Source organism: Robiginitalea sediminis (genome assembly GCF_002198115.1).
In the GTDB taxonomy this organism is placed as follows: domain Bacteria; phylum Bacteroidota; class Bacteroidia; order Flavobacteriales; family Flavobacteriaceae; genus Robiginitalea; species Robiginitalea sediminis.
In genome coordinates this window covers 193945-243466 of record NZ_NGNR01000003.1, presented here as the reverse complement: position 1 = coordinate 243466, position 49522 = coordinate 193945, and the positions used below count along the sequence as shown (strand labels likewise).

The 49522-nt window shown below is 55.6% G+C and carries 42 protein-coding genes, 1 other RNA gene and 1 pseudogene; 17 read left to right on the top strand and 27 right to left on the bottom strand.

What is annotated here, in order from left to right; all coding sequences use genetic code 11:
- The first annotated feature begins 137 nt into the window (after positions 1 to 137).
- Both lgt and CA832_RS10910 read left to right on the top strand, forming a co-directional pair.
- Complete coding sequence (gene lgt, locus CA832_RS10915) at positions 138 to 1097, top strand: prolipoprotein diacylglyceryl transferase (RefSeq protein WP_088341648.1); 960 nt, start codon at positions 138 to 140, stop codon at positions 1095 to 1097.
- Position 1098: 1 nt separating this feature from the next.
- The gene (locus tag CA832_RS10910; RefSeq protein WP_394335750.1) at positions 1099 to 1593 is read left to right on the top strand and encodes a DUF192 domain-containing protein; all 495 of its coding nucleotides are present in this window, start codon (positions 1099 to 1101) and stop codon (positions 1591 to 1593) included.
- A 56-nt stretch (positions 1594 to 1649) separates the two neighbouring features.
- Here CA832_RS10910 and CA832_RS10905 read toward each other — a convergent pair whose 3' ends face one another.
- The 4 genes from CA832_RS10905 to CA832_RS10890 all read right to left on the bottom strand — a co-directional run bounded on the left by CA832_RS10905 (position 1650) and on the right by CA832_RS10890 (position 3715).
- Positions 1650 to 2342, bottom strand: a complete 693-nt coding sequence (locus tag CA832_RS10905) for a DUF4382 domain-containing protein (protein ID WP_088341646.1) — start codon at positions 2340 to 2342, stop codon at positions 1650 to 1652.
- A 158-nt stretch (positions 2343 to 2500) separates the two neighbouring features.
- Positions 2501 to 2710: a YgaP family membrane protein gene (locus CA832_RS10900; RefSeq protein WP_088341645.1), complete on the bottom strand. Its 210-nt coding sequence runs from the start codon at positions 2708 to 2710 to the stop codon at positions 2501 to 2503.
- A 105-nt stretch (positions 2711 to 2815) separates the two neighbouring features.
- A complete protein-coding gene (locus tag CA832_RS10895) occupies positions 2816 to 3430 on the bottom strand; it encodes a Crp/Fnr family transcriptional regulator (RefSeq protein WP_088341644.1) in 615 nt (204 codons plus the stop codon).
- Between the two features lie 78 nt (positions 3431 to 3508).
- Positions 3509 to 3715 (bottom strand): YgaP family membrane protein, encoded by a 207-nt coding sequence (locus CA832_RS10890; RefSeq protein WP_088341958.1) that lies wholly within the window; start codon positions 3713 to 3715, stop codon positions 3509 to 3511.
- Positions 3716 to 3954: 239 nt separating this feature from the next.
- Here CA832_RS10890 and CA832_RS10885 point away from each other — a divergent pair, with 239 nt between their 5' ends.
- From CA832_RS10885 to CA832_RS10875, 3 genes are all read left to right on the top strand, one after another.
- Positions 3955 to 5193 (top strand): ATP-binding cassette domain-containing protein, encoded by a 1239-nt coding sequence (locus CA832_RS10885; RefSeq protein WP_088341643.1) that lies wholly within the window; start codon positions 3955 to 3957, stop codon positions 5191 to 5193.
- 183 nt (positions 5194 to 5376) lie between these two features.
- Positions 5377 to 5742 carry a hypothetical protein gene (locus CA832_RS10880; RefSeq protein WP_088341642.1) on the top strand — a complete coding sequence of 122 codons (366 nt, stop codon included), beginning with the start codon at positions 5377 to 5379 and terminating at the stop codon, positions 5740 to 5742.
- Between the two features lie 125 nt (positions 5743 to 5867).
- Complete coding sequence (locus CA832_RS10875) at positions 5868 to 6245, top strand: hypothetical protein (RefSeq protein WP_088341641.1); 378 nt, start codon at positions 5868 to 5870, stop codon at positions 6243 to 6245.
- A gap of 51 nt (positions 6246 to 6296) precedes the next feature.
- On the opposite strand, the gene secDF is transcribed toward CA832_RS10875, so the two are convergent.
- Both secDF and mdh read right to left on the bottom strand, forming a co-directional pair.
- Entirely contained in the window at positions 6297 to 9251 is a 2955-nt protein-coding gene (gene secDF, locus CA832_RS10870; RefSeq protein WP_088341640.1) for a protein translocase subunit SecDF, read from the bottom strand.
- 198 nt (positions 9252 to 9449) lie between these two features.
- The gene (gene mdh, locus CA832_RS10865) at positions 9450 to 10376 is read right to left on the bottom strand and encodes a malate dehydrogenase (RefSeq protein ID WP_088341639.1); all 927 of its coding nucleotides are present in this window, start codon (positions 10374 to 10376) and stop codon (positions 9450 to 9452) included.
- 230 nt (positions 10377 to 10606) lie between these two features.
- Between mdh and CA832_RS10860 the strand changes: the two genes are divergently transcribed.
- Positions 10607 to 10981: a hypothetical protein gene (locus CA832_RS10860; protein ID WP_088341638.1), complete on the top strand. Its 375-nt coding sequence runs from the start codon at positions 10607 to 10609 to the stop codon at positions 10979 to 10981.
- A gap of 71 nt (positions 10982 to 11052) precedes the next feature.
- On the opposite strand, the gene CA832_RS10855 is transcribed toward CA832_RS10860, so the two are convergent.
- The 3 genes from CA832_RS10855 to asnB form a co-directional block, all read right to left on the bottom strand.
- Entirely contained in the window at positions 11053 to 12060 is a 1008-nt protein-coding gene (locus tag CA832_RS10855; RefSeq protein WP_088341637.1) for a DUF6588 family protein, read from the bottom strand.
- Positions 12061 to 12132: 72 nt separating this feature from the next.
- Entirely contained in the window at positions 12133 to 14076 is a 1944-nt protein-coding gene (gyrB, locus tag CA832_RS10850; RefSeq protein WP_088341636.1) for a DNA topoisomerase (ATP-hydrolyzing) subunit B, read from the bottom strand.
- 227 nt (positions 14077 to 14303) lie between these two features.
- A complete protein-coding gene (gene asnB, locus CA832_RS10845) occupies positions 14304 to 15974 on the bottom strand; it encodes an asparagine synthase B (RefSeq protein ID WP_088341635.1) in 1671 nt (556 codons plus the stop codon).
- 228 nt (positions 15975 to 16202) lie between these two features.
- Between asnB and CA832_RS10840 the strand changes: the two genes are divergently transcribed.
- On the top strand, positions 16203 to 16736 hold the full coding sequence (locus CA832_RS10840; RefSeq protein ID WP_198944478.1) for a DUF2911 domain-containing protein: 534 nt from the start codon (positions 16203 to 16205) through the stop codon (positions 16734 to 16736).
- 50 nt (positions 16737 to 16786) lie between these two features.
- Here the strand turns inward: CA832_RS10840 and CA832_RS10835 are convergent, their stop codons facing one another.
- The 5 genes from CA832_RS10835 to CA832_RS10815 form a co-directional block, all read right to left on the bottom strand.
- On the bottom strand, positions 16787 to 18415 hold the full coding sequence (locus CA832_RS10835) for an amidohydrolase (protein WP_088341634.1): 1629 nt from the start codon (positions 18413 to 18415) through the stop codon (positions 16787 to 16789).
- 60 nt (positions 18416 to 18475) lie between these two features.
- Positions 18476 to 19576 carry an OmpA family protein gene (locus CA832_RS10830; RefSeq protein ID WP_088341633.1) on the bottom strand — a complete coding sequence of 367 codons (1101 nt, stop codon included), beginning with the start codon at positions 19574 to 19576 and terminating at the stop codon, positions 18476 to 18478.
- A 25-nt stretch (positions 19577 to 19601) separates the two neighbouring features.
- Positions 19602 to 21248, bottom strand: coding sequence for a hypothetical protein (locus CA832_RS10825; RefSeq protein ID WP_143542377.1), 1647 nt, complete (start codon positions 21246 to 21248; stop codon positions 19602 to 19604).
- 102 nt (positions 21249 to 21350) lie between these two features.
- Positions 21351 to 23120 carry a TonB-dependent receptor domain-containing protein gene (locus CA832_RS10820; RefSeq protein ID WP_233131789.1) on the bottom strand — a complete coding sequence of 590 codons (1770 nt, stop codon included), beginning with the start codon at positions 23118 to 23120 and terminating at the stop codon, positions 21351 to 21353.
- A complete protein-coding gene (locus CA832_RS10815; RefSeq protein ID WP_088341630.1) occupies positions 23113 to 26133 on the bottom strand; it encodes a tetratricopeptide repeat protein in 3021 nt (1006 codons plus the stop codon). The genes CA832_RS10820 and CA832_RS10815 overlap by 8 nt, the downstream gene beginning before the upstream one ends.
- 156 nt (positions 26134 to 26289) lie before the next feature.
- Between CA832_RS10815 and CA832_RS10810 the strand changes: the two genes are divergently transcribed.
- Both CA832_RS10810 and ppgK read left to right on the top strand, forming a co-directional pair.
- Entirely contained in the window at positions 26290 to 26973 is a 684-nt protein-coding gene (locus tag CA832_RS10810; protein WP_088341629.1) for a cell division ATP-binding protein FtsE, read from the top strand.
- Between the two features lie 110 nt (positions 26974 to 27083).
- The gene (ppgK, locus tag CA832_RS10805) at positions 27084 to 27836 is read left to right on the top strand and encodes a polyphosphate--glucose phosphotransferase (RefSeq protein WP_088341628.1); all 753 of its coding nucleotides are present in this window, start codon (positions 27084 to 27086) and stop codon (positions 27834 to 27836) included.
- Between the two features lie 2 nt (positions 27837 to 27838).
- On the opposite strand, the gene typA is transcribed toward ppgK, so the two are convergent.
- Both typA and CA832_RS10795 read right to left on the bottom strand, forming a co-directional pair.
- Complete coding sequence (typA, locus tag CA832_RS10800; protein WP_088341627.1) at positions 27839 to 29638, bottom strand: translational GTPase TypA; 1800 nt, start codon at positions 29636 to 29638, stop codon at positions 27839 to 27841.
- A gap of 219 nt (positions 29639 to 29857) precedes the next feature.
- Positions 29858 to 30433, bottom strand: coding sequence for a hypothetical protein (locus CA832_RS10795; RefSeq protein WP_088341626.1), 576 nt, complete (start codon positions 30431 to 30433; stop codon positions 29858 to 29860).
- A 66-nt stretch (positions 30434 to 30499) separates the two neighbouring features.
- Here CA832_RS10795 and kdsA point away from each other — a divergent pair, with 66 nt between their 5' ends.
- Both kdsA and CA832_RS10785 read left to right on the top strand, forming a co-directional pair.
- On the top strand, positions 30500 to 31318 hold the full coding sequence (gene kdsA, locus CA832_RS10790; protein WP_088341625.1) for a 3-deoxy-8-phosphooctulonate synthase: 819 nt from the start codon (positions 30500 to 30502) through the stop codon (positions 31316 to 31318).
- Between the two features lie 29 nt (positions 31319 to 31347).
- Positions 31348 to 33300 carry a DUF3857 domain-containing protein gene (locus CA832_RS10785; RefSeq protein WP_088341624.1) on the top strand — a complete coding sequence of 651 codons (1953 nt, stop codon included), beginning with the start codon at positions 31348 to 31350 and terminating at the stop codon, positions 33298 to 33300.
- 33 nt (positions 33301 to 33333) lie between these two features.
- Here CA832_RS10785 and CA832_RS10780 read toward each other — a convergent pair whose 3' ends face one another.
- Positions 33334 to 33696 (bottom strand): DUF1801 domain-containing protein, encoded by a 363-nt coding sequence (locus tag CA832_RS10780; RefSeq protein WP_088341623.1) that lies wholly within the window; start codon positions 33694 to 33696, stop codon positions 33334 to 33336.
- 12 nt (positions 33697 to 33708) lie between these two features.
- A complete protein-coding gene (locus CA832_RS10775; RefSeq protein ID WP_088341622.1) occupies positions 33709 to 33972 on the bottom strand; it encodes a hypothetical protein in 264 nt (87 codons plus the stop codon).
- A 187-nt stretch (positions 33973 to 34159) separates the two neighbouring features.
- Between CA832_RS10775 and CA832_RS10770 the strand changes: the two genes are divergently transcribed.
- From CA832_RS10770 to CA832_RS10760, 3 genes are all read left to right on the top strand, one after another.
- A complete protein-coding gene (locus tag CA832_RS10770; protein ID WP_088341621.1) occupies positions 34160 to 35272 on the top strand; it encodes an Sb-PDE family phosphodiesterase in 1113 nt (370 codons plus the stop codon).
- Positions 35273 to 35338: 66 nt separating this feature from the next.
- On the top strand, positions 35339 to 35971 hold the full coding sequence (locus tag CA832_RS10765) for a hypothetical protein (protein WP_088341620.1): 633 nt from the start codon (positions 35339 to 35341) through the stop codon (positions 35969 to 35971).
- Between the two features lie 9 nt (positions 35972 to 35980).
- Positions 35981 to 36271 carry a winged helix-turn-helix domain-containing protein gene (locus CA832_RS10760; protein WP_143542376.1) on the top strand — a complete coding sequence of 97 codons (291 nt, stop codon included), beginning with the start codon at positions 35981 to 35983 and terminating at the stop codon, positions 36269 to 36271.
- Positions 36272 to 36343: 72 nt separating this feature from the next.
- On the opposite strand, the gene CA832_RS10755 is transcribed toward CA832_RS10760, so the two are convergent.
- Entirely contained in the window at positions 36344 to 37549 is a 1206-nt protein-coding gene (locus tag CA832_RS10755; protein ID WP_088341619.1) for an NAD(P)-dependent oxidoreductase, read from the bottom strand.
- A gap of 142 nt (positions 37550 to 37691) precedes the next feature.
- On the opposite strand from CA832_RS10755, the gene ssrA reads away from it, so the two are divergent.
- Positions 37692 to 38091: a transfer-messenger RNA gene (gene ssrA / locus CA832_RS10750) on the top strand.
- 222 nt (positions 38092 to 38313) lie between these two features.
- Here ssrA and CA832_RS10745 read toward each other — a convergent pair.
- The gene (locus tag CA832_RS10745) at positions 38314 to 39009 is read right to left on the bottom strand and encodes an SMUG2 DNA glycosylase family protein (protein ID WP_394335749.1); all 696 of its coding nucleotides are present in this window, start codon (positions 39007 to 39009) and stop codon (positions 38314 to 38316) included.
- A gap of 144 nt (positions 39010 to 39153) precedes the next feature.
- Between CA832_RS10745 and CA832_RS10740 the strand changes: the two genes are divergently transcribed.
- Positions 39154 to 40545, top strand: a complete 1392-nt coding sequence (locus CA832_RS10740) for a glycoside hydrolase family 140 protein (protein ID WP_088341617.1) — start codon at positions 39154 to 39156, stop codon at positions 40543 to 40545.
- Positions 40546 to 40553: 8 nt separating this feature from the next.
- Here the strand turns inward: CA832_RS10740 and CA832_RS10735 are convergent, their stop codons facing one another.
- Together CA832_RS10735 and CA832_RS10730 are read right to left on the bottom strand one after the other, a co-directional pair.
- Entirely contained in the window at positions 40554 to 42257 is a 1704-nt protein-coding gene (locus CA832_RS10735) for an amidohydrolase family protein (protein ID WP_088341616.1), read from the bottom strand.
- Positions 42258 to 42271: 14 nt separating this feature from the next.
- Positions 42272 to 42958: a DUF998 domain-containing protein gene (locus tag CA832_RS10730; protein ID WP_088341615.1), complete on the bottom strand. Its 687-nt coding sequence runs from the start codon at positions 42956 to 42958 to the stop codon at positions 42272 to 42274.
- A gap of 137 nt (positions 42959 to 43095) precedes the next feature.
- Here CA832_RS10730 and CA832_RS10725 point away from each other — a divergent pair, with 137 nt between their 5' ends.
- Positions 43096 to 44244, top strand: coding sequence for a hypothetical protein (locus CA832_RS10725; RefSeq protein ID WP_088341614.1), 1149 nt, complete (start codon positions 43096 to 43098; stop codon positions 44242 to 44244).
- Positions 44245 to 44256: 12 nt separating this feature from the next.
- On the opposite strand, the gene CA832_RS10720 is transcribed toward CA832_RS10725, so the two are convergent.
- The 5 genes and pseudogenes from CA832_RS10720 to CA832_RS10700 form a co-directional block, all read right to left on the bottom strand.
- Positions 44257 to 46830 (bottom strand): TonB-dependent receptor, encoded by a 2574-nt coding sequence (locus CA832_RS10720; protein WP_088341613.1) that lies wholly within the window; start codon positions 46828 to 46830, stop codon positions 44257 to 44259.
- 76 nt (positions 46831 to 46906) lie between these two features.
- Positions 46907 to 47662: a GLPGLI family protein gene (locus CA832_RS10715; RefSeq protein WP_088341612.1), complete on the bottom strand. Its 756-nt coding sequence runs from the start codon at positions 47660 to 47662 to the stop codon at positions 46907 to 46909.
- Entirely contained in the window at positions 47662 to 48045 is a 384-nt protein-coding gene (locus CA832_RS10710) for a hypothetical protein (RefSeq protein ID WP_143542375.1), read from the bottom strand. Before CA832_RS10710 ends, CA832_RS10715 begins: the two co-directional genes overlap by 1 nt.
- 22 nt (positions 48046 to 48067) lie before the next feature.
- Entirely contained in the window at positions 48068 to 48295 is a 228-nt protein-coding gene (locus CA832_RS10705; RefSeq protein ID WP_088341610.1) for a hypothetical protein, read from the bottom strand.
- 183 nt (positions 48296 to 48478) lie between these two features.
- Positions 48479 to 49522: pseudogene (locus CA832_RS10700) on the bottom strand (T9SS type A sorting domain-containing protein); the annotation flags it as partial.

Below are 49522 nucleotides of genomic sequence, written 5' to 3'. Positions count from 1 at the left end.
GGGGGGGATCCGGCTACGACCCGGTACCTTAATCCACAGGGATGACAACTCGGCCAGCGTAGCATCCACTCCCTACCCTTTATTCATCCTCCTGCAGCGCGCTGCGGATTTAGTATATTAGCCCAAAAATGCCGCTTATGCTATTCTGGGGATTTACATGGAATCCGGACGACACTATTTTAAGCCTGGGGGTCCTTCAGGTGAAATACTACAACCTCCTGTGGATTCTGGCCTTTGCTGCCGGCTGGTACCTGATGAAACGCATGTTCGAGCGGGAGGGACGCAGCCGGGAACACCTGGACGCCCTGTTCATCTACGTGGTCCTGGCCACCATGATAGGCGCCCGCCTGGGCCATGTATTTTTTTATGACTGGGACTACTACGGCCACCACCTGGTGGAAATCCTGCTACCCATTCGGCAATCGCCAGGGAGCAGCCTCTTCGGGCTTATCAACGGATACGAGTTTACAGGCTTCCTGGGCCTGGCCTCCCATGGGGCTGCTATAGGAATCATTATAGGTATTTACCTGTACATCCGAAAATACAAGGAATTCAGTATGCTCTGGATCCTGGACCGGTTGGTCATCCCTGTATCCGTTGGAGCCTTTATGGTCCGACTGGGTAATTTCTTCAATTCCGAGATCAACGGGAAAGTTACAGACGGTTCCTTCTTTCTGGCTACCCGCTTTGTCCGGGATTCGGACGATATGCCTGCAGGGCGCGCCATGCAAATCACGGGGCTGAACGACCCGTCGGCCGCCTACAAAGCCCTGGCACGGGACCCCCAGTTCTCCCAATACCTGGAGGCCATCCCCTTCCGGCACCCTGCCCAGCTCTATGAGGGCTTCCTCTATGTCCTGGTGTTTTTTCTCCTGTATTGGCTTTACAACAAAAAAGGCATGGGCAACAGGCCCGGCTTCCTCTTCGGTCTTTTCCTGGTATTGCTCTGGTCGGTGCGCTTCGGGGTGGAATTTGTCAAGAAGAGCCAGGGGGGGTTCGAAGAATCTCTGGGGCTGCTATCCACAGGACAATGGCTTAGCCTGCCCTTTATCCTGCTTGGCATTTATTTCATGGTTAAAAAGCCCAAAAATGTCTGATTTGAGATACTCAAGGTTGCTGATGGCCCTTTTAGGGGCGTTCCTTCTGCTTATGGTAACCGGGTGCCAGGAGGAAAAGAAAAACCCCATCAAAACGGAAACCATCTCCTTTACCAAAGAAGGGGAGCTCCAGGTCCTGCGTGCAGGCACCGATTCGGTCCTGGCGGACCTCGATATCGAAATCGCAGAAACAGACTATGAAACCCAGACCGGGCTCATGTACCGGGAGTCCATGGAAGACACCCAGGCCATGTGGTTTGTCTTCGAAACCGAAGCCATGCATTCCTTCTATATGAAAAATACCTTGTTCCCCCTGGACATCCTTTTTGTGAATGAGGAGCTGGAAATTGTTACGGTGGCAAAAAATGCGCAGCCCCTGGACGAAGCCGGGATTTCCTCCGGGGTCCCGGTCCGATATGTCCTTGAAATTAAAGCCGGGTTGGCCGATAAGTGGGGGATTTCGGAAGGCGACCTCATCCGGTATAGCAGAAACTGACATAAAAAAACCGGGAGGTCCATGACCCCCCGGTTCGTCCTACAACGGAGTATAGCCTACTTGTTGATAATATCCGCAGTAGCCTTAATATTCTCCTTCAGGGCCTGGGCTATTTCCTGGTTCCCGTCCTGGTCGTTAGGGTAAATCTCAATAAGACCGTCCTCATTGCCGTCTACAGCGGTTGCCAGATCAATAGCGTTGAGCGCGCTCAGGAATTGTGACATGTCGAAGGTTACGGTGAACTCTACCATCCCGTCCGTTACCTGAACGCCGGTGCTGCGCCCCACGTCGAGGTTCTCGCTGGTATCGTGCCAGAAGACAAATGGTTTGCCATCGATAGTCCCCTCAATGTAAATGGACTTGTCATAGAGGTCATCGGTTGCAGGGAGGTCTTCGTCCTTGTGGAATTTAAACCGGAGTTCCTTGTACATCCCGTCTGGCACCGGAGCGGTCCCTATGGTCTGGGTAAGGGCATCCCCCTCGTTTAAAAGGTCGATCTGGTACGGGCCGCGAAACTGGATTTCGTCAGTATCGAGGTTGCTGGAGGGGTCGTCATCGTTCTTAAAGACGACATCGCGGATGGAGATCTTAAAGTCGGTAAAAACAACATTTTCATTGGCCTTGGCAGAAGCGGAAGGCGGGTTTACGGCCTGGAGCCTCAGGCGGATGGAGCCTTCGGATTCGTCCTTGGAACAACTGGCCAAGAGGGTCAGGGCCGCAAAAAGCCCCAGAATACTTACTTTTTTCATAACTGCGTTTGTTAAGCTATTTGGATTTGGGTAATGATTCAGGTATAAAACAACCGAACTTGAAAAACTCCGGAAAAAAATATAACTATTTGAAAAAAAACGAGTTGCATCCAGGCATATTGCCCAGGCAACTCGTCTTTTTCCTGGTATGGGGCGTATTACTGCTTCTTTACCGGGCAGGTACTAATCCCAAATGGGGCGTACAGGGGGCAAAAGCTGATAAAGCTGGTCAGCACAAATACGCCGGCCAATATTAGCAGGACAAGCCCCAGCGTTCCGCTCACGGTACCGGTAAAGTACAGTACCCCAAAGATGGCAGCGATAATAAAACGAACAATACGATCGGTAGAACCCATATTCTTTTTCATCTCAAATCTATTTTAAATGACACTTAGACCAAAGGTGCCCGGTTGGTTTCGGGCTTTCCCTGGGGTAAATGTACACAGTGCCCATGGCGTATGCAGTGACTGAGGTCACTTTTTCAGAATCCGGATGCGTTGGCCGGTTTGGGCCACGGCTCCCTCGGCTTCCAATTTTTTCATGGTCCGGCTAATAACCTCCCGCACGGTGCCCAGTTCATCGGCCAATTGCTGATGGGATACGGCCAACTCCTCGGTGTCCAGTAAGCGGGCTTTTCGCACCAGGTGCTCCCGCAGGCGGACGTCCAGTTTGTCGAAAAGGATATGGTGGATGGTCTTGAGCAATTCCCCGTACCGGTACTTGAACTGATCGAAAAACAACCGGTTCAGGTCCGGATATTCCCCCAGGGCCGGCAGCAGGGTTTCCGAAGGGATCAGCAACAGCTCGCTGTCTTCTTCCGCAACGGCAAAAATCCGGCTGGGTTCCGTCCCGAGGACAGCGGAAAACGACATGATACAGCTCTGGTGGGGTTCTATGTAATAAAGCAGCAACTCCCGGTCTTCATTCCGGGTATAGACCTTGACCAGGCCTTCCAGGACAATGGGGACAACCTTTACATACTGGCCTTCCCTGAGGAGTTCTGTGCCCTTGGCTACCTCGGCGCGCTGGCCTTCGGCAAAAAGCCGGTCGGAAAGTTCATGGGAGAGAAAAGAAAGTCGCTTTTCCATACTTCGGGAACGTATTGAGTCCCTGAAGGTAGGAAAAGCGACGTTAAGGGCCATAGCCCCTGATCCGGTTCGGAAGGATTAATCATCCACCGAACAGGTGCTCAGCCCAAACGGGGCGTAAAGCGGGCAAAAGCGCACCAGGCTGGTCAGGACAAAGACGCCGGAGAGGACCAGCAGTACAATACCGGCTGTTCCTGTTACCGTGCCGGTAAAGTACAGCACGGCAAAGACAGCCGCTACAATTAGGCGGATCACGCGGTCCGCCATTCCCATGTTCTTTTTCATTTGGTTATTCATTAATTTGGTTAGGACCTCAGGTCATAAACCATACGATTCCGTACACCAGCCCGAAACAAAGCAGGCACACCACAATCAGTTTTACGATTTTACGACTCATCAGGATACCATAAAGTTAGGGTTTTCCACACCTTGGTTTATGTAACCTTTGCTACACAAGCAACTGGTCTATAAGCTTTTAAACTGTTAAGGTACGGATTATTTGCCGATGTTCTATTTTTGGAGCTATGCCGGAGTTACCTCATGTCGCTATTTATACAGGGATTGATTCCCGGAAGGAATCCTTTTTCGAGCAGCTCCTTCAGGGTGAGCCACCCATAGAACTCAAATTCTTGAAGGGCAAACGCGGGGCCCTGTTCTCCAATGCCCGGATTGCAGCATTCATTGAGGAGGAAGCACGCCACCAGCGCAGCAGCTTAACCGGGACCGGAGAAAGGGGGATCCGGACCTATTCCAGCGGGGAACGAAAAAAAGCCCTGCTGGCACATCTGATGGCCCAAAACCCGGATTTCCTGATCCTGGACGATCCCTTCGACAACCTCGACCGTCAGTACCAGCAGTACCTGCGTTCCGAATTGGAAAAAAGGGCCTCGGAGGTGATCCTTGTCCAGTTGGTAAGCCGCCCTGAAGACCGCCTGGAACTCATTCGGCGGGCAGCCTGCCTGGAAAAGGATGGCCTGGTTGGTTTTCCGGAGTACCAGCCCGGGCCCACCCCAGAAAAACCCGGCTTTAAGGGCCGTATCCCTCCCCCGCCCCACCCCCCGGAAGACCTGCCCGACCCCCTGATACAAATGAAGGCTGTAAACCTGCACTACGAGGGCAGGCCCGTCCTGAACAATATCGACTTGGAAGTGTTTCAGGGCGATTTCTGGGAGCTGCGCGGACCGAATGGTAGCGGCAAATCCTCCTTAATCACCATGATTGTGGGAGACAATCCCAAAGCTTACGGGCAAGAGATAACCCTCTTTGGCCAGCGCAAGGGAAGTGGGGAAAGCGTCTGGGACATCAAATCCCACCTGGGGTATTTTACCCCGGGGATGGCAGACCGATTCCGGGGGTACCACAGCGTGGAAAATATGCTGATCTCCGGACTTACGGATTCCATAGGCCTTTATATACAGCCCTCGGAAACCCAGCGTCTGCTGGCAGCAGCCTGGCTCAGGGTACTGGACATGGAGCAGTGGGCCAATACCCCTTTCAGAGACCTCAGCGAGGGGCAAAAGCGGCTTATTTTCTGTGCCCGCGCCATGGTTAAACACCCAGCACTCCTCATCCTGGATGAACCCACTGCCGGCCTGGACGGCCCCTCTGCCCGAAAAGTAGTGGCCCTGATCAATAAAATGGCCAAGGAAAGCCAGGTGGCCGTCATCTTTGTTTCACACAGGGACGAACCCGGATTAAAGGCTTATAAGACCTTGGAGCTAAAGCCCTCAGAAACAGGCTCCTCAGGACAAGTCTTTGTCTGAGAGAAGGTCGTCGTATATATCAAAATACGGATTCCCGTAATATTTCCTGCGTAAGTTCTTTCTTTCCTACCCAAAATTTTCTATATTCATAGAACACTAACCACCCCTTTTTTAAAATAACCTCCCCCGGGCCCCAAGCCTAGAGTTAGCCTATGCTTTGAACTGGTTAGTATGCCTGCAAAGTTGTCGTACAAGGTTGTTAAGGATTACCTCAATTTCGAAATCAGCGGGGTGGGATCCCCGGCCTATATCGTACCCGAATCACGGAAACTCTGGACCGAGATGGGGCAGATCTGCGACGCACAATCTGTGCACAGAGTGCTGGCCAATATGCGCTTCAAGGAGCGCCTGCCTATCCGCTTTTGCATGGATATAGCGCGTTATGCCCAGGAAACCGGATGGAGTCCTAGTTTCAAACTTGCCCTGGTAACCGATGCCCACAACCATATGGCCCTGAACCTGGTTAAATCCTTTATGGTACACCTGGGTTATGAAGTGGAGGTATTCCTGAACAAGCGCAATGCCCGCAAGTGGCTCCTGACCGCCTGAAACCCATTGTCTTTTCTTCCTGCTCCCCATTCGCATTCGTTTGTGTCCGGCTTTACTTTGCACTATCTTAGAGGTACCACCAAAGAATTACTAAAAGCTCCCCCAGAAAGTCATTCGTTACACCTATGCCGGTACAAATTTCCCATTTTGTAAAACGCAGGTTCTTACTTTTAAAGCTGGAAGGTACGCGCACCCTGGGCAGGGAGACCCAGGAGAGCATTTCCCTGTGGAGACAAGCCGCAGACCTGGCCCGTGAAACCGAGAGGACTCACGTGCTGGCCGAATTTCATATCTCGGGCAACCTGCCCCTTCAACAATGCATCGACATCCTCAACCAAGGCGGGTCCTCCGGGATGCACCCGGACCTGAAACTGGCCGTGGTGGTGGGCGAGGGATTCCAGCTGAACATGCATCTTTTCCGGAATTACCTCCACCATATGGGGTATGAAGTGGAGATCTTTCAAAACCGGGCTACCGCGAAAAGGTGGCTTCTGAATACTTAAAAAAAAAGCCGCACCCGAAGGATGCGGCTTTTTTTATTCTGGATTGAATCCCTATTTCTTACCGGCTGCCAGTTTTTTCGACAGCGTGTCGAACATTACCGGGGTAGCAATAAACAGGGAAGAGTAGGTACCTACAATAACCCCCACAATCATCGCGAACATAAAGCCGCGTAGGGTTTCCCCTCCAAAAATGAAGATGGAAAGCAGTACCACCAAGGTGGTCAGGGAGGTGTTCAGGGTACGGCTAAGGGTACTGTTAAGGGCCAGGTTGGTATTCTCACCGGCCTTCCAGCCCCGTTCGCTGATGATCTCGCGGATACGGTCGAAAACCACCACGGTATCGTTCAAGGAGTACCCGATTACCGTCAGGATGGCCGCAATAAAGGCCTGGTCGATTTCCATACTGAAAGGCATCAGCGCGCTGGTAGCCGAAAAGACCCCAAGCACGATCATGACATCGTGGAATACTGCCACAACGGCACCGAGGGAAAACTGCCACCTGCGGAACCGCAACAGGATGTAGAGGAACACCACCGCAAGGGAACCGATAACGGCCCATACGGCGTTCTTTTTGATGTCATCCGCAATGGTCGGGCCTACCTTGCGGTATTTCATGACCCCGATGTCCTCATTGCTGCCACCGGGCACAAAATCCTCGTACGTAGCCCCATCCGGCAGGTATTTCTGCAGGGAGTTGAAGAGGATGCCGAGAATTTCGTCGTCCACCTCTGTACCCTGTACATCCACTTTGTATTTGGTGGTCACCATAATCTGGTTAGCATCCCCGAAGGTCTTGGCCGTAGCGCTTCCAAGGGCCTCAGTGAGCTCCCCGGTAATCTCGGTGGGATTCACCGGGTTTACAAACCGGATCTGGTAATTCCTTCCCCCTACAAAATCCACGCCCTGGTCCAGCCCCTTGGTGAAGAGGGAGAAGACCCCGGCAATAACCAGGATCCCGGAAACCACATAAGCCACCTTGCGCTTGCCCAGGAAGTCGATATTCATATTCCGGAACAGGTTGCGCGTAATGGAAGTGGCAAAATCCAATTTGCGACCGCGCTTGGCCAGGTACCCGTCAATAAGCAGGCGGGTAATAAAAATGGCCGTAAAGAGGGAGGTCAGGATACCGATGATCAGGGTAGTGGCAAAACCTTTGATGGGTCCAGAGCCAAAGACCAACAGGATTATCGCTGTAAGGCCGGTGGTGATGTTGGCATCGAGGATGGACGAAAGCGCATTGTCGAACCCGTCCTGAACGGCCTGGGCCATGCCCTTGCCTTTCTGGACCTCCTCCTTGATGCGCTCAAAAATAAGCACGTTGGCATCCACCGACATCCCTATGGTAAGTACGATACCGGCAATACCAGGCAGGGTCAGGACCGCACCCAGGCTGGCCAGAACACCGAAGATCAGTACAATGTTAAAGATCAGGGCAATGTCCGAGAATACCCCGGCTTTTCCGTAATAGAAGACCATCCAGATCAGCACGAAAATCATGGCGATCAGGAAGGACATAAAGCCGCTGTCTATGGCTTCCTGCCCCAGGGACGGCCCCACTACGAAGGAATCGATAATCTCGGCCTTGGCCGGCAGTTTCCCTGCCCGCAGCACGTTGGCGATATCCTTGGTTTCCGTTACGGTGAAGGTACCGGTAATCTCGGAGCTTCCGCCGGGGATTCCCCCTTTCTGGGAAACGCCGGGAGCCGTATACACCCGGTTGTCGAGCACAATGGCAATACCGGTGTTGTTCAGGTTCGCCTCATTGGTAAGCTGCTGCCATTCCCGTGCACCGCGGACGTTCATATCCATGCCTACCGCCGGGCGGTTGTACTGGTCGAACTGGTCGCGAGCGTCGCTTACCACGTCTCCGCTCATCCGGGGGGTATTGTCCCGGTTGGATTTAAGGGCGTACAGGGCCGCGACCTCAGACCCCTGGGAGGGGCGTTCCCACATGAATTTGGTGAATTGCACCTCTGCGGGCAGCAAACGCCTTACCTGGGGCATCCGCAGCCAGCTGCCGATCTCGGCCGTATCCTTGATGGCCGCCAGACCCACGGCGTATCCGGGGCCGCTCAGTTGCAGCTTTTCGAAGAGCGGGTTGCGCTCCTGAGCGAGGTCCAGGGAATCCTGGGCCACATCGGAAAGCAGGGAATCCAATTCGCTTTCCTCCTTAACCTCCTCCGGCGCATCTTCCGCCACAAGGGATTTCAGGGTCTCATTGGCTTCGATAAAGAAATTCAGCAGGTACTGGTTGCCGGGCTCGTAAGTCTCCCAGAATTCCAGCTGGGCCGTGCTGGAGAGCAGGTCCTGCGCCCTGGCGATATCGCGGGCACCCGGAAGCTCAACCAGGATCCGGCCGGAATTGCCTTCCCGCTGGATATTGGGTTGGGTTACCCCGAAACCGTCAATCCGCTCCCGAAGTACCTCGAAGGCAGAAATTACAGCTTCGTCCACCTTGCGGCGGATGATGGGCTTGACCTGGTCGTCGGTCATCTCAAAGTTGATCTCGTCGCTGAGGCCTTTGTTGGCGAAGATATCCGGGGAGGCCAGTTTGGCGTCTCCCTTGATGGCGTCAAAGGACTCGAAAAACAACTCCAGGTAAGTGGCATCGCTGTTCTTGGAGGCTGCATCCGCATCTGCCAGCGCTTTGTTGAATACCGGGTTCTTGGTATTGTTGGCCAGGCCGGAGAGGATGTCCCGGACAGAAATCTGCAGGGTTACGTTAATCCCCCCTTTAAGGTCGAGGCCTTTGTTGAGTTCCTTCTTCTTGGCATCCTCATAGCTGGTAAAGCCCAGGATGGGGTTCTTGGCCACAGAGTCGAGGTACCGGGCCTCTACCTGCTCCCGTTGGGCTACATAATCGTCCTGGTCCGCGGCAACACTGGCCACGGCATAGGCTTCTGCATCCGATTCGATCTTGGAGGTGATAAAGGTGTAGGAGAGCTGATACACGCTCACCAGGCCAAAGAGCCAGGCAAAGAGCCGAATTAATCCTTTGTTATTCATGTGTAAGTGCTTGTCTGTATAATGGATACATGCTGTAAGCAGCGTGCAAATATATTATTTCCATGAGGAACTGCCAATAAAATCCCCGCTTAATTAAACCCGTCGCAACCCCTGCTGTATAAGGGGATTCCCGAAAAGTAGCACACAAAAAAATCATCCTCCCGGGGGAGGATGATCCGTGTTTTTGCAACCGGGGTATCAGACCTCCAGCAGGCCGTTGGTCTTGGAAACGCCCTCGGCGCTTTCTTTCATTTTAGCCGCTTCGGCTCCGGAGAGTTCCAGTTCCACTATGGCCTCAATCCCGTTGCGACCCAGGATAACCGGCACCCCGATACAGAGGTCGCTCAGGCCGTATTCACCTTCCAAAAGGGCAGAACAGGGGAACATCTTCTTCTGATCGCAGGCAATGGCCTGGACCAGGGCAGATACCGCAGCCCCGGGGGCATACCAGGCGCTGGTACCCAGGAGTTTGGTAAGGGTGGCACCCCCCACCTTGGTCGCTTCGGCTACCTCCTGCAGGCGCTCCTCACTGAGGAATTCAGAAACTTTTACACTGTTGCGGGTGGCATGGCGTGTAAGAGGGACCATGCCCGTATCGCTGTGACCGCCAATTACCATTCCGTCTATGTCCGAAATAGGGGCCTCCATGGCTTCGGCCAGGCGGTATTTGAACCGGGCGCTGTCCAGGGCGCCTCCCATCCCGATAATACGGTTTTTGGGCAGGCCGGTAGTCTTGTGTACCAAATAGGTCATAGTGTCCATCGGGTTACTTACCACGATAACAATGGCATCCGGGGAATGCTCCAGCAGGCTGGAGGAAACCGATTTAACGATCCCGGCGTTGATGCCGATCAGTTCCTCCCGGGTCATCCCAGGTTTACGCGGGATACCGGAGGTAATCACGACAATGGCGCTGCCTGCGGTCTTGGAATAATCGTTGGTAGACCCCACAATACGGGTATCGAACCCATTGAGGGAGGCGCACTGCATCAGGTCCATCGCCTTCCCTTCGGCAACCCCCTCCTTGATGTCCAGCAGGACTACTTCGGAGGCAAAATTCTTCATCGCGATATACTCGGCACAACTAGCGCCCACAGCGCCTGCACCTACAATGGTAACTTTCATAAAACGTAATTTTTCACAGTTAAGAAGCGGCCCCAAAATTAGCGAAAATATGGAGAAATTCCTTGTGAAAAGGGCAGAAAACCGCCCCCTTTCCACCCCCCTTCCCCCACCGGCCTTCCGGGTCTTGACCCCTCACGGCCGCAACAACCCGTACCGTTCATCGAAAAAATGCAATAGACCGGCCCGCGGGGGCGTTCCCATAGTACCCAAACCTATACCCCAACCTGCTTATGCAAGTCAAATCCCCCATCCTGACACTTGCCTTCGTCCTGGTTTTCCTTTTTCAGGGCTGTTCGGAGGTACCCGAAAACAACGACCCTGTTATCGGGATCTGGAGCCGCCTGGAAGTTCCGGAAGGCGCAACCTATAAGGGCCATATCCGCGAAGAGTGGATTTTCAACGACGTTTACCTGGGGCGCTACCAGCGCTACGAGGGTTCCCAGATTATCCTGAAATCGGATTTCCAGTGGGAATCCGCAGCCGGGTTCTACCGCATCGAATACCCGGGGCTGGATAAACCTGCAGACGAAGTAAAGATTGTCCGGCGCGAAGAAGGAGAACACCTGGAAAACCGGAAAGGGGTGGTTTTTGCAGAACGCGAATAAGCCCCAAAAACCATATAAAAAAACAGCCCGCATTGAGCGGGCTGTTTTTTTATGCGATACTGCCCAAGGGCCTACCGGAACCCGAAGGATACCCCGGCCGAAAGGGTGTTGAATGCCGCCAGGGTATAATCCACATTCAGGCGGAAAAAACCGAGCTTGAGCTTGGTGCCTACCCCGGCCGTTACCCCGCTGTCCTTCTGGCTGATGGAAAACGGGTCGTTGTAAGTCGTTTGGAACGGTCCGGAGGTGACCCGGTAGGTCCCCAGGATATCGGTTTCCGCCTTTCCGCTGATGTACCCCAGGGTACCGTAAAAGTTGATGATGGGCAGGCGGGTGGAAACTGCAGCCTGGAAGGTCCAGGTGCTGAAGCGGGCATCGATGCGCTGGTTCTCCCCATCGATAAAGTTGGTGTTGGTAAAATCGTAAGACCCGGTCAGGCGGGTGTACCCGATAAACCCGGAAATGGAAACCGGCAGGAGTTTGTCGGCCGGAAGGTGGCTGGTAAAGTCGTGCATAAGCCCGAAGCCGATGAGCCCTACCTCCACGTCGTCCGTGTCGATTTTCGGCAGGAAACGGGCTTTGACCTCCGTGCCCTTGATGAGGCCGACCCCTACCTGCAGAAAGCCTGAAGGCAGGAAATTGATGTTTTCGGAAGCCAGGCCGCTGGGCAGCTCAAAACTCTCGGAAAACAGGCCGTTTTCATCTTCAACCACCACGTTGATCCCGGAAATCTCACCCAGGGCGGTACTGACCGTTTTGGAAGCGCTTCCGTCCTGGAAGCGCAGGTTCTCGTACTCGGCAATATTCATTTCGAAGGCCTTCTTATCGTCCTTGTTCTTAAAGGAACTCATAGAACCTACAATACTGATCTCAAAGCCCCCCAGGGGTTTGGCCGTGGCCGTGTTGAGCCAGGATGCCCCCAGGTTGTAGGCGATCCCCTCATGGGCCGGGGCCATGTAGTCTCTGGTGAAGCGCTCGGCATCTTCCAGGCCTGCCGCCAGCAGGTCGTTGATGTTGGACTGGGCCCGAACCAGGCCGGTGGCCGCCAAAAGGCCGAGCATCATAGCAAATCGTTTCATTTGTAAGAATTTTACACTAAACTAAAAAACCCCGACCTGCCGGCCGGGGTTTTTGTTGTGAAAGCGCTTTTCTTATGCATCAATGTTGGCATAGACGGCATTTTTCTCGATAAACTCGCGCCTTGGGGGCACCTCATCCCCCATGAGCATGGAGAAGATGCGGTCGGATTCCGTCGCATTTTCGATGGTCACCCGCCTCAGGGTCCTGCCCTCCGGATTCATGGTGGTTTCCCAAAGCTGCTCGGCATTCATTTCCCCGAGACCCTTGTAGCGCTGGATACCCACGCCGCTGCCCCCGAATTCCTCGGTAATGGCATCCCGCTCCTTGTCGTTCCAGGCATAGCGCTTCTTGGAACCTTTCTTCACCAGGTAAAGCGGCGGGGTAGCGATGTATACGTGACCGTTTTCCACCAATTCCCGCATGTAGCGGAAGAAAAAGGTCAGGATCAGGGTTTCGATATGGCTTCCGTCCACATCGGCATCACACATGATCACGATTTTATGGTAGCGGAGTTTTTCCAGGTTCAGGGCCTTGCTGTCCTCCTCGGTCCCGATGGTAACCCCCAGGGCCGTATAGATATTCTTGATCTCCTCGTTTTCGAAGACCTTGTGCTGCATGGCCTTTTCCACGTTGAGGATTTTACCCCGCAGCGGGAGGATGGCCTGGAAATTTCGGTCGCGGCCCATTTTGGCGGTTCCGCCCGCCGAATCCCCCTCTACCAGAAACAGCTCGCAGCGTTCCGGGTCCTGGTCGGAACAGTCTGCCAGTTTCCCGGGCAGGCCGCCGCCGCTCATGGGGTTCTTGCGCTGCACCATTTCCCGCGCCTTGGTCGCCGCATGGCGTGCCTGGGCCGCCAGGATTACCTTTTGCACAATGCGTTTGGCGTCGTCCGGGTGCTCCTCCAGGTAGTTGGTCAGCATCTCGGATACCGCCTGGCTCACCGCAGCTGAGACCTCGCGGTTTCCGAGTTTGGTCTTGGTCTGCCCCTCGAACTGGGGTTCTGCCACCTTTACAGAAACAATGGCCGTTAACCCTTCCCGGAAGTCATCCCCGGAGACCTCAAACTTGATTTTGTCGAGCATCCCGGAGGAGTCCGCATATTTTTTCAGCGTGGTGGTGAGCCCCCGCCGGAACCCGGAAAGGTGGGTCCCACCCTCGTGGGTGTTGATGTTGTTCACATAGGAGTGCAGGTTCTCCGTATAGGAGGTATTGTACACCATGGCCACCTCTACGGGAATACCGCTTTTTTCCCCTTCCATGGAGATCACCTCCTGGATGAGGGGTTCGCGGTTCCCGTCCAGGAAGCGGATGAATTCCTTGAGGCCTTCCTCGGAGCTGAAGGTTTCGCTCAGGTAAGCCCCGTCCTTGTCCTTTTCCCGCCGGTCGGTGATGCTGATGGTTATCCCCTTGTTCAGGTAGGCCAGCTCCCGCATCCGGTTGGCCAGGGTCAGGTAATTGTAGACGATGGAATCCTGGAAGATCTGGTCATCCGGGTGGAAGGTGACCACGGTACCCGTTTTATCGGAGGTACCGGTGCTCTTTACCGGATACATCGTCCGGCCACGCTGGTATTCCTGTTCCCAGATCTTGCCGTCCCTATGGACGGTCGCCTTCAGGTGGTCCGAGAGGGCATTCACCACGGAAACCCCTACCCCGTGCAATCCGCCTGAGACTTTGTAGGAATCCTTGTCGAATTTTCCCCCGGCCCCGATCTTGGTCATAACGACCTCAAGGGCTGAAACGCCCTCTTTTTTATGCAGGTCCACGGGGATCCCCCGCCCGTTGTCCTCAACGGTAATGGAATTGTCCTCGTTTATGGTAACGGAAATGGTATCGCAGTGCCCGCCCATGGCTTCGTCAATGGAGTTGTCCACCACCTCGTAAACCAGGTGGTGCAACCCCCGGACGCCCACGTCTCCAATGTACATGGAAGGGCGCATGCGCACGTGTTCTATGCCCTCAAGGGCCTGGATACTATCCGCCGAATAGCTTTTCTTCTGCTGTTCTTCACTCATTGCTGATACGGGTTGTTTTCAGTGCAATTTTGCAATCCCACAAATATAGGAAATACCCCTTCAAACAGGCCCTTTCGGGAGGTTTAGGCCCCTCGAAGTTATCAACAAAATTTGTGGAAAAAAGACCCTCCTCCTGAATGCGAAAAGCACCGGAAACCGGTGCCTTTCTCTGACTAATCCAACAAAACGGCCTCCCCGGCATTTCGGGGCCGGAAAGGCTTCCCTTGTTACTTTACATAGGCATCCGCATGGACACGGGCCACAGCCCGCCCGGACGGGTCGTTCATATTGCGGAAGGCCTCGTCCCATTCCAGGGCTATTTTGGTACTGCAGGCCACGGAGGGCTCCTGGGGAACGCTCAGGGCAGCGGCATCGCTTGGGAAGTGGGATTCAAAAATGCTCCGGTAGTAGTACTCCTCCTTGCTGGTGGGCGTTTGGAGGGGGAATCGGAAGCGGGCATTTTCGAGTTGCTCGTCGGTCACCTCCCGGGCTACCACTTCTTTCAGGGTATCGATCCAGCTGTATCCCACCCCGTCCGAGAACTGCTCCTTCTGGCGCCAGGCTACGCTTTCCGGGAGGTACTCCTCAAAGGCTTTACGCAGGACCCATTTCTCCATCCGGCCCTGGGTGATCATCTTGTCGCTGGGGTTCAGGCGCATGGCCACATCCATAAACTCCTTGTCCAGGAAGGGGACCCGGCCCTCAATCCCCCAGGCAGCAAGGGATTTATTGGCGCGCAGGCAGTCGTACATGTGGAGCTTGTCCAGCTTGCGGACGGTTTCTTCGTGAAAATCCTTAGGGCTGGGGGCCTTGTGGAAATACAGGTACCCCCCGAATAGCTCATCTGCCCCTTCTCCCGACAGCACCATCTTGATGCCCATGGACTTAATCACCCGGGCCATCAGGTACATGGGGGTGGAAGCCCGCACCGTCGTAATGTCGTAAGTTTCCAGGTGGTAGATCACGTCGCGGATGGCGTCCAATCCTTCCTGGATGGTGAACTTGATTTCATGGTGGACCGTCCCGATATGGTCGGCCACCTTCCGTGCTGCCGCGAGGTCCGGAGACCCTTCCAGGCCTACGGAGAAGGAATGGAGCTGGGGCCACCAGGCCTCATCCGCATCGTCGCTTTCCACCCGCTTTGCGGCAAAGCGCTTGGCTACTGCAGAGGTTATGGAGGAATCCAGCCCGCCGGATAGCAGGACCCCATAGGGTACATCGGACATCAGCTGCCGGTGGACCGCATCCTCCAGGGCCTGGCGCAATTCGTCTATATCTGTGGAGTTCTCCTTCACCGCTTCGTAGGATTGCCAGTCCCGCGCATACCACTTTTGGAAGCCGTCTTCCTCGCTGGAGAGGTAATGACCGGGAGGGAAAAGCTCAATTTTCGTGCAAGTGCCTTCAAGGGCCTTGAGTTCCGAGGCGACGTAAAACGTCCCGTGCTGGTCCCACCCGATATAAAGCGGGATAATACCCATATGGTCGCGGGCAATCAGGTAGCGGTCAGCCTCGCTATCGTAAATGGCAAAGGCAAAAATTCCATTGAGATCGTCCAGGAAAGCCGCACCTTTTTCGCGATAAAGCGGCAGGATCACTTCGCAGTCGGAAGCCGTGCGGAAGGCATAGGTATCCTTATAGCGTTGGCGCAGCTCCCTGTGGTTGTAGATTTCCCCGTTGGCCGCCAAAACCAGCTGGCCGTCCGGACTAAGCAGGGGCTGCCTCCCGGAAGCGGGATCTACAATAGCCAGCCGCTCGTGGGCGAGGATGGCCTTATCGGTAGCGTGCACCCCGCTCCAGTCCGGACCACGGTGCCGTACGCGCCGCGACATCTCCAGTATTTGAGGTCTCAAGGTTTCTGCCGGTTGCTTCAGATCGAAAGCACAAACTATTCCACACATATTGTAGTATTTATAAGGCAAATATGAATTTAATAATCCTTATTTTAAACATTAACAGCTTTTTTGATTACATATTTTAATAATAATTCTTCCTTTTGTATTATATCGTTCTTATTCCATTTGGTAAAGGAATACCATCGTGAAAAATGTAAGCCGGTAAATTTTAACGCCCTTTTAAAATCGGGCTTCCCAAAAAGGCATTAGTTTTAGGCCTCTAAACCAGCATCGATGAAAAATACAATCCGATTAGCCGTCATGGCCATTGCCATGGCATCAACCGTTTCCCTGAGTGCCCAGGAATTCAGCGGCCTCGACAAGAGCCCTATGGACATGGCCCTGTATCCGGGCAGAGCCCCTGAAAAAGTGGTCCGTGTCATCTACAGCCGCCCCCAGCTAAAGGGGCGTTCTATCGCTACCCTTGCCCCTAATGGCAAGATCTGGCGGACCGGGGCCAACGAGTCCACCGAAATTACTTTTTACAAGGATGTGAATTTCGGCGGTACCGATATCCCGGCAGGCACCTATTCCCTGTTCTCCATTCCCGGAGAAAAGGAGTGGACCGTAATCCTGAACAAAAGCCTGAACCAGTGGGGTGCCTACAGCTATGACCAGGGCGCAGACCTGGCACGGGTAACCGTAGCCGCAGGTATGGGAGAGGACTCCCTGGAACCGTTTTCCATCGCCTTTAAGGAAGTAGAAGGTGGGGTACATATGGTTATGGGGTGGGATAAAACCCGCGTAGCCGTGCCCATTACCATGTAAGACCATACATTTCGCAAAGCGAAGTAAGCCGGGGTTTCCCCCGGCTTTTTTTATTCGAAAACCCGGTTGCCGGCCACCCAGGTACCGTTTATACGGATGTCTTTAAGGCGCTCTTCCGGGACCGCCATCGGATCGGCGTCCAACAGGGTAAAATCGGCCCATTTGCCAGGGGCGATACTTCCTTTTTCCCCTTCTTCAAAATTGGAGTAGGCAGCCCAGAGGGTCATCCCCTTCAGGGCATCTTCCCGGGAAAGGGCATCCTCTATCTGGAACCCGCCTTCCGGGTAACCGGCGTTGTCCTTGCGGGCCACCGCGGCATAGAAGGTGAGCATGGGGTTAACCTGCTCTACCGGGAAATCCGTCCCCAGGGCCACCATCCCGGAAGCCTTCAGGAGCTTGGCAAAGGCATAGGCCCCGGGCATACGGTCTGCCCCCAGGCGGTCCTCGGCCCAGTACATGTCGCTGGTGGCGTGGGTAGGCTGCACGGAAGGCAGCACCTTGGGGCCGAAGTAAGCCAGGTCCGCGGTATCGAGGATCTGGGCGTGTTCCACCTTCCACCTGGGGTCCTCCACGCCCGTGAGGGCCTTGCGATAAGCCCTGAGGACGGCTACATTGGCCGAGTCCCCAATGGCGTGGGTGTTCATCTGAAAGCCCGCAGCGGCAATGCGGGTGGCCAGGGACTCGAGCTGGTCCGCCGGGGTAATCATGGCCCCGAAATGCCCGGGCTTGTCCGAGTAGGGTGCCTTAAGTGCCGCCCCGCGGGAACCAAGGGCGCCATCGGCATAGACTTTTACCGAGCGCACCGTTAAGCGGTCGGTTTTCAGGATGCCCCGGTCCAGGAAGACATCGAGATTTTCCGGGGTATTGCTGACCATGGCATAAACGCGGATCACCAGGTCCCCGGATTGCTGCAGGCTGTCTATCAGCCCGATAACATCCGGGCTGAGGCCTGCATCGTTTACTGTGGTAAGCCCGTGGGAGAAACAGATCTCCTCGGCCCGCTTCAGGGCGCGGATCTGTTGGTCGCGGCTGGGCCCGGGCCAGCGGGACATGACCAGGTCCATGGGGCTGTCTACCAGGACGCCGGAGGGTTCCCCATCCTTCAGGACGACCTCACCGCCCGGGACGCGGGTTTCGGCTGTAATGCCCCCCATATCCAGGGCTTTTTGGTTTACCAGCAAGGCATGCCCGTCCACGCGCTCCAGGGCCACAGGGGTCTCCGGGAACAACCTGTCCAGTTCTGTTTTATCCGGAAACTCTTTTACCTCCCAGTCATTCTGGTCCCACCCCCGGCCATAGATGTGGGTGGACGGATTTTCACGGGAAAAGGCAACGACTTTTTCAAGGACTTCCTCAAAACTGCCGGTCCCCACCAGGTCTACGGCTTCCTCATTCAGGCCCAGCCCATAGAAGTGGCAATGCGCGTCTATGAGTCCCGGGACAATGACCTGCCCCCCGGCATCCAGCTGCGCTGCCCCTTTATACGCTTCCAGGATTTCGGCGGTAGTACCGGCTTTTAAGAAACGGCCATCCCGGACCGCGAAGGCCTCGGCTATGGGGTTATTGGCGTCTACCGTATGAACGGTGGCGTTGAATACCACCAGGTCTGCAGCCTCCTTTTCAGGGGCGCACGCCGCTATGGCAAAAAGGGTAACTAGGGCTGAAAGTCTTCTGATCATGTGTTCTCCTGGTTTAGGCACTTACCTCATGCGAAAGGTAAATATAGGGAATCGCCCGGGTTACTCCTCCCGGGAAAGGGCGTAATACAGGCGAAACTCTACCCTCCGGTTCCGGGTCCTGCCCTCGGGGGTATCATTGCCTGCTACCGGGCGGGCGGCGCCGAGCCCCTCCCATCGGATCCTCCGGGATGCCAATCCCTTCCCTGTCAGGTAGGCCGCCACCGATCTACACCGGGCTTCCGATAAGGCCAGGTTGTAGGCCGGGCTGCCCAGGCGGTCCGTATGCCCATAGAGCGCTACCTGCAAAGCGGTATCCCGCTGCATCTGAAAGTAAAGCCCGTCCAGCAATTCCTTTCCCTCCGGGCGTAAATCCGCCGTATCGAAATGGAACAACAAGCCCGGCAAAACCTGCATCTCCCCTATGGGAAAGGTTTTCTCTTCCCCTTTAATCGGAGCCGGTGCATTGGGGTCCATCAGGCTGAACGCATCCAGGTAGTAGTAGGCACCTTTGTTGCTCCCCCCCGGGGTCCGTTGCTTCCTGGTCCGGGCATTCGGTTTGAAATTGCCCACGGTCAGGTAGCGCTCCCCTCCCCTGGCCTTGTATTCCAGGGTAAGGCCCATCCAGTTTCCCGTGTCTGAATAAAACCCTCCGGATGGGATGGTTTCCAGAAAGGCTCGGGCACCTTTGGCCGCATGCCAGTATTTCCGCCCCAGGACCTTCTTTGTGGGAGCTGATACGGGATGGGTACTGAAGAGAGCCCCCACCTCACTGAGGGCATAATCCGAGTTTTCAGCCAGGCTTATCCGGAAGGACAGCACATAGGTAACCTCCGGGGCAAGGGGCTCGGTCAGGCCTACCTGCAGGTATTCCCGGTAGTCGCCGGGGGCAAAAAAATACATGCCGGCATAAGCTTGTCCTTCTGCCGGGGGCTGGCTCCCGTTGAAGTTCCCGGGGACTGCCATGACCGTACTGCAGGCGTGGAAATAATCGGTGGACCCTGCCGTTGGTGCCTTCCACCCGGGGAGGTCTTCACTGAGGTTTCCCATGGCGGCAGGACACCGGGCATGCTCCTCGAACCCCGGGTTGGGGATGAGGTTTTGCCCGTTACCCGCGGCGGAGGCGGACAGGGCCAGGGCCAGATATATCCATTGCAGCTTCACGCAGGGCCTCTTTCGGTCCGATTTCCTACTGGAGGGTATCGATATAGGCGTTAATTAAATCTATGCCCTCTTCGTGGGGAATACTGGTCCCGATCAGGGGCATCTTAATGCTTGAAATCGGGGATTGTATCCTGTCGGTAATGGCAAAGGCATAGAATTCGATCTGCGAAGCGGACAATGAGGTCTCGTAACGCAGGTCCAACATGCCAAAATAATTATTACTCCCGGGCTGGTGGCAATGGGCGCAATTCATGTCCATATACGCCCTTGCCCTCGGCTCCAGGCCCAGGGCAGGGTCGGACCAGTCCGGCAGCGGGGTTATAGCAGAAAGGGGTACGTTTTCAGTCAGAACCCCGGCATCGATCCAAGCCTGGAGCAAATTGCCTCCCCCTTCCTCAGGGCGCAGGGCACGGGCCTTGGGGCCGATGGGGCGGTTGCTGCCGTAGTTGCTGTGGCACATGATGCAATTATTGGTATTGGGTACCACATAGCCGGCAGACCGGACCTGCCCCTGGAGGTCTGTCCACTCCACATTGAGCACATGGCGGTTGGGGTCCAGGACCGCATCGGCCTGGTTTTCGTCCCAGAGGTAGTTGCCCACTTCCCAAACCCCGTTCTTCAGGAGCAGGACCCGGGTTTCGATGATGCGCTTGCCGAGGCCGGGGTTTCGCTCATCCTGGAAGTAGAAAAAGGTCTTGGTGATGACGGTGCCTTCCGGGAATTCCAGCAACCCATCGCCCATTAGGGCCATCTGCCCGTCTTTGGGCAGGGAAATAGTCCTCAGTTTCCGGGAATAATCTGTAAAAAGCGGGGTGGTAAGCGCATAGGCGTATGCTGTGCGTTCCAGGGCAAGGTCACTTAAGGGAGCCTTGAAGATACCCATTTGCGAAAGCAGTGGCTGCCATTCGGTACTGGCAAAAACCCGCTCGTCTGTATACGGATCGAGGCCATCGGTGAGTTCCGCCGCATTAGACAGCCCGTCCGCATCGCAATCCGCAGCACCCCAGGCAGGATTCCCGGGGTCGAAGCCCTCGTATCCGGAAGTCTGCACAGGGTCGCAGGGGTTAGAGGGGTCGGTGCCGCCCACCGTTTCATCCCGGTCGGTAATCCCGTCCCCATCGGTATCCAGGGTTTCCACCTCGTACGGATTGGTCCCGTCTTCCCACTCCTCCCCGTTGGAAAATCCATCAGCATCGCAATCTGCAGCGGCCCAGGCCGGGTTTTCAGGGTCGAAGCCCACATACCCGGGTTCATGGGCCGGGCTACACGGGTCTTCAGGATCCGAACCAGCAGCCGCTTCCTCCAGGTCCGGGATGCCGTCCCCGTCGGAATCCAGGGCCTCATTCTGATAGGGGTTGGAGCCACCCTCCAACTCAGCACCGTTCGAAAGGCCATCCACATCGCAGTCGGCGGCCGACCAAAATGTACTGTTTGCATCGTAACCTGTGTACCCCGCGGGCTGTGGCGGATCGCATGGATTTCGCGGGTCCGAGCCGCGGGAAGTTTCCAGAAGGTCAGAAAGGCCATCGCCATCTGTATCCGGCTCGCCAACAGGTTCGGCGCGTTCCGAACTGCAAGCGGCTGAAAGAACTGCCACAGCGATGGCGTGGATGAAAACCCGGAATCCCATCCCGGGAACCAGGCGGTTTGCTGAGGGGTTAGGTCGTACCAAAACAAAAAGGTTGTTGTAGGATAAAGGTACATCTTTCCCCCTTGAGGACGGCCGTTTTTCGGCCAAGGGGGACCCTTATACGACCAGGGAACCCTCCCCGCCTTACAAATCGAATTTATAGCTCACCCCGGCCAGGACCTGAAATCCCTGTACACGGAATTGGGCCCACCGCTGGTAGTCGTTGTTGGCCAGGTTGCTGGCCTGGGCATAGACGGAGAGCTGGGGGTTAATCCGGTAGCCCAGGTGGGCATTGGCATCGAAAAACCCATCGAGGGTTATGATTTGCGCCGGGAAATCCTCGGGGGCCGTGTTGGGTGCCGCCACCGAAAGGAAATCCTCGCGCTCCCCCACGTAGAAGAGATTCGCGCCCATATACCAGCCGGAATCCATCTGGTAGTCCAGGGTCAGGCCGGCTTCCAGGGCCGGCAGGTTCCAGGCCGGGTTGTCGGTCTCGGTGTCGTAGTCGTAAACGGATGCATTGACCCCCAGGGTAAAGTTCCGCTGGAGGGTGAGCTGGAGTTCGCCGAACAGGCCGAGAGTCTTGATATCGTCGTAAAACACCCGGAAGGAGTTACCGTAATTGTAGGCCTTCTCATCGCCACGGGAAGGGTTCTGGGGGTTCAGGATATACAACGGCCTGAAATTCTCAGCGGTGTAACTCCCCTTAACCGAATAACTCAGGGTACTGCTCAGCTGTCCCTTAAGGCCCAGGTAGGCCTCGTACTGCCGGTCTGTAGGGCGCACCTGCAAGGTGGGGGAAACAAACGGGTTTTCCCGGCTGAAGGCGTAGTACGACTGCTGTTGCAGGCCGCCTTCCACCCCGCCAAAAGCCACCACGGTTTCATCCAGCAGCCGGTAGGAAGCCCGTATATCGGGATAGATGTAAAAATTGCTTTCACTGTTTTCCAGGTCCAGCCCGGCCATAATACGCGCCCCGAGGTGTAGCTTCAGGTTGTCCCGAAGCATGACCAGACCGGGGCGAACACCCGCTATAAGGGAGCTGTAGTCGATTTCGTCACCGTTGAAAAACTGCCCCTGGTCCGCATTGTCGAAATGCCCCCCTACATAATCGAGTTCGGCCCCCACATCCAGGGACTCCTCGGTTAGCGGGAACGAGAACATCCCCGAAAGCTGCAGCCGGTTCTCCGCAGAAGAGACCGCATCCCTGAAATGCCGGGCGAGTACCTGGGCCTCCTGAAAATAGGCGTCTTCCACGCGCAGGCGTCCGCTGACCTCAGCCCCCAGATAATCCTGGACCGCATCCAGACCGGCGGCCTGTTCCGGGGTGACCAGGCCCTCCGGCAGTCCGTACCAGTTATACCTGCGGTGCTCTGCCCCGGCAGAAACATTCCAGTTCCAGTCCCGGTCCTGCCGGGTAAAGGTCAGGTCCAGTTCCGTGTTATAGAAATCCGTATCCAAAGGGGTACCTTCTATGTCGCCCCGGGAGGAGAAATGGTTCAGGCCCAGGTCGAACCGCTTGCCGCCCCTGTCGAAATCCCGGCTCAGGTAGAAGTCGGCAAAGGCATTGTTGTAGTTGCCCAGGGCCAGGGAGGCGTAGCTATTGTAGAGTTTTTCCGGGGTGGCTCGTTCTACGGCCGCAGCCTGTCCTTTGGCCGGGGTAAAAGTAGAGGCCACCGGCACCGAAAAAATACTGTAGGCCACCGGCCTCTTGCGCATTTCTATGGAATCATTGATGGCCGGCAGTGTATTGATCTTACGGGCATCCGAAACTGTGGGGGTATAGGAACGCACCACGGTAACGGTTTCCGTACCCAAATCGTCGTCCTGGGCAAGCCCCACGGTCACGCCCATTAGGGCCAGCGTAATTGCTGCAATCCGGGTCCTGATCGTCATGTCTCTTTTCTTATTCATTGTCCTGAGGATTAACCGAGGCATTGTTCTCTGATGCCCGCGCCTTAATGGCTGCGAGTTCCGTCCTGGCCTCCCCCACCAGGTCCGGATAGGCGCTAAAGTTGGAGATTACGTTCTCCAGAATGTAGGTCGCCTGGAAGGCATCCTCCATGTCGTCGAAATTGCGGGCCATAAGCAGGAGTCCCTTCCCGCCCCATTCCCGGTAGGCGGAAAAATCCCGGGCAAGGCGCTGCACCGCTGCGTTGGAAGCTTCCAGGGCGCCATCCTGCCGTTTAAAGTAGGCCTCATAGTACAGTGCTTCCGCTGCCACGGCCCCGGTCCCGATTTCGGAAACCCGGGCATAGGCAGTGCGTGCCCGGTCGAAGTCCGAGGTCTGCCAGGCAGAGCGGGCAATCATGACCTGGGCATCGGAGCGGATCCGGTCGTCCAACGACGGGCTGGCCAGGACCTTTTCGGCATAGGCCAGGGTCCTGGGGTAGTCGCCCCCTTCATAATACCCCTTCATAAGGTTGGATTGGGCAAAAGTGCGGTTTTGGGGGATATCGGCGGTTGCCTCCAGGCGTTCCAGATAGGGAAGTGCCTCCCGGGTTTCGCCCCGGGAAACAAGAATTTCGCAAACCCGTGTCAGGGCCTGTTCCCCGCTCTCCCCGCTCCCGGCATCGGCAACGGTGCGGTACAGTTCCAGGGCTTCCCCGGCGCGGTTGTCCGCATAGTAGAGCTGCGCCAGCCTGAAACGGGCCTCCAGGTGGTTCACCCCGGCCGGGAATTGCTGCAGGTACTTCTCCAGACCCCTGCGGGCAGCATCCGTATTACCTTCCACCCAGGGCTTATCGGCCGCCTCATAGGCCGCCGCCTCCAGCTCGCTGTCGGTGATCTCCACAAAATCCAGACCGCGTACCCAGCTCGCATACTGGTCCACCTGCCCCATATCCACGTATATCAGGCGGGCAGTATTTACCGCCTGGACGGCCTCTGGCCTCCCGGGGTAGTTGGCCGCCACGGTCTTGAAAGCCTCCAGGGCTTCGTTGTTGCGGCCACTGTTATAGTAAATGAGGCCTTTGCGCATCAGGGCGGAAGCCACCAAAGGGCTTTTGGGGTGTTCTGCGATGAGCCGGTCCAGGAAACCAACCGCCTGGGCATCCTGCCCGCCGTTGGCGTAGGAACCTCCCAGTTCAAAAAGGGCGTCATCCTTGAGACTGGAGGCAGGGAACCGGCCGATAAACGTACTGAGGCCTTCCCGTTTATTGTCTTCCTGACCCAGAAAGCCATAGCTCATCGCCTTCTGGTAAGCGGCATAATCCCGCTCGGAGCTCCCCGAGGAGAGGGCCATATCATAGGCTTCTATGGCCTGCCGGTACCGGCTGCCTACAAAATAACTGTCACCGAGGCGCATCTGGGCATCGGTCTTCCTGGGTCCCGGGGCAGCGGATGCGGCGTAGGCACTAAACCGTTCGGCTGCGGGCCCGTACTGCTTGAGTTTAAAGTGGGCGTAGCCCATCTGGTAATCGAGCTGGCCGAATTCCTCCAGGTTACGGGCCTGGCCGGCATTGCGGAAAGCCTGGAAAGCCCCCAGGGCCTGCTCGTAGTCCCCCAGGGCATAGGCTGTTTCCCCTTTCCAGTATAAGGCCCTGGCAGTAAAAACCAGGTCTGCACCGGATCGGGCGGCTTTATCGAAGATGCTCAGGGCCTCCTGGTAGTCTTCTTCCAGGAACAACTCCACCCCCAGATAGAATGCGACCTTCTGATAGGTGGCCGGGCTGGCATACCGGGGGTTGTCCTCCAGCAATTCCATCGCCCCGCGGAAATTCCGGGAGGTGATATAGGAATCCACCAGAAGTTCCTGGATCTCGGTTTTGTATTCGCTGTCCGGGTATTCCCTCAGGAAGGTACCCAGCACGCCGGGGACCGGCTCGTAAGGGTTCCCGATTTCATAGCTCAGGCGGGCGTAATTCAGAAGGGCATCCCTGCGGATTTCCTCACTGAAGGGCATACTCCAGGCATTGCGGAAGGCATTGAGCGCCTCCTGTTTCTTCTCCAGGTTCAGATAGCACTCGGCCAGGTGGTAATAGGCATTCTGGGCCACGGCATCTTCCCCCCCTATAATTTTGTTGAATTGCTGGACGGCAGAAGCGTAGTCCCCTTGCTTGTAGAAGGAATAGCCCAGGAGGTAGTAGTCCGTATTGCTCCACCGCCCGCGTTTGCCTTTATACTGCTCCAGGTACGGCACGGCCTCGGCATACTGCCCCAGGTTGAAATAACTCTCCCCGATAATCTTGTTCAGTTCGGAGGCTTCCCTCCGGTCGGATTTGGGCAATTGTTTCTGGGCCTGGGCAATGGCCTGCTCGAACTGCCCCAGCTTGAAATTCATATCGGCCTGGTAGTAGGAGAGTTTTTCCTCCAGGAGCTGGGGGTCGGTAATCTGGTCGAACCGGGCATTTGCCCCTTCGTAATCGTCCTGCTGGTAGGCGATATACCCCAGGTAATACTTGGCCTGGGACCCGTACTGCTGGGAATTGCTCACGCGCTGCAGGTAGCGCTCCGCCTCCCCGGGTTTGTTGGAGGAAAACAGGGCATACCCCATATTGAAATCGTAGCGCTCCCGCTCCTTCCGCGAGAGGGAATAGGTCTCAACCCTCCTGTACCATTTCAGGGCATTGGGATACCGTCCGTTCTCGAAGTAATAATCGGCCACGTCCATAAAGGCGGCATTGCGGCGGACCGATGTGGGATACTGGTCCACAAAATCCTCCATGAGCCGGTCTGCCCCAACCTGGTTCAGGCGGACGGCTGCATTGGCGATGTAATAGGCGCTGTTGGCCTCCACCTCAGGGTCAGAGGTTTCCGCCAGCACCGTTTCAAAAAGGGTCTGGGACGCCTGGTATTGCTTGTTGTTGTAAAGGGCGAGGGCCTCCCGGTAGGTTTTATCCGGATGGGTATGCAGCAGGGATGCCTGGCCAAAGCCGGCCGTCCAGACACCGGCAAGGGCCAGCAGGGCGGTATACTTGATTCGCATGGTGTTCTCTGTAGGTTAGGTCGAAACCGAATTACCTCTTATAACGTGAAATCCGCTTTTTACGTATGCAGGGCAACCCGAAGAAAAGGGATTTTATGCTTTTTCTCCCGCCCGGATTGCGGGAACTTATTACTTTTATATCAACAATACAGACGTATGGCAGAGCCGGTTTTAACCCTGAAGGACGTGGCAGTCTACCAACAGGAAAACATGATCCTCAACGACATAACCCTGGACGTGCGCCCGGGGGAATTCGTTTATCTGATCGGGAAGACGGGGAGCGGAAAAAGCAGTTTTATGAAGACCCTTTACGCAGACCTCCCGCTCAAGGAAGGCCACGGCCGTATTGTGGGCTTCAACCTGAAGACCCTGCAGGAGAAAGACATTCCCTTTTTGAGGCGCAAACTGGGGATAGTCTTCCAGGATTTCAAATTGCTCCCAGACCGCAATGTCAAAAACAACCTCCTGTTTGTCCTGAAGGCAACCGGGTGGAAAGATGCCGCAACCATGGATAAACGCATCGGGGAAGTACTGGACAAGGTGGGGATGGGGACCAAAGGCTTTAAGTTCCCCCATGAACTCTCCGGGGGCGAGCAGCAGCGTATTGCCATTGCCCGGGCGTTGCTGAACGACCCGGAACTTATCCTGGCCGACGAGCCCACCGGGAACCTGGACCCCCAGACCAGTGTGGAGGTCATGAAGGTGTTGCAGGAAATCAACAAGGCCGGGCGTACCATCCTGATGGCCACGCACGACTATGCCCTTATTTTGAAATACCCCTCCAAGACCCTGAAATGCGACGGCAGCAAGGTTTTCGAGGTCATCCAGAAAGCCGGCTGAGGCTGCTGTTTCTGCCAGACTGTGCCTCTGCCTGCCTGTCCCCTTAAAAGACGCTCCCAACCAAGGGAACATCTTTTTTTGTTACTTTGCACCAACCAATCGAACCCTTAATGGAAGTACTTGGCATTGATGTGGGCGGCTCCGGAATCAAAGGGGCCATGATCCACATGGAAACGGGAGAGATGCGCTCCCCCAGGTTCCGAATCCCAACCCCCCAACCCCGAAAACCCGAAGCCATGGCCGAGGTTGTGGCCCAGATCGTGGAGCATTTCGGCTATAAAGGACCCGTAGGCTGCGGGTTCCCGTCCGTGATCAAAAACGGGGTCTGCAAATCTAAGGGCAACCTCCACAAATCCTGGGTAGGGCAAAACGTGGAAGAACTCTTTACAGCTGCCACCGGGAACGATTTTACCGTCATCAACGATGCCGACGCCGCCGGATATGCCGCCATGAATTACGGCATTGGGCGGGACATGAAAGGGTTTGTAGTGATGATCACCATTGGTACAGGCCTGGGAAGCGGCGCCTTCCTGGATGGCCGGCTTATCCCGAACTTCGAACTGGGGCAGATCCCCTACAAGGAATTCGATAAAATCGAAACCTGGGCCGCGGCTTCCGCCAAGGAGCGGGAGAACCTCAGCTACAAGAAATGGGGGAAACGTTTCAATAAGTTCCTGAAACTGGTGGAGCTGATCGTATCTCCGGACACCATTATCCTGGGCGGGGGCACCTCTAAAGACTGGGAGGAATTCAAGGATTATATTACTGTAGATACCCCGGTGATCCCCGCTGGATTACAGAACCATGCCGGTATCATAGGCGCAGCTACCGCCTGCCTGGTTTCCCACCCGGAATTGCAATAACCCTACAGGGCCTTGCCGCGCTTGCGGTCTGTTTCCTTCAGCAGGATTTTGCGCAGCCGCAGACTCTTGGGAGTCACCTCCACGTATTCGTCCTTCTGGATGTACTCCAGAGCTTCCTCCAATGAAAACTTAATGGCAGGGGTTATCCGGGCCTTGTCGTCCGAACCGGCAGCCCGAACGTTGGTCAGCTTCTTGGTCTTGGTCACGTTCACCACCATGTCGTCTCCCCGGGAATTCTCCCCGATAACCTGCCCTTCGTAGATGTCCTCGCCCGGGTCTACAAAGAACTTGCCCCGCTCCTGCAACTTGTCTATGGAATACGGGATAGCCGTGCCGTTTTCCATGGAGATCATGGAGCCGTTCTGCCGCATGGGGATCTCCCCCTTCATGGGTTGGTACTCCAGGAAGCGGTGGGCCATGACAGCCTCGCCAGCCGTGGCGGTGAGCAACTGGTTCCGAAGGCCGATAATACCCCGGGACGGGATATGGAACTCGCAGTACATCCGCTCGCCCCGGGCCTCCATATGGATCATTTCCCCCTTGCGCACCGAAACCATTTCCACGGCCCGCCCGGAAACTTCCTCCGGCAGGTCTATGGTCAGGTGCTCCACGGGTTCGCATTTCACCCCGTCTATTTCCTTGATGATAACCTGTGGCTGGCCAATCTGCAGTTCGTACCCCTCGCGCCTCATGGTTTCGATCAGGACCGATAAGTGCAGTACCCCCCGGCCGTAGACCATGAATTTATCTGCGCTGTCCGTGGGCTGCACCCGCAGGGCCAGGTTGCGCTCCAGCTCCTTCTCCAGGCGCTCCTTGATATGGCGGGAGGTGACGAACTTCCCATCCTTGCCGAAAAAGGGGCTGTCGTTGATGGTAAAGAGCATACTCATGGTAGGCTCGTCGATGGCGATGCTCGCCAGGGCTTCGGGTACTTCGGCATCGGCCACGGTGTCGCCAATGTCAAACCCCTCAAGGCCAACAAGGGCGCCGATGTCCCCGGTTTGGAGTTCCCCTACCCGGGTGCGGCCCAGGCCTTCGAAGGTGTAGAGTTCCTTGATCCGGGTCTTCACCTGCCGCCCGTCCCGTTTTACGAGGGTCACCGGCTGGTTCTCCTTCAGGGAACCGCGTTGCAGGCGGCCAATGGCAATCCGCCCGGTATAGGAAGAATAGTCCAGGGAAGTAATCAGCATTTGAGTACTGCCTTCCTTGGGGGTAAATGTAGGGATGTGTTCGATGACCATCTGTAACAGGGGCTCGATACTGGAGGTAGGGGTCTTCCAGTCCGGGCCCATCCAGTTCTGTTTGGCAGAACCATAAACCACCGGGAAATCCAGCTGCCATTCTTCGGCCCCCAGCTCGAACATCAGGTCGAAGACCTTTTCGTGCACCTCTTCCGGAGTGCAGTTTTCCTTGTCTACCTTGTTGATTACCACGCAGGGTTTCAGGCCCATATTGATGGCCTTCTGCAATACAAACCGCGTCTGGGGCATGGGCCCCTCAAAGGCATCGACGAGCAGTAAAACCCCGTCGGCCATATTGAGCACCCGCTCCACCTCTCCCCCGAAATCGGCGTGGCCGGGGGTATCGATAATATTGATCTTGGTATCCTTGTAGGTCACCGAGACGTTCTTGGAAACGATGGTGATGCCCCGTTCCCGTTCCAGGTCGTTGTTGTCCAGGATCAGGTCGCCGGTTTGCTCGTTCTCGCGGAAGAGCTGGCAGAAATGTAAAATCTTGTCTACCAGGGTGGTTTTTCCGTGGTCTACGTGGGCAATAATGGCAATGTTGCGGATGTCCTTCATGTCGTTTCGTAAAGCGGCGCAAAGATAGACAGGAATTCGGGATAAATCGTAGGGGAAGGTTAAATCCCAAAAAATTGGGCTGTCCTCATTACAACTTATTGTTTTTAAGTGGATTAACTTTTTATGCGATGGTGTTGCAGTAGGTGGGATTACTTTCATGGGCGGGAGGGTGGGGGGCCCCTGTAGCATCAGCACGCTGGAAAAGCAATTGCTCCTGCCCTATTCCATCGGGTTCCTCCGCCGTTTCGCAAACGGATTCCACCCCAAACGGAAATTTACCGCCGGGCCAATGCCCGAACTGATCCTGTTGCGAAAATAATACCCCGCTCCGGCCTCCACCCCAATGGAAATTCCGCCTGGTAAGGTTCGTTGCAACCCGTACATCCCACCAAGAAAAATCAGGTCCCGCCCTTCATTATCCAGGTTACCGGCCAATTCCCATTCCACGAAATAATGGTTGAAGGCGATGGCAAAGTAATTCCCGGAATTGCCGGCAGTGTTTTTCCCGATGCCTGTGCGGCGCCTGAGGTTGTGGTAGTAGCGGGAAAACGCGAAATAGGAAGGGGCCAGGGAATACCCTTCGGACGGGGTGGCCAGCCCCAGGCCCAGGCCCGCCCCAACTGTTAGGTTTGGCAAAAGGCCGAACTCATAGGAAAACCCGGGAAGCAGCAGATTCACCTGGAACTGGTGGGGCTCCAGAATTATGGTGCCCAACCCCTTTTCTACCCGCTGGGCAGCCAGGGACAGAGACCAAAGCAGGACAATTCCGGTTATTGCAAATCTGAAAAACCGCATGCACATGGTCCTAAAGGTAAGCGGCACCGCCCCGATTAAGTGCTATCTTTGTCAAAACTTTAGCATATGGAGCTTTCAAGAATCCCGCAATTGCGTCATGCCACCGGCGAAAATTTCTTCCTGCTGTCAGGACCCTGTGCCATTGAAGGGGAAGACATGGCCCTTCGGATAGCCGAGACTATTGTGGGGATTACAGAAAAGCTGCAAATCCCGTACATCTTTAAGGGGAGCTTCAAGAAGGCCAACCGCAGCCGCGTGGATTCCTTTACGGGGATAGGCGATGAAAAAGCCTTGAAAATCCTCCGCAAGGTTTCCGAAACCTTCCATGTGCCCACCGTTACCGACATCCATGAGGTCTCCGATGCCTCCATGGCCGCCGAATACGTGGATGTCCTCCAGATTCCCGCCTTCCTGGTCCGCCAGACCGACCTGGTGGTAGCCGCAGCCGAAACCGGCAAGGTTGTAAACCTGAAGAAGGGACAATTTATGAGCCCGGAAAGCATGAAGCACGCGGTGGCCAAGGTTACCGACAGTGGAAACGAGCAGGTGGTCATCACGGACCGGGGGACCATGTTCGGGTACCAGGATTTGATTGTCGATTTCAGGGGGATCCCGACCATGCGGCAGTACGCTCCCGTGGTACTGGATGTGACCCACTCCCTCCAACAGCCCAACCAGGCTTCCGGGGTCACCGGGGGCAGGCCCGGCCTAATCGACACCATTGCCCGTGCCGGGATGGCCGCCGGGGTGGATGGCATTTTCATTGAAACCCATTTCGACCCGGCCAATGCCAAGAGCGACGGGGCCAACATGCTCCCGCTGGACCAGCTGGAAGGACTTCTTACCCGGCTGTGTGCAATACGCGAGGTAGTCATCCGTTTTTAATAGCAGGGCATAACCCCCCTGAACCAACCATGAAAAAAAGCCTTTTGCTGGGCGTAATCCTGGCAGTTGCCGGGACCCTTGTTGCCCAGGAACCCCATACTTTTGGTACCCTTACCTACAAGGAAAAGAACTTTGAACAATACGAAGCGGATACCACGGCATCGGCGGTTTACCTCTATGAACGGGGCGACAATTACTTCGACCTGGATGGCAACCGGATTTGGCTCTACAAGGCCTATCACGCCAAAATCAAAATCCTGAAACCCGAGGGTTTTGACCAGGGTACCGTAAGCATTCCGTATTACAGGGGGGCGGATACGTCCGAAAAGATCATGAGTATCCATGCCATGACGCACAATGGCACCGTGCGGGTAGGCGTCGCGCAGGACCAGATTTTTTATAAGGATACCGGTGCCAACTGGTCCGAAGCCACTTTCAGTTTCCCGGACATCCGGGAAGGGGCGGTTCTGGAATACACCTATATCCTGAGAAGCCCGTACATCTATAATTTCAATGGGTGGGAATTCCAGGCCGACATCCCGAAGGTGTATTCGGAATTCAATGCGAGGATCCCCGGGAATTATGTCTATAACCGCGCCTTGGTAGGTTTTCTTTCCCTGGATGTCAATGAAGCCGAACTGGAACGGGACTGCCTGGTGATCCCGGGTATCCCCAAACCCGCAGACTGCGAAAAACTGAAATACGCCATGAAGGATATCCCGGCCTTCCGCGAGGAATCCTTTATGCTGGCTGCCAACAACTACCAGGCCCGGATGGAATTCGAGCTCTCCGAATGGCGCAAAATCAATGGGCAGATCGAGCGCTTCACCAAAACCTGGGACGATGTGGATTCGGAATTCAGGAAAGACAGCGACCTGGGGCGGCAGCTCAAAAAAGGCAATTTCTTTGAGAAACAGGTTCCGCCGGAATTACTGAGCGAAGGTGGGTTATTGGAGCGGGCTGAGCGTATTTATGAGTTTGTCCGGGCCCACTATAACTGGAACGGGCAGTACGGCATCTACCGGGAAAGCCGGGTAAAGGAGGCCTTTGAGGAAGGCAGCGGCAATGTGTCCGAAATCAATATGTCCCTCATTAACCTGCTGAATGCCGCCGGGATCCCCGCCCAATTAGTGCTCAGTGCCACCAGGGGGCGTGGCCTGCCCAAGAGAAGCCACCCGGTGATGTCCGACTTCAACTATGTACTGGCCCGTTGCGAAATTGACGGCAAAACATACTACCTGGATGCCACCGACAAGTACACCCCGTTTGGCATGCTCCCGCAGCGGGCGCTAAATTATTACGGCCGGGTGATGGATTTTGACGCAGACAGCTTCTGGGAGGATTTTAACCTGGAGGACCGCAACATGGTCAATATCCGGGCCCAACTGGTGCTGGAGGAAGACGGTAGTACGGGTACGGGGGTTTTGTACTGGCTCACGGCGGGGTATCCTGCCATTGAAAAGCGGCAGGAAAAAGCCGAGTCCGAAAGCTACGACGATGCCCTGGAGGACTCCTTCCGGGAAGATATGCAAGTAACGTCCCTGGAGTGGGACCAGGAAAAAAGCTCGGAAACGAGCACCTATGAGCGGCTCGATTTTGAGATCGAAAACCGCATTACGGGCAACCGGATCTACCTGGACCCCTTCCTGATCCGCTTTTTCAACCGCAATCCCTTTACCCTGGATTCCAGGTTATACCCCGTGGATTTCGCCTATGCCCGCGGCTATAGCTACAGCATAAGCATCACCATTCCGGAAGGGTTAACCGTGGAAAGCCTTCCGGAAAAATCGATGGTGGCCCTGCCCGACAACATGGCCCGCCTGGTTTTCGATGCAAAACAACAGGGGAATACGGTCGTGCTGACCTTTAACTTCAGCCTGGGTGCCCCCCACATGGCCGCAGAACTCTACCCGGCCCTTAAGGACCTGTTCGACCGTGCCGTTCGTGCCCAGACCCAGTCCCTGATCGTGCTGGTGGATTAACCAGCCCGTGTTTCGCGTGGGTCGTAGCTGTTTTTACCTTCTGAAAATGGACTTGCCCGCGTGCCTGGCCGCCTCCTGCAGCACCTCTTTCAGTACGGCGTGATCTATGGATTCCAAAGTAGGATACCGTAGGGATTTCATAAGCTTGCGTCCTTTGCTTTCCAATTGATCCAGGTGTACAGTGAGGTGGGCGCCATGACACAGACCGAGGTCCACATACTCCCTTGTGGTATTCAGGTAGCAAAAGGGCTTCCCTTTCAGGTAGTAGAAGGGTAATCGGTATTTATACTTCAAATCGGCCTGGGGCAGGTGGTGTTCGATGAAGGCCTGAAGTTCCAACAGGATGCTGCGAAAGGGCTCTTCCTGGTTGAGTATGTAGGCTTCCGCAGGATTCATGGGCCGGGGTACCTAGCAACAATTCATTCCGATTTCCTGCATAAAGTCGCAGGCAAGGACCGTGAGATAAGCAGCAGGGGTTTTGTCGGAGAGGCGTACCTCCCTGCGGATCATATCCACATCGAAATGAAAGTCGGTAAAATCCCCCAGGTACTCCGGGCCCAGCCGATCCATCAGGAAGCGGACGATACGCGGGCGCAACTGGTATTCCAGTTCTATGGCGCGCTTTTCAGAATCGGGGTCCGGGGCCCCCGGGTGAATCCAATTGAAGGTCACAAATACGGTCTTAATCGAGCTTGTCAATATAGTGAGGAATCCGAAACATTGTTTCGATTTTATCAACAAAGTATTAACGAATATGCCTTTGACTTGCAAAAAAAGCAGCGTGGATAGCCATTTCTTAAAGTATTGCGTTTGGCGGGCAGGCAGGACCGCACTACATTTATAGGCAAACCAACCTGTTATGAAACGCCTGTTCTCGATACTCACAGCCTTTGTCTTCTTGCCAGTTGCGGCCCAGGAGCACACCCACCACGCATCGGAACCCTTTGCTTTCCCTGACATACCTGGCTATACGACCCTGGTCACGGATCTGCACCAGCACACCGTTTTTTCCGACGGTAGTGTCTGGCCGGACATCCGGGTTATGGAAGCCCTGCGAGAAGGGGTGGATGTCATCTCCCTTACCGAACACCTGGAATACCAGCCGCATAGTGAGGATATTCCCCACCCGGACCGCAACCGGTCCTACCAGATTGCCCTGCAGGAGGCCGAAGACCATGACCTGCTCCTCGTCCACGGATCCGAAATTACGCGTCAGGCCCCTATGGGCCACAGCAATGCCATTTTTATATCGGATGCCAACCCCCTCCTGGCTAAGGACCCGGAAGTACCCTTTGCAGAAGCGCGTAAACAAGGTGCCTTTGTGTTCTGGAACCACCCGGCCTGGTATGCCCAACAGCCCCAGGGGAACCCCGTCCTAAGCGATTTCCAGAAAGCGCGGATTGCGGCAGGGGAACTCCATGGCATAGAAGTGATCAACACCACGGACTATTCGGAGGAAGCCCTGGCGATTGCCCTGGAACAGAACCTGACCATTATGGGGACCAGCGATATCCACGGGCTCATTGCCTGGGACTACATCGAAACCGGGAAACACCGCCCGGTTACCCTGGTCTTTTCCCGGGAGCGGACGGTGGAGGGCTTGAGGGAAGCGCTCTTTCAAGGTCGGACGGTAGCCGTATATAATGGTTTGTGGGTAGGGAAGCCGGAATTCCTCATCCCCCTCCTCCAGGCCAGCGTACAGGTTAAGAGCAGCGCCTACATCCCCAAAACACAGATCCTGCGGATAGAACTGCAAAATACCAGCAGCAGCCCCCTCCTCTTCGAGAATGTGATGGAATATACCTTTTACAGCAGCTCCCCGGTTTTTGAAATCCCGGCGGGGGGCACCTACACCCTCAATATCAAAACCCTGGAGAAGAAAGAGCGGGTAGCCCTTAGACTCCGGGCCCTCGGGGCCTATACGGCTCCTGGCGTGCACCCCGAGGCCAGCTGGGAAATCCTCCCGGAATAAAATCAACGCCGGGGCTTGGAGTTCTGGCGCAAACTTATTTACTTTGTAATTCAAAGTTCTTTTATTATGGATAACGATAAATACCAGGAAGACCTGAGTGAAATCCGGGCCATGATGGCCCGTTCCTCCCGCTTCCTGTCACTCAGCGGCCTTGCCGGGGTACTGGCCGGCCTATATGCCCTTGCGGGGGCGGCAGTGGCCCATTTCCAGATTACTGCCTTTAACCAGAGCCAGGGGTTCGACTCGGCATCCGAAAACCCCGGGATTACAGACGATACCATGGTCGTCCGCCTGTTGGCGATTGCCCTGGTGGTTCTCCTGCTGGCAGTAACTACGGCCATCTGGCTGTCCTATCGCAAAGCCCGGAAAAACGGGGAAAAGCTTTGGACCGACTCCAGCAGGCGCCTGGTGGGCAATTTCCTGATCCCCCTGGCCACGGGAGGCCTCTTTTGCCTGGCCCTGCTGCAATACGGGTATATCGCGCTCATTGTGCCGGCTACCCTGATCTTTTATGGGCTTAGCTGTCTGAATGCGAGCAAATACACCCTGGGCGATATCCGCAGCCTGGGCCTTGCCCAGATTGCCCTGGGCCTGATCGCCACCCAGTTTGCCGGTTACGGGCTGTTGTTGTGGGCCATAGGTTTCGGGGCCTTCCACATCCTCTACGGGGGTATGATGTATTTCAAATACGATAAATAGCAACCGCCCTTGGGACTCATAGACGGCATAAACAAAAGCTTTGACCACCGTATCCGCCTGGGCATTATGTCTGTGCTTATGGTGAATGACCATATGGATTTCACCGGGTTGCGGGACCTGTTGGAAGTGACAGACGGCAACCTGGCCAGCCACCTGAAGGCTCTCGAAAAGGAAGCCTACATTGCTGTGGAAAAGCGCTTTTTAAACCGCAAACCCAATACGCGGTATACCGCCACTGAGAGCGGAAAAAAAGCCTTCAAAAACCATATCAATGCCCTGGAACGTCTTTTGGGAGACTAAAACCCTATACTTTAAATGGAGAGCAGCGCCTGTTCTCCCTGGGCACGCGAAACACCCCCAGGTAACCCGGGTCTATTCCTTTCCGTCCACGTAATCCTGAAGGTAGGCGTAGCGGGGTGTCAGTTTGCCTCCCCGGGTCATGCGGGCGCGTTCCAGGACCCCGTCTGCATCCCCATTGAAAAACGCCGGGATCACATGCTTGACAAAGGCAGACCCGAAGCCCTCGCTGGCATCCCGAGGAAGTTCGGCAGGCAGATTATCAACAGCCATTACGGCAATAGCATCCGGGTTTCGGAAATCGGTTTCAGACTCGGATACCGGGTCGTACCCATAGACGGGGTCTGCAATGGTGGAGGCGCGCAGGGTACTGGCCACAGGCCCGTCGATATCGCAAGAGATATCGGCAACCACCCGTATCCTGAACTCCGGGTGGCGGGCGTCTTCGCGGGTGAAGAGGTATGGGGCCCCCTGCCCGTAAAAATGCCCGGCGATAAACACATCGGCCACCCGTGCAAACCGGAAAAAGTTGGAGCGGTACTGCTCGGGGTGGGCAATAAAATCTTCCTTGTTTCCGCGTACCCCATCCTTCCGCTTATTGTAGAAGGAGGCGTCTATCTGGCAATACACGGGTTCTTGGAATGTCTTCTCCAGGAACTCCGCCACGGTTACATGCCGCATACCCATGCCGTCCAGCATTTCGCGGGCCCCGCTCCCTACCCGGCCCCTGCCGGTGAGCACCACTTTAATGGGTGGGAGTTTGAGTTGGCTTAGTTCACGGATCAGGGCTTGCTGGTCCGGAAGGGTTTCCGCCTTGGGTAATTGGAAGGCATCATATTTCAACCCATAGGCCCGGATGCCGTTATATGCACCTACGATACCGGCATACCGGCCAAAGGCCACCAGGCGTACCCCCTTGGGGTTGGTCAGCACCTCGTGGTCGTAAAGTTCGATGTCCTTTTGCAGGATGGCCCGGAGCAATTCGCGGTTATAGGGCTGCTTCTTGATAGTATGGGAAAAGAAGAAATACTTCTTCCCGGGCAGCAGGGCGGAAACGGGTACTTCCTTTACCCCCAGCAAAACGTCGCAATCTGAGACGGAATCCGCAACCGGGATGCCCACCGCTTCGTACTCTTCGGCCTTAAAGACGCGAACGGGGGAAGCCTCGGCGGTAATTTGAGCCTTGGGGAAAGCAGACAGGACTTTTTGGCAGGCCCGCGGGGACAGCACCACTCGGTGGTCTGGCGGGTTTTTGCGCTCGCGAATCAATCCGAACTTCATCTGAGGGTTTGGTATGGAATTTGAGCAAAAATAGGTGGATTCGCAGGGGTACGCAAACGATTTCCGGCGGATTTCCGGTGGGGGGAAAGAACCCGCGAATTTGCGTACCTTTGCCTTCCTTTCAGAAGTTCATTGAAACTATGGGGCCGACTGGTTTTGACAGCGAGACCAATGGCTATGTAAGCATGCCGAGCGCTGGGATACAGCTCGTTAATCTCATGACTCAACCCTTTTAAATGGCGAGTCTAACTACGCTTTAGCTGCCTAATTGACCGAATTACAGTAAGTCATGGCCTAGTCCCGCAAGGCGGGAAAGCTAAATGTCCCCGGGTAGCCCTTGTTGACGGCGACCCTTCCGGGGGCACCATAAAAGTCAACATCGTGCCGCTATGGCTTCAATAGCGGCATCAAACTAAAGAAGCTAAGCGTGTAATAGGCGGTTTTTGGTCAGTTACACGCCGACAACCAAACAAAAACTAAGCATGTAGAAAGCATAGGTATTGCTTGTTTGGACGGGAGTTCGATTCTCCCCGGCTCCACGATCAAGCACAAACCCCGCCGGGAATCCGGCGGGGTTTTTTATTTCCAAAAAGCGAGCTGAGCTTGCTCGAGTGAGCAGTTAGGAAATAAAAAACCGGCCTGGCGTCGCCAGGGCCGGGTTTGTATTTGCAGGACTGACGACTCAGAGAACACCGAGCACAGCGAGGTAACCTCTCCGGCTCCGCCTCCGCCTCCGGGAGTCGAACGCCCGCGCGCCAACTTCCTTACTCCCCCAACGCCTCCAGGAAGGCGTCTACATACGCATCAATCTGTTTGGATTTGTACTGCACAATATACCGGGGGTGGTCCAAAGGCACAATCCGGTCGAAATAGCCTCCTTTTTCATTGAGTTCCTTCAGGTATCTGGCATTCTTTTTCCCCAGGGAAAAGCAGGTGTCCGTCTCCAGGCCCCAGCCCAGTTGTTCCTGTAGTTTTTTATGGGCAAACGGGGTAATGGCTTTAAACAGGGCCGGGCTGTCGTAGTAGTTGTAATTCACCCATTTCCCATTTTTGCCCTGCTTCACAAACCCAAGCGGGGACACCGAATTGATGTAATACCTCCCGAAAAATTTCTCCGGCCCACCGTAGGCTTCTATAAGCTTGTAGACAAAGACGGAAGACGGCTCGTGAGTGTGGAATTCCGGCCCGGTCAGGCCGCATACTTCTGTAAGCCTTTTGGTATCCGTAAACGGGATGCCCGTGGCCCCGGCCCCAAGCCGCCCCGGGTTGATCCCCATAATCAGCCGCCGGGGCCTGGTATCCGAATAGTACTTCCGGTAAAAGGCCTCCGAGATCGGGAGGATTTCCGGGTTGTCCTGAAAGGGGTTCAATACCCCGACCCCCTTGGGCAAACGCCCTGTAAACTCCAGGTGGCGGTTAAAGGCAATGATGTGGTCGGCGAGGGTAGGCAAAACAGACATTCAATATGCTAAAGGTAAGAAAGGTAGCTCACTATGTGCTTTTGAAACCCTTATAAACGGGATCTGCGATGGGCGACAGGATAGGTGTATCATGTCCAGGTCTGGGCAAAAAATGGTAATTTCCTTATGTCAAACCTACCTCTCATGTATCGTCCGCTTCTACTGATAGCCCTCCTTTTGTACGGGTTCGTCCACTGTCAGACCCCTCCGCTCAAGGTTAGTAAAAACAAACGGTTTCTCGTGCAACAGGACGGGACGCCATTTTTCTGGATGGCAGATACAGCCTGGGAGTTGACCCATAGGTGTAGCAGGGAAGAGATTGATTATTACCTCGAAAAACGCCATACCCAGGGATTCAATGTTATTCAGACCGTTGCGCTTGCCGAATTGGACGGGCTACATACCCCAAATCGGGAGGGCCATCTCCCACTTCTAGCTGATGACCCCTCCCAACCTAATCCGGACTACTTTTCCCTGATTGACTACCTTTTGGAAAAAGCCCAAATACGCGGCATGTATATTGCCCTGCTCCCCACATGGGGGGACAAAGTGTTTACAGAATCCTGGGGGGTTGGACCAGAGGTTTTCCATGAAGAAAATGCATTGGCTTATGGACAATGGCTGGGCAAAAGATACGCAGGGGTAACGAACTTGATATGGATTATTGGGGGAGATCGAAATCCCAGAGCAGGTTCCGGGGATGTCTCGATATGGAATGCGTTGGCCGAGGGCATTGTGCAAGGAACTGGAGACAACGGTAAGGCATTGATGTCGTTTCACCCTCAGCCTAAGAATGGTGGAGGCTCTTCCACCTGGTTTCACAATGAAGAATGGCTCGACTTTAACATGCACCAAACCGGTCATTGCAATTCAGAACCCTCCTATCTAAAAATCCGTCACGACTATGAACTGAAACCGGTGAAGCCTGTTCTGGATGGGGAGCCCCTATACGAAGCCCACCCATTGTGTTTTAATGCGTCCGAGCTGGGATATAGCACCACATCTGAAATCAGGAGGATTATGTTTCAAAATGTTTTTGCCGGAGCCTTCGGTCAAACCTATGGCTGCCATGCCGTCTGGCAGATGTACCAACCAGGCCGCGAACCCATTAATGGACCCTTGGGACCATGGCAGGCTTCCCTGGACCTACCCATGGCTACACAGGTAAAACATCTGAAGGACTTAATGCTTTCCAGACCCTTTCTTTCGCGTATACCAGACCCTGAAATGCTGATGGAGGAAAAAACTGAAACTGTCATGAGTCCTGTGGCAACAAGGGATTCAAGGGGACGTTATGCTATGGTATATCTGCCGCAAGGGGAGAAAGTAACATTGAATTTACGAGCCTTAAAGGGAGACGTTTTGCGCCTTTGGTGGTACGATCCAAGATCAGGATCTGCATGTCCAGTTGAAGAACTTAAGCGTGAAGAGAACATGGTATTTATGCCTCCAGCAACGGGCTCTGACTGGGTTTTAGTCCTGGATGATGCATCTCAGAATTATCCACCCCCAGGTAGGCCGGTCCACACACCCTGAACAAAAACCTAAACCACCGCCCCCTCAAACCGGTATGCGTCTGTAAAATACCGCTCCAGGAAATTCCGGATGTTGTCGTAAAAAATGCGGTCTGCGAGTTGTTCCGGGGTCTGGCCCATCATCAGTTTTTGAAGTTCTTCGGGTTTTATAGGCTCCTCTTCCGGAAGGGTGAGGATGCGAAAGTCCTTCATATACGGGGCTTCCTGGGTCTTAAACGCCTCCACGATCTTCTCCCGGAAATCCGAAAGGTCTGCGGCCGTTTCGTACGTGTTGTACGGGTCTACAATGCCGTCGTTATCCGAGCCCAGGCAAACCGTGTCCCAGGCAGTGAGTAGCGCTGTGCTGTCCTGGCCAGACAGGCGAAGGGATTCCAGATGGCGGGCATTTACCCGTACCACATGAAGGATATTGGTCAGAAACATCTGCGCGTACAGGCGTTTGGCCTTTTCCGGGTGGGCCCGTACCGCGCGGAGTTTCCGTTTGAACTTCCTCCCGGGCATCCGCCCATCGTGCATGCAAATCCCGATAAGCCCGTCCGAATCGTAAACCTCCCGGATATCCTCATCCGTCAGGTTAATCCCGAACTTGCTGACGTAAGACCGACGCTCCGCCCGGCTATTGCTGTTGTTGCGTATGGCTTCCTCCAGGGAGGCCAAACCATTCACGGCCGAATGACTAGAGATAATCGGGATAGCATCCCCCGCGCGGCGGCGGGAGCGCACCAAATGGTAAAACTCGCGCCGGACTACGGGCGGCATATGCTTGGTATCGATCAGAATCCGGGCAACCCGAGGGCCCCGTTGCAGGAGCAACTCGAGCACTTCTCGCCCCAGGGATGACAGCCCGGCTTCCAGTCCGGGTTCCTGGTTGAAGACCCTGGAGAACAGCCCGGAGAAGCTTTTCGCGTGCCCGGATAGGAAGTTGTGGAAGTGGTGGGAAAAGGTTACAAAAAACGGTGGGAAAGCCGTCTTGTCCGGGTCCTTAATAACCCCGAGATTCTGCCGGAAAGAAGCCCGTATCTTCGCTTGCTCGGTTTGAGGCAGGTCTTCAAAGCCCATATCTTCCCGCAGGAACTCCAGGGGGTACTCGGCAAAGGCATGGGCGCCTTCAACCGTAATGACCCCGGCAATTTTGTCCTGGTCATCGGCGGTTGGAAGTTGGCTTGCATTCTGCACCAGCCTGAAACTCGGGTGCCAGTTGGCTATGGCCCCCTTGGGGCGCGGGCCCTGTGAGGCCAGCAGGTATTCGTACTCTTCTCGGAAATCGTCCATGTAATTGACCCGTGCCCCAGGGGTATGGATTTGGTCCAGTAACCCGTGGGCTGCCCCGGGCGAGATACCCGTGATTAACCGGATGAGTTTGGTATCTATCGCCTTTTTATAGCGCTTGCGAAGCAGGAGCTGCAGGGCCCACTTTACTGGTAAAGCCGCGCGTTTAAAAGGCCTGTCGGGCCTGATAAACTCCCTCTCGAAGGGATAAATGCTGCAAAACACCAGACGGTTGCCCCCCTTAAAACAACTGTCCAGGTTAGACTGCGTTTTAAGCGCCAGCTTGGCCGCCAGCCCCCTCAGGGCGAGTTTACGGATACTGACCAGGCGGAAAACCTCGTCCACTGTTGGGTTCTCCCGGAAGTCCCAGATACTCCCTATTTCTTCGTTCAGGTGGGGTTTAAGGCTGGGGTGGCAATGCAGGTCGGCTATGGGTTTTTTCATGACTTCCGGATGCTTCAGGACTGTTGAGGTTTGGGCGCAGGAAGATCCTTCATAAAGATCTCGCCTTTTATAAGCCAGCTAATTCCGAAGGCCCAAAGGGCGATGGATTCCAGCCAGAAGACCGGGTCGTAGGGTGCCAGTCCCGGCCATGCATGCCGCAACCAGGCAAAATAGAGGGCAAGCAGGGCCAGGCAACCCAGCATGACCCAACCACAAACGCGGTAAACCCGGTTGCGGTTTTTCTTGCGCTGTCCCATGGCTTCCGGGTGGTCGGTTTTGGTGAACAATACCAGGGAGATATAGGCCAGCACCAGGAAAAAAAGCAGGGCGCTGGTAAAGTGGATGGTATTGACAAGCGGGTTCTCAATGGGTCGCACCATGTTGCATGGGGGTTCGGGCACATCCGTGAAAATGGTTGGAAAAAAGGCAACGAAAAGCGCGAGAACGGCCGCAGCACGGGTCGCCCAGAAGTCCCGTACATCATACCCCCTGTAGGCAAAGAGGAAGAAGGCGATAGCGCAGATGGTGCCCACCAGGCCATCGCGCATAACCGTGTGATAGTAATCGGAAATGGAACTTTGTACCTGGGTGCAGTCTCCCAACCAGATCGATCCCACTACCAGGAAGAGCGGAATACCAATGGCTACAAAACCGATGGATATTCGAAGGGTGAGGTAGGATACCAGAAGGTCGTTTTGCATGGTCCGTGTTTTTGGGGATTATAAGGCCCCTTCAAATTAGACAATTTTGAAAAACAGGGGTTTGGGCCCGGGGGATTTCCGGGATCCGGGACCTGCCTGATTCTTTTTTTATATTTTAGGTACTCCAAAAAAACGCTATGAAACCCTTTCGCTTCGCTTTTGCGGCGCTCCTGGGCTCCCTTTTGCTGGCATCCTGTACCTCAGACGATGCCCCCCTGGCGCCTCAGGAGGAAGTGCCCCTGACCTTTATTGCTGTTGCCGAAGGCGGCTCGGGCCCGGTCCAGATCAATATGCAGACCGGAGGCGGTTCTGCCGAAATTGTGGACCTTGGGGCAGAACTGGGGGTTTCCTTTCTCGAAAACGGGCGAAGGCAAATAGACGAAGAGGGAATTGCCTATTTTACCTGGCAGGAGCAGCAGTCTGCCGTGTATGCCAAGCAGTGGGAAACCGGGACAGTTTTCCGGGCTACCGACATTTGCGGGTTCAGTACCGAAAACGACATGCCGAAGATTATCCGGTCCCTCTGGGGGAATTCCGAATTTTCAGTAATGGTATACAGCGCCTTTCCCGCCAACGGGCCGCCCGAGACCCGGGTGCGGATCAACCCCCGGGGTTCAGCCCAGTGTACGGACCTGTTCCTGGCCGACGCCGGGGAAGATGGGGTGCTGGACGCATTGCTCGGGGACGGCTTGCTGGTCCTTTACTACAGGGCGGCCATTACCCGGGAGCCTACTTTGGGCCTTGTGGACCTGGCGACCGGGGAAGTAATGACCACCATTAGTGCCGGCACCGCCTTCCAGGCGGCCACCCTCCGCGATGGCGAGCTGTTGATTTTCCAAACCGATTTTACGTTTGAATCCTACCAAACCGCAACCATGCGCTTTGGGCCCGGTGGAGCGATTCCCGGATTCCCGATCCAGAACGAGGGACTGTTTTCCTCAAGCTTTGCCGGGGACCAGATGTTGGTGCGGTATATCTACCAGCAACCCAGCCTTTTCTTTTCCCAACCTGCCTCTTATGATTTGGCACAGGGTCGTTTTGCGGCTGGGGGGGAACCTTTCCTACCGGGTCTACAGGCCCGTATGCAAGCGGAAACCGGAAACCGCCCCCTCTTTGGCAACTTCGATACCGACCTGGAAACCGGAAGGAGCCTGGTAGTATACGTCAAAGGCGATGGGTCACCGGAAGGAGGTGTGGTTTTAACGGATTTTGAGGGTGCCGTCCTGGAAGTAATTCCCCTTCCCCTGGTGCCCGAGCGGGTGATCCTACGAGGAGTGCAGCGCTAGGGGACCAGGCCCTCAAAGCCGCATAGAAACCTGGATCAGGACCTGCCTGCCCAGCAAGGGGTACCCGGAATCCTGGTACCCGGCCTGCTGCAGGGACCGTACCCCGTAAAACCCGGCATTCCAAAGATTCTCTACCCCCAGCCTGTACGAAAACCTCCCTTTTTCCGGCTTGAAAACCACCCGCAGATGGGACAGCCATAGGGGTTCGGACCCGGAATCGGGGTTGGCAATGAATTCCGTGGTCAGGTGACCGGACCACCCCTGCCCCCAATGGGAATCCAGGTCCAGGAAGCCCTTCAGCGCATCGGCCCGGGTTTTACCCTGCGTCTGTAGCCAGGTTCGGGAAAAAGCGACACCGGAATGGGCTTCAGACCTATTTCCCAGCGCCATCCGAAACTCCGGACCCCAACTAAGGGATTGGTTTACCCGAAGGGTAGGAACCCCATTGATGTGCATGGGGTTTCGGTTGCGGTTGAACTGCACCTTCCATTTCAGGTTGGCTCCGAGGGAAGGGAGGAAATGGTCCAGGTCCAGGGTAACCTGAAACCATTGCCTCCCGCTCAACGGCAGGAGTCTGGTGCCGGAATAGGTGGCGGACTGCACCAGGCTGCGCCCTTCAAAAAGCGGTTCCAGCTTCCACATGCCCAGGGCCTGGAAGGTTGTCTGGTGCCCCCAGTTGCCGTAGGTATACCCCAAAGAAGCCTGGTGCCCCAGAAATCGGGTCCAGTGCCCCATCCCATAGTGTACCGTCCTGTAATCCCGGAGACCCGGGGCCTGCCATTGGTTTTCGAAGTGGCTTTCACGTGCCGTGTACCGGTACGACGCCCGAAAGGTATGCAGGGGGCGTGGCCGCCACCGCAGCCGGGCAGATGGCAGGAAAACCCACCCCGGTGAAGGCCGGGCCGCCTGGCCCGGGAACGTACTTCCGGTATACTGCAGTCGCAGGCCCAGCAACCAACGCAGGTGCTCCCCTTCCCTGCCCCACTCCAGAAGGAACCCGATCCTGCGTCTGTGTTCGGACACCACAGCAAGCCCGGGGCCCAGAAACCCGGACGGGTTTCCAAAGCGCAATTCCCGCTGCCCACGCCAGCGGACCTTTTCCAATTGGGCCTGGAATTCCAGGTGGCGGCTGCCATACCTGCGGAGTACCCCTGCCCGAAACCCAAGGTATCCCAACCCCAGTTGCCCCTCCTCGCGGGTTTCCCAACCCTGGCCTTCTCCACCAAACACGGGGGCCAAAGCAAATCCGTCATACTCCAGCAAACGCTCCTTGCCTTCCTGAAGCCACCGCCCCCCCACCCGCACCAGGGTCCGGGTATCCCACCGGCGGGAAAACTCCAGGGCTGTATCCCATCGGTTAAGAACTCCCTGCGTTTGCTGCACCTGAGGATTGGTATTTACGAGCAGTTGTTCCGAACCTTCTGCACGGCTGAGACTCCAATGGTTTTTAAGGGATACCCGCCAAAGCGTATCGGCGCCTGCATCCAGTAGCACCTTCCCCTGGAATACCCGCTGCCGAAGGTGCTGATCCCGGGCTTCAGTAAACCGGAAAACAGTATCCGGGGCTACGAGGGTTTCCTTGTGCCTCCAGCGCATTCGGACCCTTTCCGACGCCGCCAGCACTTGGGTGGTTATTTTTACGCCTTCTGCCGGATGGGCTGCCGAGCTAAAGGCTCCCATACGGGCATTGTTTGGTAAATAAAGGGAGCGGTCCAATGGCAGGGGGATCAGTTGGGGCATTCCCGCCGACCCGGTGTTCTCCCCACTGCCCGGAGGGTACTCCCCGGCAAGGGGGTCCGGGTGTAACAAGGAATAGATATCCCCCACCGGATCTGCGCCCGTGGTATTGGCATTGCCAAGGATATACGTTTTGGTACCCTTCCTGAGGTTAATCAGGTTGACCCTGCTTTGGTTTCTGCGGATGCCTCCTGAACCCAAATCCAGCCGTCCGGCCCACTTGCCTTTAATTTCAGGGCGGAGCACCAGGTTCAGTGCCACCTCTCCTGAAGGCTTCATCCGACCCAGGACCTGGTTTTCCTGATAACCTTCCAGTACCTGTACCCGGGCTATGGCAGAGGCGTCCAGGTTCTGCGTCAGTACCCTATACCCCCTATCCATCAGGTCATCCCCCTCCACCAGGACACTTCGCACCGGTTTGCCGCGCACCCGGATTTCCCCATCCTCCCCCACGGAAACCCCGGGTAACTGACGAAGCACATCCTCGGCCACTTCCTCGGCCCCCTTCAGGTAGGTATCCACCCGGAATTCTATGGTATCCCGCCGGATACGAAGGGCCTGGTCCCCCCGAAGTACCACCTCCTGAAGGGCCACGGCTGCTTCTGGCATCACCAGGGATAACCGGGGCCATTGTCCCCCTTTCCCCCGGGAGAGGAGGGTATCCTGCTGCAGGTAGCCCAGGGCTGTAAAACGCAGGGCAAGGCTGTGGGTTTCGCCTGGAGCGAGGCGGAACAGCCCCAGGGAATCGGTAAAGCCCATTATCGCCCACGGCAATCCCGCATCCCTGCGACCCTGTACCTGGGCATAAGGGACCGGGTAACCCAGGCTATCCCGAAGAGAGCCCTCCACAATACCCTGGCTTTGAAGGCCAGTGACCCCGTAAAGGAATGCCAGGAATGGGAGGGCCCTATAGCATCTCAACAACCTAATCAAATCGCTCCAGGGCATTTTGTTCCCCCAGGGAGAGCTGCGCCCCCCGGGGCATACGCGCCTTCAACCGACGCATCAGGCGAGCCGCCCATTCGCGCTGTAATTCCGCATAGGATTCCACATCCAAACAATCCTCCGGGGTTTCTACCCAGGGTACCCCTTCTCCGGAAGGTTTCCAACTGGTCAGGCTTAGTGTTACAGCCCCGGCTCGGTCTGTGGCCAGTACCACCAGGCCAGGGATTCCCTGCAATTTCCAGGGCCCTATGGACACCGCAACCTCCGGGGTAAACCAGACCTCGTATTCCCTGCCCCGGAATTGCCCGAGTGCCTGCTGGCAATCCCAAGGACCCAGTTTACGGACGGCCCCAGTAAACCGCCAGGGAATCCCCGGCAGGGGTTCGCAAACGGTATACGCCTCGCCCCCGGCAAAAGGAATCCGGGAAAGCATCTTCCCGGATTCCAGATCCGTTTGGGTGTAGCTGCCAACCGAATCGGCCGCCCCCAGAGTCAGGTTAAATTCATATTCGGTGGTCTCCTTCTCCGCAGCGCGGAGGGCACCCCAGGTAAACAAACCCCGGCTGCCAGAAGCCCTGAGCCTTGCCTGGTATTCCCGGGCCATCCCCAGGTCCAGTCGGAAGGTGTATTGGGCTTCCCATTGCCCTTCCATATCCTGGAAGGCCCCGAGGGAAGCCGGAACTATACCGAGAAACAGGAATAACCAGCTCCATGCATACCGTAAGGGACCCAGCATCACTTAATCCCGGCCATGAGTTGTTCCCTGAGGTTCCGGATAGCTTCCACCATTTCGCTGCAGGGGATTCCGGATACAGTACCCGTGGCCTCGACGAAATTGCTGTCCCACCCCACGCGGACCTTTACGGTTATGGAGACCGTACAATCCTCATTGTTCTCAAAGGTTGAGAGCAGCCAGGCCTCCAGGGAGGAATGGTCTGCGGCCGAAATCCCTTCAGGGGTTGCCGCGTTTACATACTGGGTTTGGGTATGTCCCTCCCGGGTCCCGCTTACCCATAGCTCATAGCGGACTTCCTCCACTGGGGCAGGAGTCGTGTTTTCCACCGCCCAGGCAGGCAGGCTGATACATAAAATCAGAAGAAGTGTTGTAACGTGTTTCATGGTGTTTTTGTTTTTAGGATTTCTACTTGAAGCCAGCCCTCAATTCGGCAATGGCATGGCGCATTTTTTCGGCCAAGGTGGCATCGCAAGGGCCGGTTACGGTAATGGTGGCCTGGAAGGAACCAAGGGTTTCGGAATGGACCCAACCCGTGGCGGTCACCGAGCACTCCTGGCCCGGAGGTTCTGGTGGAATGGGCACTCCCACATGGGTAAACCAAAAAAACAGGATGCCCGCACAAAGACGTATCATCGTAAACAATGGATTTATGACTCCTACTCTTTTCCGGATTTTCGGATACCTCCTGCCCGAAACTCCATCAGGCCCCGCAAAGATGCCGGCTGCCACTGCAGGCGCCCATCATGGAAACAAAAAGCCATAAAAAAACCGCGGCACCCTGGGGTGCCGCGGCTGTTAGTCTGGTTGTTGGCTGGTTTATCTGGAAATAATCTTAGATACGAGTTTATCGCCTTCCGGGGTTCGCGCCTCCAGGATATACATGGCGGCATTCAGACCGGGCAGGGCCAGGGGAATTTCATTATGACCTTTCTGCAGGTCCGTAACCATCCGTTTTACCATTACCCCATTCATGTTGTATACCTGAATAATAGCCCGGGTATCGGCCGATGCGTCAATAGCCACCTGGAGCTCATTATCGAAAATGGTCGGATAGGGCTTCAGTTGCATCAGGGTGGTATTCCCGCCAAACGGGCGGCTAACCGGTACGGTCTGGCAGATATTCGCATGGAAGATCAGGTAGAATTCACTACTCACACTTATGGGGTTAAACGCATAGGTCTGGGCATCTGAAATACTGTCGTCCTTATAAGGATATTGGCCGGGGGCAACGGTCGGGTCCCCTTTTTTGTTGGATGGATACATATCCGATCCCACATAGAGCTGTACCTCCTGCATTACATAGCCCGGCAACGTGGCTGCGGAAACTGTCACCTGCCCATTGGCATAAACTACGGTCAGGTTAGCGGTATGTGTTCCCTTGCTCAGGTTGCACTGCCCTGCACCGGAATATACCGGGAAGGTATAGGTGCCTTCGGTATCGAAGAAATTGGTCCAGCCCCAGCGGCCAAACCCATCTTCCTTGAAACACCGCGCGGTAGATTCGAAATAGGCAAAGGCTGTTTCACAACCGTCGGAGGGGTCGCAATCCAGGTCTTCATCAACCTCTCCGTCCCCGTCGTTGTCCAGGCCGTCGCAGACCTCTTCATCGCAGGCATCGGGAGTACCGTCACCGTCGGTGTCGGTATTGTCGTCGCCCTGGGCACAGATGTCGCAGGAGTCCGGTACGCCGTCCCCGTCGGTATCCGTATTGTCGTCACCCTGGGCACAGATGTCGCAGGAATCCGGCACGCCGTCACCATCGGTGTCGGTATTGTCATCACCGGCCTCACAGATGTCGCAGGAGTCCGGTACGCCGTCACCATCGGTGTCGGTATTGTCATCGCCCTGGGCACAGATGTC

Excerpts from the sequence above, each read along its gene's own strand:
- CA832_RS10730 (WP_088341615.1), bottom strand. The coding sequence starts at position 42,958 with ATGCAAAACGACCTTCTGGTATCCTACCTCACCCTTCGAATATCCATC.
- CA832_RS10725 (WP_088341614.1), top strand. The coding sequence starts at position 43,096 with ATGAAACCCTTTCGCTTCGCTTTTGCGGCGCTCCTGGGCTCCCTTTTG.
- typA (WP_088341627.1), bottom strand. The coding sequence starts at position 29,638 with ATGAAGGACATCCGCAACATTGCCATTATTGCCCACGTAGACCACGGA.
- CA832_RS10710 (WP_143542375.1), bottom strand. The coding sequence starts at position 48,045 with ATGAAACACGTTACAACACTTCTTCTGATTTTATGTATCAGCCTGCCT.
- CA832_RS10895 (WP_088341644.1), bottom strand. The coding sequence starts at position 3,430 with ATGGAAAAGCGACTTTCTTTTCTCTCCCATGAACTTTCCGACCGGCTT.
- CA832_RS10810 (WP_088341629.1), top strand. The coding sequence starts at position 26,290 with ATGGCAGAGCCGGTTTTAACCCTGAAGGACGTGGCAGTCTACCAACAG.
- gyrB (WP_088341636.1), bottom strand. The coding sequence starts at position 14,076 with ATGAGTGAAGAACAGCAGAAGAAAAGCTATTCGGCGGATAGTATCCAG.
- CA832_RS10890 (WP_088341958.1), bottom strand. The coding sequence starts at position 3,715 with ATGAAAAAGAACATGGGAATGGCGGACCGCGTGATCCGCCTAATTGTA.
- CA832_RS10755 (WP_088341619.1), bottom strand. The coding sequence starts at position 37,549 with ATGAAGTTCGGATTGATTCGCGAGCGCAAAAACCCGCCAGACCACCGA.
- CA832_RS10715 (WP_088341612.1), bottom strand. The coding sequence starts at position 47,662 with ATGCTGGGTCCCTTACGGTATGCATGGAGCTGGTTATTCCTGTTTCTC.
- secDF (WP_088341640.1), bottom strand. The coding sequence starts at position 9,251 with ATGAATAACAAAGGATTAATTCGGCTCTTTGCCTGGCTCTTTGGCCTG.
- CA832_RS10735 (WP_088341616.1), bottom strand. The coding sequence starts at position 42,257 with ATGAAAAAACCCATAGCCGACCTGCATTGCCACCCCAGCCTTAAACCC.
- CA832_RS10705 (WP_088341610.1), bottom strand. The coding sequence starts at position 48,295 with ATGATACGTCTTTGTGCGGGCATCCTGTTTTTTTGGTTTACCCATGTG.
- CA832_RS10820 (WP_233131789.1), bottom strand. The coding sequence starts at position 23,120 with ATGAATAAGAAAAGAGACATGACGATCAGGACCCGGATTGCAGCAATT.
- CA832_RS10815 (WP_088341630.1), bottom strand. The coding sequence starts at position 26,133 with ATGCGAATCAAGTATACCGCCCTGCTGGCCCTTGCCGGTGTCTGGACG.
- CA832_RS10780 (WP_088341623.1), bottom strand. The coding sequence starts at position 33,696 with ATGAATCCTGCGGAAGCCTACATACTCAACCAGGAAGAGCCCTTTCGC.
- asnB (WP_088341635.1), bottom strand. The coding sequence starts at position 15,974 with ATGTGTGGAATAGTTTGTGCTTTCGATCTGAAGCAACCGGCAGAAACC.
- CA832_RS10770 (WP_088341621.1), top strand. The coding sequence starts at position 34,160 with ATGAAACGCCTGTTCTCGATACTCACAGCCTTTGTCTTCTTGCCAGTT.
- CA832_RS10900 (WP_088341645.1), bottom strand. The coding sequence starts at position 2,710 with ATGAAAAAGAATATGGGTTCTACCGATCGTATTGTTCGTTTTATTATC.
- mdh (WP_088341639.1), bottom strand. The coding sequence starts at position 10,376 with ATGAAAGTTACCATTGTAGGTGCAGGCGCTGTGGGCGCTAGTTGTGCC.
- ppgK (WP_088341628.1), top strand. The coding sequence starts at position 27,084 with ATGGAAGTACTTGGCATTGATGTGGGCGGCTCCGGAATCAAAGGGGCC.
- CA832_RS10765 (WP_088341620.1), top strand. The coding sequence starts at position 35,339 with ATGGATAACGATAAATACCAGGAAGACCTGAGTGAAATCCGGGCCATG.
- CA832_RS10860 (WP_088341638.1), top strand. The coding sequence starts at position 10,607 with ATGCAAGTCAAATCCCCCATCCTGACACTTGCCTTCGTCCTGGTTTTC.
- CA832_RS10835 (WP_088341634.1), bottom strand. The coding sequence starts at position 18,415 with ATGATCAGAAGACTTTCAGCCCTAGTTACCCTTTTTGCCATAGCGGCG.
- CA832_RS10795 (WP_088341626.1), bottom strand. The coding sequence starts at position 30,433 with ATGCGGTTTTTCAGATTTGCAATAACCGGAATTGTCCTGCTTTGGTCT.
- CA832_RS10785 (WP_088341624.1), top strand. The coding sequence starts at position 31,348 with ATGAAAAAAAGCCTTTTGCTGGGCGTAATCCTGGCAGTTGCCGGGACC.
- lgt (WP_088341648.1), top strand. The coding sequence starts at position 138 with ATGCTATTCTGGGGATTTACATGGAATCCGGACGACACTATTTTAAGC.
- CA832_RS10745 (WP_394335749.1), bottom strand. The coding sequence starts at position 39,009 with ATGTCTGTTTTGCCTACCCTCGCCGACCACATCATTGCCTTTAACCGC.
- CA832_RS10905 (WP_088341646.1), bottom strand. The coding sequence starts at position 2,342 with ATGAAAAAAGTAAGTATTCTGGGGCTTTTTGCGGCCCTGACCCTCTTG.
- CA832_RS10855 (WP_088341637.1), bottom strand. The coding sequence starts at position 12,060 with ATGAAACGATTTGCTATGATGCTCGGCCTTTTGGCGGCCACCGGCCTG.
- CA832_RS10840 (WP_198944478.1), top strand. The coding sequence starts at position 16,203 with ATGAAAAATACAATCCGATTAGCCGTCATGGCCATTGCCATGGCATCA.
- CA832_RS10740 (WP_088341617.1), top strand. The coding sequence starts at position 39,154 with ATGTATCGTCCGCTTCTACTGATAGCCCTCCTTTTGTACGGGTTCGTC.
- kdsA (WP_088341625.1), top strand. The coding sequence starts at position 30,500 with ATGGAGCTTTCAAGAATCCCGCAATTGCGTCATGCCACCGGCGAAAAT.
- CA832_RS10875 (WP_088341641.1), top strand. The coding sequence starts at position 5,868 with ATGCCGGTACAAATTTCCCATTTTGTAAAACGCAGGTTCTTACTTTTA.
- CA832_RS10885 (WP_088341643.1), top strand. The coding sequence starts at position 3,955 with ATGCCGGAGTTACCTCATGTCGCTATTTATACAGGGATTGATTCCCGG.